At 56.5% G+C, this 57,671-nt stretch carries 53 protein-coding genes and 7 tRNA genes (2 of these 60 cut by a window edge); 11 read left to right on the top strand and 49 right to left on the bottom strand.

Annotated features, from left to right (window positions below):
* Positions 1-1,579: the 3' portion of a molybdopterin-dependent oxidoreductase gene (locus R0140_RS19915; protein WP_032734964.1), read on the top strand. Its footprint begins 731 nt before the window's first position; the window shows 1,579 of its 2,310 coding nt (coding positions 732-2,310); the start codon falls outside the window, past its left edge; it ends in the stop codon at positions 1,577-1,579.
* 107 nt (positions 1,580-1,686) lie between these two features.
* Here R0140_RS19915 and R0140_RS19910 read toward each other — a convergent pair whose 3' ends face one another.
* Entirely contained in the window at positions 1,687-2,229 is a 543-nt protein-coding gene (locus tag R0140_RS19910) for a 1,2-dihydroxy-3-keto-5-methylthiopentene dioxygenase (RefSeq protein WP_008805615.1), read from the bottom strand.
* Entirely contained in the window at positions 2,226-2,915 is a 690-nt protein-coding gene (gene mtnC, locus R0140_RS19905; RefSeq protein WP_008805616.1) for an acireductone synthase, read from the bottom strand. Before mtnC ends, R0140_RS19910 begins: the two co-directional genes overlap by 4 nt.
* A gap of 140 nt (positions 2,916-3,055) precedes the next feature.
* On the opposite strand from mtnC, the gene R0140_RS19900 reads away from it, so the two are divergent.
* Complete coding sequence (locus R0140_RS19900) at positions 3,056-4,201, top strand: pyridoxal phosphate-dependent aminotransferase (RefSeq protein WP_162494477.1); 1,146 nt, start codon at positions 3,056-3,058, stop codon at positions 4,199-4,201.
* Here R0140_RS19900 and R0140_RS19895 read toward each other — a convergent pair whose 3' ends face one another.
* The 4 genes from R0140_RS19895 to dsbG all read right to left on the bottom strand — a co-directional run bounded on the left by R0140_RS19895 (position 4,202) and on the right by dsbG (position 8,010).
* Positions 4,202-4,828, bottom strand: coding sequence for an IbrB-like domain-containing protein (locus tag R0140_RS19895; protein ID WP_023297217.1), 627 nt, complete (start codon positions 4,826-4,828; stop codon positions 4,202-4,204). It lies immediately after the preceding gene.
* Positions 4,813-6,036: a phosphoadenosine phosphosulfate reductase gene (locus tag R0140_RS19890; RefSeq protein ID WP_012968704.1), complete on the bottom strand. Its 1,224-nt coding sequence runs from the start codon at positions 6,034-6,036 to the stop codon at positions 4,813-4,815. The genes R0140_RS19895 and R0140_RS19890 overlap by 16 nt, the downstream gene beginning before the upstream one ends.
* Positions 6,037-6,147: 111 nt before the next feature.
* Positions 6,148-7,080: a DNA-binding transcriptional repressor CitR gene (gene citR, locus R0140_RS19885; RefSeq protein WP_008805620.1), complete on the bottom strand. Its 933-nt coding sequence runs from the start codon at positions 7,078-7,080 to the stop codon at positions 6,148-6,150.
* A gap of 180 nt (positions 7,081-7,260) precedes the next feature.
* Positions 7,261-8,010 (bottom strand): thiol:disulfide interchange protein DsbG, encoded by a 750-nt coding sequence (gene dsbG, locus R0140_RS19880; RefSeq protein WP_008805621.1) that lies wholly within the window; start codon positions 8,008-8,010, stop codon positions 7,261-7,263.
* 411 nt (positions 8,011-8,421) lie between these two features.
* On the opposite strand from dsbG, the gene ahpC reads away from it, so the two are divergent.
* Together ahpC and ahpF are read left to right on the top strand one after the other, a co-directional pair.
* Entirely contained in the window at positions 8,422-8,985 is a 564-nt protein-coding gene (ahpC, locus tag R0140_RS19875; RefSeq protein WP_002894394.1) for an alkyl hydroperoxide reductase subunit C, read from the top strand.
* Between the two features lie 188 nt (positions 8,986-9,173).
* Entirely contained in the window at positions 9,174-10,739 is a 1,566-nt protein-coding gene (gene ahpF / locus R0140_RS19870) for an alkyl hydroperoxide reductase subunit F (RefSeq protein ID WP_008805622.1), read from the top strand.
* 72 nt (positions 10,740-10,811) lie between these two features.
* Here ahpF and uspG read toward each other — a convergent pair whose 3' ends face one another.
* The 4 genes from uspG to dcuC form a co-directional block, all read right to left on the bottom strand.
* A complete protein-coding gene (gene uspG, locus R0140_RS19865) occupies positions 10,812-11,240 on the bottom strand; it encodes a universal stress protein UspG (protein WP_002894401.1) in 429 nt (142 codons plus the stop codon).
* 188 nt (positions 11,241-11,428) lie between these two features.
* Positions 11,429-11,839, bottom strand: a complete 411-nt coding sequence (gene rnk, locus R0140_RS19860; RefSeq protein ID WP_008805623.1) for a nucleoside diphosphate kinase regulator — start codon at positions 11,837-11,839, stop codon at positions 11,429-11,431.
* Positions 11,840-12,017: 178 nt separating this feature from the next.
* Positions 12,018-12,815 carry a ribonuclease I gene (rna, locus tag R0140_RS19855; RefSeq protein ID WP_016160487.1) on the bottom strand — a complete coding sequence of 266 codons (798 nt, stop codon included), beginning with the start codon at positions 12,813-12,815 and terminating at the stop codon, positions 12,018-12,020.
* Positions 12,816-12,907: 92 nt separating this feature from the next.
* On the bottom strand, positions 12,908-14,281 hold the full coding sequence (gene dcuC / locus R0140_RS19850; protein WP_008805625.1) for an anaerobic C4-dicarboxylate transporter DcuC: 1,374 nt from the start codon (positions 14,279-14,281) through the stop codon (positions 12,908-12,910).
* Between the two features lie 332 nt (positions 14,282-14,613).
* Here dcuC and pagP point away from each other — a divergent pair, with 332 nt between their 5' ends.
* Both pagP and cspE read left to right on the top strand, forming a co-directional pair.
* Positions 14,614-15,138 (top strand): lipid IV(A) palmitoyltransferase PagP, encoded by a 525-nt coding sequence (gene pagP, locus R0140_RS19845; RefSeq protein WP_306034378.1) that lies wholly within the window; start codon positions 14,614-14,616, stop codon positions 15,136-15,138.
* Between the two features lie 194 nt (positions 15,139-15,332).
* Positions 15,333-15,542, top strand: a complete 210-nt coding sequence (cspE, locus tag R0140_RS19840) for a transcription antiterminator/RNA stability regulator CspE (protein ID WP_012542460.1) — start codon at positions 15,333-15,335, stop codon at positions 15,540-15,542.
* 66 nt (positions 15,543-15,608) lie between these two features.
* On the opposite strand, the gene crcB is transcribed toward cspE, so the two are convergent.
* On the bottom strand, positions 15,609-15,992 hold the full coding sequence (gene crcB, locus R0140_RS19835; protein WP_008805628.1) for a fluoride efflux transporter CrcB: 384 nt from the start codon (positions 15,990-15,992) through the stop codon (positions 15,609-15,611).
* Between the two features lie 89 nt (positions 15,993-16,081).
* Between crcB and R0140_RS19830 the strand changes: the two genes are divergently transcribed.
* Both R0140_RS19830 and tatE read left to right on the top strand, forming a co-directional pair.
* Positions 16,082-16,870, top strand: coding sequence for a deaminated glutathione amidase (locus R0140_RS19830; RefSeq protein WP_008805629.1), 789 nt, complete (start codon positions 16,082-16,084; stop codon positions 16,868-16,870).
* Positions 16,871-17,114: 244 nt separating this feature from the next.
* Positions 17,115-17,321, top strand: coding sequence for a twin-arginine translocase subunit TatE (gene tatE, locus R0140_RS19825; protein ID WP_008805630.1), 207 nt, complete (start codon positions 17,115-17,117; stop codon positions 17,319-17,321).
* A 200-nt stretch (positions 17,322-17,521) separates the two neighbouring features.
* On the opposite strand, the gene lipA is transcribed toward tatE, so the two are convergent.
* The 15 genes from lipA to leuS form a co-directional block, all read right to left on the bottom strand.
* Entirely contained in the window at positions 17,522-18,487 is a 966-nt protein-coding gene (gene lipA, locus R0140_RS19820; RefSeq protein WP_002894467.1) for a lipoyl synthase, read from the bottom strand.
* A 180-nt stretch (positions 18,488-18,667) separates the two neighbouring features.
* Entirely contained in the window at positions 18,668-19,564 is an 897-nt protein-coding gene (locus R0140_RS19815; RefSeq protein ID WP_008805631.1) for a YbeF family transcriptional regulator, read from the bottom strand.
* A gap of 192 nt (positions 19,565-19,756) precedes the next feature.
* On the bottom strand, positions 19,757-20,401 hold the full coding sequence (lipB, locus tag R0140_RS19810) for a lipoyl(octanoyl) transferase LipB (protein WP_012542459.1): 645 nt from the start codon (positions 20,399-20,401) through the stop codon (positions 19,757-19,759).
* A 104-nt stretch (positions 20,402-20,505) separates the two neighbouring features.
* Entirely contained in the window at positions 20,506-20,769 is a 264-nt protein-coding gene (gene ybeD / locus R0140_RS19805) for a DUF493 family protein YbeD (protein WP_002894474.1), read from the bottom strand.
* Positions 20,770-20,881: 112 nt separating this feature from the next.
* Positions 20,882-22,081 (bottom strand): D-alanyl-D-alanine carboxypeptidase DacA, encoded by a 1,200-nt coding sequence (gene dacA / locus R0140_RS19800; RefSeq protein ID WP_008805633.1) that lies wholly within the window; start codon positions 22,079-22,081, stop codon positions 20,882-20,884.
* 139 nt (positions 22,082-22,220) lie between these two features.
* On the bottom strand, positions 22,221-23,378 hold the full coding sequence (gene rlpA, locus R0140_RS19795; protein WP_008805634.1) for an endolytic peptidoglycan transglycosylase RlpA: 1,158 nt from the start codon (positions 23,376-23,378) through the stop codon (positions 22,221-22,223).
* A gap of 11 nt (positions 23,379-23,389) precedes the next feature.
* Positions 23,390-24,502 carry a peptidoglycan glycosyltransferase MrdB gene (gene mrdB / locus R0140_RS19790; protein WP_008805635.1) on the bottom strand — a complete coding sequence of 371 codons (1,113 nt, stop codon included), beginning with the start codon at positions 24,500-24,502 and terminating at the stop codon, positions 23,390-23,392.
* Positions 24,502-26,403, bottom strand: a complete 1,902-nt coding sequence (gene mrdA, locus R0140_RS19785; RefSeq protein WP_008805636.1) for a peptidoglycan DD-transpeptidase MrdA — start codon at positions 26,401-26,403, stop codon at positions 24,502-24,504. Before mrdA ends, mrdB begins: the two co-directional genes overlap by 1 nt.
* A 27-nt stretch (positions 26,404-26,430) precedes the next feature.
* A complete protein-coding gene (gene rlmH, locus R0140_RS19780) occupies positions 26,431-26,898 on the bottom strand; it encodes a 23S rRNA (pseudouridine(1915)-N(3))-methyltransferase RlmH (protein ID WP_002894620.1) in 468 nt (155 codons plus the stop codon).
* Positions 26,899-26,901: 3 nt separating this feature from the next.
* Positions 26,902-27,219 carry a ribosome silencing factor gene (rsfS, locus tag R0140_RS19775; protein ID WP_002894623.1) on the bottom strand — a complete coding sequence of 106 codons (318 nt, stop codon included), beginning with the start codon at positions 27,217-27,219 and terminating at the stop codon, positions 26,902-26,904.
* 222 nt (positions 27,220-27,441) lie between these two features.
* Positions 27,442-28,071 (bottom strand): adenosylcobalamin/alpha-ribazole phosphatase, encoded by a 630-nt coding sequence (locus R0140_RS19770; protein ID WP_032734973.1) that lies wholly within the window; start codon positions 28,069-28,071, stop codon positions 27,442-27,444.
* A gap of 72 nt (positions 28,072-28,143) precedes the next feature.
* Positions 28,144-28,794: a nicotinate-nucleotide adenylyltransferase gene (gene nadD / locus R0140_RS19765; protein WP_012542457.1), complete on the bottom strand. Its 651-nt coding sequence runs from the start codon at positions 28,792-28,794 to the stop codon at positions 28,144-28,146.
* Entirely contained in the window at positions 28,787-29,818 is a 1,032-nt protein-coding gene (holA, locus tag R0140_RS19760) for a DNA polymerase III subunit delta (protein WP_032691138.1), read from the bottom strand. The genes nadD and holA overlap by 8 nt, the downstream gene beginning before the upstream one ends.
* A complete protein-coding gene (lptE, locus tag R0140_RS19755; RefSeq protein WP_008805640.1) occupies positions 29,818-30,408 on the bottom strand; it encodes an LPS assembly lipoprotein LptE in 591 nt (196 codons plus the stop codon). Before lptE ends, holA begins: the two co-directional genes overlap by 1 nt.
* Before the next feature lie 14 nt (positions 30,409-30,422).
* Entirely contained in the window at positions 30,423-33,005 is a 2,583-nt protein-coding gene (gene leuS, locus R0140_RS19750; protein ID WP_012542455.1) for a leucine--tRNA ligase, read from the bottom strand.
* Between the two features lie 226 nt (positions 33,006-33,231).
* Here leuS and R0140_RS19745 point away from each other — a divergent pair, with 226 nt between their 5' ends.
* Complete coding sequence (locus R0140_RS19745; RefSeq protein WP_032691348.1) at positions 33,232-33,714, top strand: zinc ribbon-containing protein; 483 nt, start codon at positions 33,232-33,234, stop codon at positions 33,712-33,714.
* 46 nt (positions 33,715-33,760) lie between these two features.
* Here R0140_RS19745 and R0140_RS19740 read toward each other — a convergent pair whose 3' ends face one another.
* The 11 genes from R0140_RS19740 to miaB form a co-directional block, all read right to left on the bottom strand.
* Positions 33,761-35,554, bottom strand: a complete 1,794-nt coding sequence (locus R0140_RS19740) for a two-partner secretion domain-containing protein (RefSeq protein WP_317703879.1) — start codon at positions 35,552-35,554, stop codon at positions 33,761-33,763.
* A gap of 64 nt (positions 35,555-35,618) precedes the next feature.
* Positions 35,619-37,289 (bottom strand): ShlB/FhaC/HecB family hemolysin secretion/activation protein, encoded by a 1,671-nt coding sequence (locus R0140_RS19735; RefSeq protein WP_032739317.1) that lies wholly within the window; start codon positions 37,287-37,289, stop codon positions 35,619-35,621.
* A gap of 372 nt (positions 37,290-37,661) precedes the next feature.
* Positions 37,662-38,387 carry an amino acid ABC transporter ATP-binding protein gene (locus tag R0140_RS19730; protein ID WP_008805645.1) on the bottom strand — a complete coding sequence of 242 codons (726 nt, stop codon included), beginning with the start codon at positions 38,385-38,387 and terminating at the stop codon, positions 37,662-37,664.
* Positions 38,387-39,061 carry a glutamate/aspartate ABC transporter permease GltK gene (gltK, locus tag R0140_RS19725; protein ID WP_012542451.1) on the bottom strand — a complete coding sequence of 225 codons (675 nt, stop codon included), beginning with the start codon at positions 39,059-39,061 and terminating at the stop codon, positions 38,387-38,389. The genes R0140_RS19730 and gltK overlap by 1 nt, the downstream gene beginning before the upstream one ends.
* A complete protein-coding gene (locus R0140_RS19720) occupies positions 39,061-39,801 on the bottom strand; it encodes an amino acid ABC transporter permease (RefSeq protein WP_002894709.1) in 741 nt (246 codons plus the stop codon). The genes gltK and R0140_RS19720 overlap by 1 nt, the downstream gene beginning before the upstream one ends.
* Before the next feature lie 164 nt (positions 39,802-39,965).
* Entirely contained in the window at positions 39,966-40,877 is a 912-nt protein-coding gene (locus tag R0140_RS19715) for an amino acid ABC transporter substrate-binding protein (RefSeq protein WP_012542450.1), read from the bottom strand.
* Positions 40,878-41,232: 355 nt separating this feature from the next.
* Positions 41,233-42,771: an apolipoprotein N-acyltransferase gene (gene lnt, locus R0140_RS19710; protein WP_032729653.1), complete on the bottom strand. Its 1,539-nt coding sequence runs from the start codon at positions 42,769-42,771 to the stop codon at positions 41,233-41,235.
* Positions 42,772-42,899: 128 nt separating this feature from the next.
* Positions 42,900-43,778, bottom strand: a complete 879-nt coding sequence (gene corC / locus R0140_RS19705) for a CNNM family magnesium/cobalt transport protein CorC (RefSeq protein ID WP_004197606.1) — start codon at positions 43,776-43,778, stop codon at positions 42,900-42,902.
* A gap of 147 nt (positions 43,779-43,925) precedes the next feature.
* Positions 43,926-44,399: an rRNA maturation RNase YbeY gene (ybeY, locus tag R0140_RS19700; protein ID WP_002894722.1), complete on the bottom strand. Its 474-nt coding sequence runs from the start codon at positions 44,397-44,399 to the stop codon at positions 43,926-43,928.
* A complete protein-coding gene (locus R0140_RS19695) occupies positions 44,396-45,442 on the bottom strand; it encodes a PhoH family protein (RefSeq protein WP_008805649.1) in 1,047 nt (348 codons plus the stop codon). Before R0140_RS19695 ends, ybeY begins: the two co-directional genes overlap by 4 nt.
* A 153-nt stretch (positions 45,443-45,595) precedes the next feature.
* Positions 45,596-47,020: a tRNA (N6-isopentenyl adenosine(37)-C2)-methylthiotransferase MiaB gene (miaB, locus tag R0140_RS19690; RefSeq protein WP_012542448.1), complete on the bottom strand. Its 1,425-nt coding sequence runs from the start codon at positions 47,018-47,020 to the stop codon at positions 45,596-45,598.
* A gap of 179 nt (positions 47,021-47,199) precedes the next feature.
* Here miaB and ubiF point away from each other — a divergent pair, with 179 nt between their 5' ends.
* On the top strand, positions 47,200-48,375 hold the full coding sequence (gene ubiF, locus R0140_RS19685) for a 3-demethoxyubiquinol 3-hydroxylase (protein WP_032739319.1): 1,176 nt from the start codon (positions 47,200-47,202) through the stop codon (positions 48,373-48,375).
* 119 nt (positions 48,376-48,494) lie between these two features.
* On the opposite strand, the gene R0140_RS19680 is transcribed toward ubiF, so the two are convergent.
* From R0140_RS19680 to nagB, 12 genes are all read right to left on the bottom strand, one after another.
* Positions 48,495-48,569 (bottom strand) — tRNA-Gln (locus R0140_RS19680).
* 75 nt (positions 48,570-48,644) lie between these two features.
* A tRNA-Gln gene (locus R0140_RS19675) sits at positions 48,645-48,719 on the bottom strand.
* 46 nt (positions 48,720-48,765) lie between these two features.
* Positions 48,766-48,842 (bottom strand) — tRNA-Met (locus R0140_RS19670).
* A gap of 23 nt (positions 48,843-48,865) precedes the next feature.
* Positions 48,866-48,940, bottom strand: a tRNA-Gln gene (locus R0140_RS19665).
* Positions 48,941-48,976: 36 nt separating this feature from the next.
* A tRNA-Gln gene (locus R0140_RS19660) sits at positions 48,977-49,051 on the bottom strand.
* Positions 49,052-49,074: 23 nt separating this feature from the next.
* Positions 49,075-49,159: transfer RNA gene (locus tag R0140_RS19655), tRNA-Leu, on the bottom strand.
* Between the two features lie 8 nt (positions 49,160-49,167).
* Positions 49,168-49,244: transfer RNA gene (locus R0140_RS19650), tRNA-Met, on the bottom strand.
* Positions 49,245-49,481: 237 nt separating this feature from the next.
* Positions 49,482-51,146, bottom strand: coding sequence for an asparagine synthase B (asnB, locus tag R0140_RS19645; protein WP_008805652.1), 1,665 nt, complete (start codon positions 51,144-51,146; stop codon positions 49,482-49,484).
* Positions 51,147-51,424: 278 nt separating this feature from the next.
* Positions 51,425-52,177: an HAD-IIA family hydrolase gene (locus R0140_RS19640; protein WP_022065694.1), complete on the bottom strand. Its 753-nt coding sequence runs from the start codon at positions 52,175-52,177 to the stop codon at positions 51,425-51,427.
* Positions 52,178-52,305: 128 nt separating this feature from the next.
* Entirely contained in the window at positions 52,306-53,526 is a 1,221-nt protein-coding gene (nagC, locus tag R0140_RS19635; protein ID WP_008805654.1) for a DNA-binding transcriptional regulator NagC, read from the bottom strand.
* An 8-nt stretch (positions 53,527-53,534) separates the two neighbouring features.
* Entirely contained in the window at positions 53,535-54,683 is a 1,149-nt protein-coding gene (gene nagA, locus R0140_RS19630; protein WP_012542447.1) for an N-acetylglucosamine-6-phosphate deacetylase, read from the bottom strand.
* A gap of 113 nt (positions 54,684-54,796) precedes the next feature.
* Complete coding sequence (nagB, locus tag R0140_RS19625) at positions 54,797-55,597, bottom strand: glucosamine-6-phosphate deaminase (RefSeq protein WP_012542446.1); 801 nt, start codon at positions 55,595-55,597, stop codon at positions 54,797-54,799.
* Positions 55,598-55,912: 315 nt separating this feature from the next.
* Here nagB and nagE point away from each other — a divergent pair, with 315 nt between their 5' ends.
* Positions 55,913-57,671 carry the 5' portion of a PTS N-acetyl glucosamine transporter subunit IIABC gene (gene nagE / locus R0140_RS19620; RefSeq protein WP_032739321.1) on the top strand. The gene runs 197 nt beyond the window's last position, so the window shows 1,759 of its 1,956 coding nt (coding positions 1-1,759); it begins with the start codon at positions 55,913-55,915; its stop codon lies beyond the right edge, outside the window.

Raw genomic sequence — 57,671 nt, 5'->3', positions numbered from 1 at the left:
ACTGCTGCTGGCGCTGAGCTATGTACTGATCGCTGAGTCTCTCTACGACCAGGCGTTTGTTGCCAGCCATACCGTCGGGTTTGCCCCCTATCGCGCTTATCTGTTGGGCGAGCACGACGGCGTAGCGAAAACCCCGGCGTGGGCGGCGGCGATTACCGGCCTGGATGCCCAGCGCATCGCCGACCTGGCGCGGGAGATGGCCCGCCACCGGACGATGGTGAATATCTCCTGGTCTATCCAGCGCGCCCGTCAGGGGGAGCAAGCCTACTGGGCGACGGTGGCCCTGACCGCGCTGCTGGGACAGATCGGCACGCCGGGCGGCGGCCTCGGATTTGGCTACGCCTGCACTAACCTGGCAGGCGCGGTGCGAAAAGCGTTTTCCGGCCCACGCTTACCCGCCGGGGAGAATGCGGTGGATAGCGTTATCCCGGTGGCGCGGCTGTCCGATATGCTGCTGCACCCGGGAGAAGCCTATGAGTTCGACGGTCAGCAGCTGCGCTATCCCGACATCCGTCTGGTTTACTGGGCGGGAGGCAATGCGTTTCATCATCATCAGGATATCAACCGACTGTGCGAGGCCTGGCGCCGTCCGGAGACGGTGGTGGTGCATGAGCAGTACTGGACCGCGCAGGCTAAATTCTCCGATATTGTCCTGCCAGCCACCACCTCGCTGGAGCGAGAGGATATCGGCAGCGGCGGTCACGACGGGTTTATGATCGCCATGAGCGCGCAGATCCCGCCGGTGGGCGAAGCGCGTGACGATTACGCCATTTTCCACGATCTGGCCGCTCGGCTGGGCTTCGGAGAACAGTTCAGCGAGGGGCGGGACGCCGGGCAGTGGCTGCGTCATCTCTATGAGGAGTCAAGACCGCGGGCGCAGGAGGAGGGTATTGCGCTGCCCTCGTTCGAGGACTTCTGGCAGCAAGGGGTGCTGGAGTACAGCGCGCCGGAGCGGCCGCAGATCTTTCTCGCCGATTTTCGCGCTGATCCGCAGCGCTATCCGCTCTCCACGCCCTCCGGCAAGATTGAACTCTTTTCCGCTACCGTCGCCGGGTTTGGCTATCGTGAATGCCCTGGCCATCCGTGGTGGGATGAACAGGAGGCCGCCCGGCAGCGGCAGGAGGCGGCGCGGTGGCCGCTTCATCTGCTCTCCAGCCAGCCGCGTGCCCGCCTGCACAGTCAGTACGACCACGGCAGCGTCAGCCGGGCGACGAAAATTCAGGGACGCGAGCCGCTGTGGATGCATCCGAGCGATGCGCAGGCAAGAGACATCCGCGAAGGCAGCGTGGTGAAGGTCTATAACGACCGCGGGGCGATTCTGGCGGGCGTGCACCTGAGCGAGCAGATTTTGCCCGGCGTGGTACAGATGTCCACCGGCGCCTGGTATGACCCGCTGGATCCCAATGAAAAAGGAACGCTCGATAAGCACGGTAATCCCAACGTGTTAACCGAGGATCGCGGCAGTTCGCGCCTGGGGCAGGGCTGTAGCGCCCAGAGCTGTTGGGTGGAGATCGCCCCGTGGCGTGAGGCACTGCCGCCGATCACCGCCTTTGATCCGCCGAGGTTTATTGAGGTTTAGGCGTTGGCGCTCGCCGGCGGCGGGGCGGGTAGTCCGGAGGAGGCGCGGTATGCGCCGCCTCCGGCAAAGCCCGCGCCTGGCGGTTTAAGACTGACGACAGTTTGACGTTACGCCAGCCGCGGGTAGGCGCTGGCGATATCGTCACCGGTAAACTGGGCGATCCAGCCTTCCGGGTTATCAAAAATGCGAATGGCGGTGAAGTTCGGTTCTGAACCCATATCAAACCAGTGCGGGGTGTGGGCGGGAACCGAAATCAGATCGTTCTTTTCGCACAGTACCTGGAACACCTCGTCGCCAATATGCAGGCAGAACAGGCCGGCGCCCTCGACAAAAAACCGCACCTCGTCTTCGCCATGGGTGTGCTCGTTGAGGAATTTTTCCCGCAGCGCCTCTTTTTGCGGGTTATCGGCGCGCAGGCTGATGACGTCCCAGCTCTGGTAGCCCTTTTCGGCGACCAGTTTATCAATCGCATGCTGATAGGCGGCAATCACCGTTTCCGGGCTGGGATTTGCGCCGAGGTCGCGGTCGGCCTGCCAGCGCTCGAAGCGGACGCCTTTGGCGTTCAGTTGATCCTGAATCGCTTTGGCGTCGGTGCTGTGCCAGAGCGGTGTTTGCGGATCGGTCACGGAAAAAAGAGTTAATGCGCTCATGCTGGGATCTGCTCCGGATGAATGTCGTCAAAACGCTGAACCTGAGGATGGTGGCTCGCCGGGTCGCGGTCGCCGCGTACCAGCTGGATCGTTCGCAAACCTGCAGCCTCGGCGGCGTCGAGCTCCTGATGGATATCCGACAGGAACAGGATGGTGCCAGGGGCATGGCCCAGGTGTTCAGCAATGTTACGGTAGGACTGCACCTCGCGTTTGGCGCCTACCAGGGTATCGAAATAGCCCGTGAACAGATGAGTAATATCACCTTCATCGCTGTAGCCAAATAACAATTTCTGCGCGGCAACGGAGCCTGAGGAATATACATACAGATCAATGCCCTGCGCTTTCCATTTCTCCAGCGCCGGCAGTACGTCCGGATAGAGATGGCCGGTAAAGTCGCCGTTGAGATAGCCGTCACGCCAGATGATCCCCTGCAGCGCCTTTAGCGCCGTGGATTTACGGTCTTCGTCCATAAAGGCGAAGAGGGTAGTGATAAGGTCGGCGGTGCTGGCGGCCGGGGCGTCTGTCTCGCGGCGCAGGTTGTCGAGAATGGTTTTGACGGGCTCAGCGTACTGCTGAGCGGTCACAAAGCCGGCCAGTCGTTCGCGGGCGTAGGGGAACAGCACGTTATGCACGAAGCGGATATCGCTGGTGGTGCCTTCTATGTCGGTCACGATGGCGCGGATCATGGTTTCTCCAGAGTGGCGTGGCGCGGAATAACATTAGCATTTAGACGTCTAAGCGTCTTGATTGCCAAATATTAACATCGTGTTATAGTGGCTTCAACAACAGCATTACAATCGGTATAAAAAGAATGAGCAATAACCCTTTGATTCCAGAGAGTAAACTTCCTGCGCTCGGCACAACGATTTTTACCCAGATGAGCGCCCTGGCCCAGCAGCATCAGGCCATCAACCTGTCACAGGGCTTTCCCGATTTCGACGGCCCGCGCTATCTTCAGGAGCGTCTGGCCTACCATGTGGCGCAGGGGGCGAATCAGTACGCCCCGATGACCGGCGTGCCGGCGCTGCGCGAGGCGATCGCCGGGAAGACAGCGGAGCTGTATGATTACCTGCCCGACGTCAATAGCGATATCACGGTCACCGCCGGCGCGACGGAGGCCCTGTACGCGGCGATCACCGCTCTGGTGCGCCGCGGCGACGAAGTGATCTGTTTCGATCCCAGCTATGACAGCTATGCTCCCGCGGTGGCGCTGGCCGGCGGCGAATTACGCCGTATTGCGCTGCAGCCGCCGCATTTTCGCGTCGACTGGCAGCAGTTTGCTGCGGCGCTGAGCGATAAAACCCGTCTGGTGATCCTCAATACCCCGCACAATCCATCAGCTACCGTCTGGCAGCGCGAAGATTTTGCTGCCCTGTGGCAGGCGATTGCCGAACGCGAGATCTATGTCCTCAGCGATGAGGTCTATGAGCACATCTGCTTTGCCGAGGGCGGCCACGCCAGCGTGCTGGCGCATCCCCAGCTTCGCGAGCGGGCGGTGGCGGTCTCCTCGTTTGGCAAAACGTTTCATATGACCGGCTGGAAGGTCGGCTACTGCGTAGCCCCGGCGGCCATCAGCGCCGAACTGCGCAAGGTGCATCAGTATCTGACCTTCTCGGTGAATACCCCGGCGCAGCTGGCGATCGCCGACATGCTGCGCGAAGCGCCTGAGCACTATCGTGAGCTGCCGGCGTTTTATCGGGAACGTCGCGATCTGTTTATTGAAGCGCTGCGCCCAAGCCGGCTGGAACTTCTGCCCTGTGAAGGGACCTATTTCCTGCTGGCGGACTACAGCGCCATTTCCGATCTTGACGACGTCAGCTTCTGCCGCTGGCTGACGACCGAAGTCGGGGTGGCGGCGATCCCGCTCTCCGTCTTCTGCGCCGATCCGTTCCCGCACAAGCTGATCCGCTTATGCTTTGCCAAACAGCCGGCGACTCTGTTGGCTGCGGCGACGCGTTTGTGCCAGCTGTAGTCACTTAATCGTCCACGCCTGGGAGAACTGGCGGCCAGCGAACATCTCCGTGAGGCCGCTAATTTGCTTCAGGCGCAATACCTCATCGGCATCCATCCCCAGCTCTTTGCCGATTTTCTGTGGCGTCCAGCCAAGCTGGGTCAGTTCGCGGACAATCTCTGACATGGCGTGGATTTGGTGGCGCCCGCGCGCCCGGTTATGGCGTATGGTCGCTGCCATCAGCCCGTCACGCGAGGCGGCTTCACTCGTCAGGCAGGTCACTGGCAGATAACCTTTCAGCGTTTTTTTCAGCACCGCTTTGCTGCAGGCCAGCTCATGACGGTGAAAACCGTCGACAATCGTATACGACTGCGGGCTTTGCTGGATGACGACGACCGGCTGGGTAAAGCCGTCGGCTTCCAGCGACGTTTGCAGCAGGCGTTTTTCCGGTGGCGCCACGTTATTCGGATTGTAGTCGTTGGGGATGACCTGCTCCTGTTTTACCCACAGCACGCAGTCAACGGGCTGGGAGCGGAAGGGACTGCGCTGGTGGAGCACCTGACGAAACGCATTGATTGCCTCGATGCGCGCCTCGTCATCCAGCGTTTGCAGATAAGCGTCCAGCGCCTGCGTCAGTTGTTGTTGCATAATATCCCCCATTGTTGGCGATGTTTTTCCATGCGTTTACGGTAGCGCTGATAGTGGCTGCTTTTGGTCGGGCTAAACGAAAGCTGACGGCACCAGTAGTCGTTATTGAGCAGCACTTTGCAGACCCGCCGCCAGGACGGGATATCTTTGGTGCCAATGTCCGCAGGCTGGGTGTCCGGAATATCTTCCATGCCTTTTTTCTGATACCAACGCAGGTAGACGGCGATTTTGTTGCGGTAGTGCTCGGCAGTGGTTTCCGGCATGCTGTCGAGCAGGAACAGCGCATAGCTTTTCCATGTCAGGTGGTCGGGCTTGTCGATTTTTCGGTGGCCGTAAAATTGATTATCATGCCCGGCATAGACCCCGCCGCTGTGTGCGCCGCTCACCCGCTGACACATTGCGGCCCAGCGCTCAGGCTCCAGCACATGGTAGAGCCACAGCCCCTGGCGCTGCTCCGGACCGAACGGTTCGCAGATGCGCATATAGCGCAGCGGCACCCCGGCCTGATACATCAGATCGTACAGAGGGTTATAAGACTGCCGGCTTTTGGCAAACCAGGTCCAGATGTCGGCCGTTTTCCAGTCATAGAGCGGGTAGATGTACCAGGCGTGGCCGCCCGGCGCCGAGGTGGTCCAGGGTTTATCATCGGCGAAGCGTTGTTTACGCTGCGAAGAGATGGCCATAAAGCGATTCAGTGACTCGTCGGCGCGAATGCCCACCAGCACGGCGGCGGGGCGCCGCTGTGAAAACCACTCGGCGAAGTGGCTGACAAAGGACTCAAAGCTCATCCCCGGTTGATAAAATGAAAAATAGCCCGGGTGGGTAATCGCCCAGGGCGGCGGCTGACGGACCCAGTCGGCCCCGGGCTCCCAGCATTGCCATTGCGGTTTATACTGCGTCAGCGCGTTTTGGGTGGTGAGCGGCAGGGCGACCCAGTAAAAGGTTTCGACAACATCCGCATACAGCGCACGCAGTTTTTCGCAGTGGGCGATGGTGCAGGAGAACTGCGCTTCCCAGTCAATAAACAACACACTGATTTTTTTACCCTGTAACCGCGCCGCCTGGGCGGTTAAATGCAGCATGACGGTGGAGTCTTTTCCACCCGAGAAAGAGACGCAAACGCGTGAAAAATTATCCAGCACCCACTGGATGCGCTGCTCAGTTGCCTGCAGCACCGATTCCGGTAAGGGATATTTAATAAACGACATGACCATTAATCCTTTAATAGTAGAGCTTCCCGTTTGTTCAGTATAAACGATGAGCGCTGCGAAATTAATGGTCGATCTGCATTCAAACAGAGTGTGAAAACAGGTGGGCAGTTACTCACTATTATTAAGTTGTGGGCGTGATATATCTCTGTCATTCATTAGAATGGAGATTAATTCAGATAGAAAATGATTTTGTGTAGATGATTGATGGTAGTTAATGTATATCGTGATCTCTGGAAAAAGTGCCTCTATATCGAGAGCGTGAAGTGGCATGGCCGGGGAAATAAAATCATATAAATAGGAGGGGATGAAGCCAATTAAGTCGGTTTTATTGATCATGTTAAGAATGGTCATAAAAGAGTCGCTGCGAAAGGCAATATTACCCGGATTTAACCATGGCGTGCTGCTTTGCTGGACGCGCTGAATGACAGGATCGTTGGTGATATAGTGGGTGAAAAATTCCTGCGCCAGCGCTTCAATCGACGTGAGTTGATCTCGCCGCGGATGGTCCGCCCGGCAAACCGCCAGCGTCTGCACCGTCTGATAGGGCTGACAGATCGTGGCGCGGTTGGTAATAGGCATTCGGGTGAACACCAGGTCCGCCTGGCGATACGCCAGCAGCTCTTCAGCCGATTCCGTGGTGGTCAGGTTATGGTGCTCAATCTGCAAATTGGCCTGATGACAGAGCTCATTAATCATAAAATGGCTATTCACTGAACAGAACAGCGGAGGGCCATATATCACGATACGTTTACGCAGTTCGGAGCGATTATTGAGATTGATGGTTTTTTCCAGCTGTTCGAGATTTTGTTGCAAATGATAATGAAGATTGACACAGGCGGTAGTGGGCGTCATCCCTTTCCCAACGCGAACAAATAACGGATCGTTTAACTGCTGGCGCAAACGCTGCAACGACTGGCTCACCGCTGACGGGGTGATAAATAACATGGCGGCTGCTTTGCTAATGCTCAAATGTTGATAGATACATTCAAAAATAACCAATAAATTCAAATCGAACTTTTTCAGATCGTAAAGATTTGCCATTAATGCAGTCCTGTGTATTATCAGCGCGGGTGGAAATATTCTTAGTGAGAATGTTGATTGGCTTAATATTTGCGGTGTGAATTTAATTACCGGACTATAACGTTAAGTTCTGCTTAATATATCTTATCGTCGACAGGGGCGCCAGCGGTCGTTGTTATCTGGCGCCATTATGCAATGGGATTATTCTTGTTCGCCCATCATGATCTGCAGTTTTTCTTTATCCGGCAGGCCGACCACCTGCTGCAGCATATTATCCTTATTCATATAGTAAATGGCTGGCGTGACGTTGGCCCCCAGTTCGTCCATCAGTTGCTGATTAACGTTGAGCACTTTCATTTTCTCCGGCGGAATAGCCTGCGGGATCGTCAGGGCCATTTTCCCATTCGATTGCTCATAATCATGCCAGGTCTTCGCCGGATCCTTGGTGGCCAGAATCGCGGCGGCGGTGGCCGGGCTTTCGGGCTTGATCACCCCCACCAGCAGGGTGCGGATCTGCACTTTACCGGCTTCCACCCAGGGGCGGGACTGCTGCCAGAACTGTTTACAGTAGGGGCAGAAGGGATCGGCAAAGACATACAGCACGATGGGGGCGTCCTTATTGCCATCCTGCAGCCAGTGGGCGCTGGCCATCTTCTTCCACATCTCCTGTCCTGCCGGCGTGTAGAGCTCTTTTTGAAACAACTGCTCGCTGAGGTTGTTGCCGTTCTCGTCATACATATAGCCGGAAATGGCATGTTTGCCGTCCGGCGTGAGGTAGATGGCGACCCCCATGTCCTGGTATTTGCCCAGCCAGCCTTTCATTCCCCCTGGCGCCTCAAAGGGTTTTATAATGGTAATGCCCTGTTTTTCAATCGCTTTTACCGGAGCGGGGAGCTCCTCCGCCTGGCTACATAACGGAAAAAGGCTGAGCAAGAGAAGACGCTTTAACATGAATATTCCTTGTAAAATCAGCAGGAAAGGGCAAAACGATTGTCGAACCTATCACAGTCATAGGCAAGATCAGCAGAATGACGGATTGCCCTTTGCTGGCGTGGGTGATGTAATCCTGGATGCTGTTACATTAAGGTAATGTAGAGCGCAACACATAGCCAGTCTGACTGGCGCTGAACCTACCTTCGGGTATTTCAGGTAACGGGGCCGCCTGAAAGGGTGGCCTTTTTACTTTTGTCGCGGCAAATGATGCGAAAAACAGCGATCAGCGCTGAACGCGTCGACAGGTTCACAGAGTTGTCTTGTTCCGGTTGTTAGATAACGCTTATTGATTCGATAATGTAAACGCATTGGTCGGGTCAGGAAAAATTCGTTAACTTAGACCTCAACGAAAACACGGAGGAAGTATAGATGTCCTTAATTAACACCAAAATCAAACCGTTCAAAAACCAGGCATTCAAAAATGGTGAATTCATCGAAGTCACCGAGAAAGACACCGAAGGCCGCTGGAGCGTCTTCTTCTTCTATCCGGCTGACTTCACTTTCGTCTGCCCGACCGAACTGGGCGACGTGGCTGACCATTACGAAGAACTGCAGAAGCTGGGCGTAGACGTTTACTCTGTGTCTACCGATACCCACTTCACCCACAAAGCGTGGCACAGCAGCTCTGAAACCATCGCGAAAATCAAATACGCGATGATCGGCGACCCGACTGGCGCCCTGACCCGTAACTTCGACAACATGCGTGAAGATGAAGGTCTGGCTGACCGTGCCACCTTCGTGGTTGACCCGCAGGGTATCATCCAGGCGATCGAAGTTACCGCTGAAGGTATCGGCCGTGATGCGTCTGACCTGCTGCGTAAAATCAAAGCGGCGCAGTACGTTGCTTCTCACCCAGGCGAAGTCTGCCCGGCTAAATGGAAAGAAGGCGAAGCGACACTGGCTCCGTCTCTGGACCTGGTCGGTAAGATTTAAGTCTGTTTGTGCCCGGCGGCGCTACGCTTGCACGGGCCTACAAGATTGTAGGCCGGGTAAACGGCGTGCCACCCGGCAATCAATGGGCGCTTTCGCGCCCATTTTATTCCAACACCATGATGCAAGCGCATTCAGGCCGCCTGGACGAGGCCGCTTGCATGATGATGTTTTAAGCCCAGGAGATAACAATGCTCGACACCAACATGAAAACCCAGCTCAAGGCCTACCTTGAGAAGCTGACCAAGCCTGTTGAGCTGATTGCCACGCTGGATGACAGCGCTAAATCGGCAGAAATCAAGGAACTGTTGGCTGAAATCGCTGAACTGTCAGACAAAGTCACCTTTAAAGAAGACAACACGCTCGCGGTACGTAAGCCATCATTCCTGATTACTAACCCAGGTTCCGACCAGGGCCCACGCTTTGCAGGCTCTCCGCTGGGCCACGAGTTTACCTCGCTGGTGCTGGCGCTGCTGTGGACCGGCGGTCATCCGTCGAAAGAGGCCCAGTCGCTGCTGGAGCAGATCCGCGATATTGATGGCGATTTCGAGTTCGAGACTTATTATTCACTCTCCTGTCATAACTGCCCGGATGTGGTGCAGGCCCTGAACCTGATGTCGGTGCTCAACCCGCGCATCAAGCACACGGCGATTGACGGTGGGACCTTCCAGAATGAAATTACCGATCGCAACGTCATGGGCGTTCCTGCGGTGTATCTGAATGGCCAGGAGTTTGGTCAGGGGCGGATGACGCTGACGGAAATTGTCGCCAAAGTGGATACCGGTGCGGAAAAACGCGCAGCGGAAGAGCTGAACCAACGTGACGCTTACGATGTGCTGATTGTCGGCTCCGGCCCGTCCGGTGCGGCCGCGGCGGTCTACTCTGCGCGTAAAGGTATTCGTACCGGCCTGATGGGCGAGCGCTTCGGCGGTCAGGTGCTGGATACCGTGGATATCGAAAACTATATTTCGGTGCCGAAAACCGAAGGCCAGAAACTGGCCGGCGCGCTGAAAGCGCACGTCAGCGACTATAACGTCGATGTGATCGACTCCCAGAGCGCGACCAAACTGACGCCAGCGGCGACAGAGGGCGGCCTGCATCAGATTGAAACCGCCTCTGGCGCGGTGCTGAAGGCGCGTAGCGTCATCATTGCCACCGGGGCGAAATGGCGCAATATGAACGTACCGGGCGAAGATCAGTATCGCACCAAAGGCGTGACCTACTGCCCGCACTGCGACGGTCCGCTGTTTAAGGGCAAACGCGTAGCGGTAATTGGCGGCGGGAACTCCGGGGTAGAAGCCGCTATCGACCTGGCGGGCGTCGTAGAGCATGTGACCCTGCTGGAGTTTGCTCCAGAGATGAAAGCCGACCAGGTGTTGCAGGATAAAGTCCGCAGCCTGAAGAATGTCGACATCATTCTTAATGCGCAGACCACGGAAGTGAAAGGCGATGGCAGCAAAGTCACCGGCCTGCAATATCGTGACCGGGTGAGCGGTGATGAGCATCATGTCGCGCTGGCGGGGATCTTCGTCCAGATTGGCCTGCTGCCTAACACCACCTGGCTGGAAGGCGCCGTTGAGCGCAACCGCATGGGTGAGATCATCATCGATGCGAAGTGCGAAACCAATGTCAAAGGCGTATTCGCCGCTGGCGACTGCACCACCGTGCCGTACAAGCAGATTATTATCGCGGCAGGGGAAGGGGCAAAAGCGTCGCTGAGCGCCTTCGACTACCTGATCCGTACGAAAACCGCATAACAAGTCAGACAATAAACCTGCATAACAAAGAGGCTACCCTGGGGTAGCCTCTTTTTTTCTATTTCGTCATATTTACCTGACGACCATCACCGGGATATGGGCATGGCGGATCACGCTTGAGGCATTGGATCCGAGCAGGTGGGTACTGATGGACGGGTTGCGCGAGCCAATCACCACGACATCGGCGTTAATTTCGCTGGCCAGCTCGTTGACCATATCGCGCACGCTGCCGAAACGGACATGCAGCTTGATACGTGAGGGGTCAATGCTGAAATGGCTGACCATCGTCTGCAGACGAGTTTCCGCCTCATGCTGCAGGTGTTCTTCAAACCGCCGCAGATCGGCGGTAAAGCGGCTCATGGTGAAGCTCGCAGAGCCGGGTAATACGTGGAGCAGATGGATCACCCCGTCCTGCTGGGCCAGAAACTCCGCATGCCGGACGGCTTTATCGCTCAGCGCCATCTCAAAGACATCAACGGGCATAATGATAGTCTTATACATATGCAATCCTCCTTGTTCATTTGCGTCTATATCAACATATTATATGCGGATATAGTGTCATTCAGGTCGCAAAACTGTCAGTCAGGCAGGTGCAAAGCGTAAAAAAAGGTTAGCGGGGGAAGAAACAGCAGAAAGAGGATGTATGGACATCCTCTGAATAAAGCGCGAAACGCCTCAGGCAGCAGGGATTAGCGGTGGAATTCGCCAGCGGCTTCCGGCTGGTACAATAGCTCCAGCACTTCCAGGTGTGTCGATGCACCGCCCGGCAGCTCCCAGTGAATGGTGCTGCCGACTTTCAGCCCCAGCAGCGCGGCGCCCACCGGCGCGAGGACGGAGAGCTGGCTGGCGCTGTCAGTCACCTGAGACGGAAACACCAGCGTCCGCACGCGCTCTTCGCCGCTGGTTAAATCGCGGAATTTTACCTTACTGTTCATGGTGACGACGTCATGCGGCATCGCTTCCGGCGCCAGCATTTGCGCGCGGTCGAGCTCGTCATTCAGGGCATCGGCAACCGGTAAGTTGGCGAAAGCCGGCTGCTCCAGCAGCCTGTCGATACGTTCGGCATCCAGTTCGTTAATGATGATTGCGGGTCTGGTCATTGCATACTCCATGTTATCCAGGAACCTGTCCGTAAAAGAAAACCCTCGCCGAAAAGGGCAAGGGTTAAGGTCCTACCATCATACTGAGAGTTGCCGGTAGTTTGAAGTGATGAAACGCACATTCAGCGTGCAACGCCCCCCGGCGGGCGGCGTTTTCTGCTCAGCATGTCGCTTTGCGCTACTGACCGACCTTGTCCAGGATAAACTGGGTTCCACAGTTGCCCGGATGGGGTTGCGGCAGAAAGGCGGACGTGGTCAGCGGGGCGTTGATGGTGGCGGCGTTGAGGGAGATTTGCATCTCGGTCAGATAGGCCGGATTACCGTTACAGGTTAATTTAAACGCCTTCACGCTTTGCGGACCCCAGGCGCGGGCCACCGCGGCATCGAAGTCGGCGCGGCTGACGGTTTGACCATAATGCTTCGCGAGGAAATCGCCTACCGGGCTATGCTTAATTTCCCCATTCAGGCGCACCATGGTGCCAAAATAGCTATCGGGATCAAAGCCGAAGCAGACGCCATGTTTGGCGTATTCGTAGCGCTCCAGGCAGGAGGTGCCGCCCGAACCCGGCATCACGTTATTGAGCTTATTGGCCATCTCCAGCGACAGCCCGGTTTCCGCCGCCTGGCATTTGCGGTTCGCTTTCACTTCCGGCATGTTGGGTACCGGGCGCGTGGCGCAGCCGTAGCGCATCCAGCGTCGTTCATCCACCCCGCGCGCGGCAATCGACTTTGGCAGCCCGGGCCACAGGCCGTGCACGGTCAGAAAGTCGGCTTTGTTCGCGGTGTCCTGCTGCAGGCGACACTCTTCCGGTTCGCTACGGTTGCGGTCAAGCATGCTCTGACAGAATCCGGTTTGCCAGGAGAGGGCAAGAACGTAGCGGTCAAAATCAGCGTATCGCGTCGCGGTGAGCGGTTCAGCGCCGGCCTGAGTGGCGGTGAGCACAAGGGCAAGCGCGGCGAAATCCTTCCTGAACATGTTTATTCCTGATTGTGGATGGCAAAAGATAACGGGGAGTTATTAAAGCATAAAAAAGGCGCCCGCTGGCGCCTTTTCGCGTGGTTAGACCATTAGTGGACTGCGCTGCCGGGCACCAGAATCTCAGTGGCGATAATCACCACCAGCAGGCCAACCATCACCGGCACGGAGGTACGTTTGACCACTTCGAACGGCGAAATTTTTGCCATCCCGGCAACGGCGACCACCACCCCGGAGACCGGCGATATCGTGCGGCCGAGGTTAGAGGCCTGCAGCATCGGAATCGACAGATAAGCCGGATTGATGCCGGAAGAGTGCGCCAGCTTGGGGATCATCTCAACAAAAGCGTAGAACGGGGCATTACCGGAGCCGGTGGTCATTGCCGCCAGCATGGTCAGGATCACCAGCACCAGCATCAGAATAATACTGGCCGAGCCGAAGGAGGTGGCGATGGAGATCAGCCCATTGATAAAGCCGATGGTGCTTAGCCCCTGGGCGAAGACGCCGGCGGCGACCAGCAGCATCACTACGCCGGCGAAGGCGTCAGCCATCCCGCGGTAGGCGACTTCCAGCCCGCTGAAGACGTTTTTGGTGTTAAACCCGCGCAGGAACTCAAGGATCGCCGCCAGCAGCATGCAGCCGACGAGGATGGTGATAATGTGCAGTTCCGGTCCCCATTTACCATCAAAGATCAGCACGCCGATGATCGGGGTAAACGGCAGAATGGCGTACAGCGCCGGGGCGGTGGTGGTGATGTCGTTGACATCCAGCATTTCGTGGGAAATGTTCTCTTTTTTATCCAGGTAACGCTGCCAGAAGAAATGGGCGATTGCCATGCAGATAATGGCCGCGATGGAGATGGGCAGCGTGGTCTTGAAGGCAAAGTCGATCAGCGGCATTTCTGCGGCTTTAGCCGCCAGTACAACATCGCCAGAGGTAGGCGAGAGGATAATGGCCGCCGGTGAAGCGCAGATGGCTGCCGCCGCCCCGCGACTGATACCGACGTTCACCATCACCGGGAACAGCGTCGCCATCAGCAGCACGCCAAGGCCGGTCGCAGAGGAGACCGCCAGCGACATCAGGCAGGCGACAAAGTAGGCGGCAATCATCAGCAGATAGGGCGAATTAATATAGCGCAGCGGCTTTGATGCTAATTTCACCACCATATCATTGGCGCCAATATGGGTCATGTAGGTGGCGAAGCCGCACAGCATCATAATCATCATACCCAGATCGCCACCGCGGCTCATGAGTAGAATCTTAATGTATTCAATAATATCAGTGGCAGAATAACCGGTGCTGTCGGTATTGCCCGGCAAGACTTTATGCCCCAGCAGGGCGCTGACGATCAATAAGATTAAGCCCCCGACGAACAGCACCCCGGTGGCCGAGTAGCCCTTAATGATATAGCGGGCGACGCCCACAATGACCACAATCCCGATCAGGATCTCAACAAACGTCAGCATTTATTACCCCTAAGCCCAAAGAATATGTAGATAAAAAGCGTCATGCCAAATTTTAATGTGCGAATGTGCCGAAAAAACGGACAAAACTCGCTGATGCAAATCAATAAAGCGATAAGAACTACGCGTCACCCGTCTCGCCTGGATATAATCACCAGATGGATAGTTAAAAGGTTCTGATGGTCACCGGGCAAAAATCAGGAGTTTGCCTTATTTCGTTCAACCTGTATTGAGACTATCTTTGCTATTTTAGGCGGCTTTTAAATGAAAGTGGTAATGGAAAAGTGTTGATGTTACGTCGTTTTTCTCTGTTTTCTCTTGGTTTTTTTGGATGGTTGTTGGTATCCGTAAACGCCAGCGCGTCGTTTTCATCGACCCTCAGCGAAGGTTACCAGACCTTAAGTAATAACGTCGCGCAGACCTGGAATGAGCCGGAGCACTATGACTTGTACGTTCCAGCCATTACCTGGCACGCGCGGTTTGCCTATGATAAGGAAAAGACGGATAAGTATAACGAACGCCCCTGGGGCGCGGGTTTTGGCGTCTCGCGCTGGGATGAGAAGGGAAACTGGCACGGTCTGTACCTGATGGCGTTTAAAGATTCTTTCAATAAATGGGAGCCTATCGGCGGCTACGGCTGGGAGAAAACCTGGCGCCCGCTGACCGACCAGAACTTCCACCTTGGACTCGGCTATACCCTTGGCGTGACGGCGCGCGATAACTGGGACTACATCCCCATTCCGGTGATCTTACCATTGGCGTCAATAGGTTACGGTCCGGCGACTTTCCAGATGACCTATATTCCCGGCACCTACAATAACGGTAACGTTTACTTCGCCTGGGCTCGTATACAGTTTTAATTCGCTAAGTCTTAGCAATAAATGAGATAAGCGGTGTGTCTTGTGGAAAAACAAGGACTAAAGCGTTACCCACTAAAAAAGATAGCGACTTTTATCACTTTTTAGCAAAGTTGCACTGGACAAAAGGTACCACAATTGGTGTACTGATACTCGACACAGCATTAGTGTCGATTTTTCATATAAAGGTAATTTTGATGTCTAAGATTAAAGGTAACGTTAAGTGGTTTAATGAGTCCAAAGGATTCGGTTTCATTACTCCGGAAGATGGCAGCAAAGATGTATTCGTACACTTCTCTGCAATCCAGTCCAACGGTTTCAAAACTCTGGCTGAAGGTCAGCGTGTAGAGTTCGAAATCACTAACGGTGCCAAAGGCCCTTCTGCTGCAAACGTAATGGCTATCTAACCAACACGTCAGTAGAATATAAAAACCCGCTTAACGCGGGTTTTTTTTTGCCTGATTTTCAGATCGTTAACGGCTGGCGGCCTGCGAGAAAAGCCAGAAGGCGACGGCCGTCATGGCAAACGAACCCAGCAAATTCACCATCACGTTGAGGAGTGCCCAGCTCACCCGCCCCTGCTGCAGGAGAAAGACCACTTCCGCCGAGAAGGTGGAGAAGGTGGTCAACCCGCCGCAGAACCCGGTGGTGATCAGGAGCTTCCACATCGGGTCAATATCCGTCAGACGGTTAAACCACGCCAGCCCGGCACCAATCACAAAGGCGCCTACCAGGTTGGCCGTCAATGTCCCAATCGGGATAGCATGATGCACAGGGTTGAGCTTCATGCCGAGCCACCAGCGCAATACGCTGCCGGTGCCACCGCCAATAAAAACGGCGCAAAGAAGTTGAAACACGGTTGTTTCCTGCTATTTGATATAAGAGAACCTCAAGTGTAGCGCGCGACGGGCGCGATTGGCTATTCATAACCTGACCGGAGAAAAACATGCGGGTAGCGGCAGGACAATTTGCCGTCACGCCAGTATGGCGGACGAATGCGCAGACCTGTGTGACGATGATGCAACAGGCTGCGCGTGAAGGGGCGGCGCTGCTGGTGCTGCCAGAGGCGTTACTGGCGCGAGATGACAACGACCCGGATATGTCAGTGAAATCGGCTCAGCCGCTGGATGGGGCGTTTTTGCAGCTGCTGCTGGCTGAGAGCGGGCGTAACCGTTTGACCACGGTCCTGACGCTGCATGTGCCGTCGGCAGAAGGCCGTGCGACCAATACGCTGGTGGTCTTGCGGGATGGCGAAGTAATAGCCCATTATCACAAACTGCATTTATACGACGCCTTCGCAATGCAGGAGTCGCGGCGGGTGGATCCTGGCCAGCAGATCCCGCCGGTAATTGAAGTGGCGGGGTTACGCGTTGGCCTGATGACCTGCTACGATCTTCGCTTTCCGGAACTGGCCCTATCGCTGGCGCTGAACGGAGCTGAGCTGCTGGTACTGCCCACCGCATGGGTGAGAGGGCCACAGAAAGAGCACCACTGGGCGACGCTGTTGGCGGCGCGCGCGCTCGATACGACCTGCTATATCGTGGCGGCAGGCGAATGCGGGACGCGGAATATTGGTCAGAGCCGCATTGTAGACCCGCTGGGAACGACGCTGGCGGGGGCCGGGAGCGAACCGCAGCTGATCTTTGCCGATGTCTCCGCAGAGCACCTTGCGCGGGTTCGCGAGCGTTTGCCGGTACTGCAGAACCGACGATTTGCGCCACCGCAATTATTGTGATGTTTTTTTAAACAGGGCTTGATTCACCTTGTTACAGATTGCTATTGTGTCCGCGCGTCAAATACCCGTATTGTTTATCCTAATAATTCGCTGTGCACGTCAGGACGGACACCCCTGCGCTAACTCCTTCAGGGGGAAGGCTCTGGGCCGAATCACGCAGCCCACGCACAGGTGGATTACAATATGACGGATAAATGCGTGTATGATGGCGTATTCGCAGCTTGTATAGAGAAGAAGGTTAGCTATGGGTGAGATTAGTATTACCAAACTGCTGGTAGTCGCAGCACTGATTATCTTAGTGTTTGGTACCAAGAAATTACGTACGCTGGGCGGCGACCTGGGTTCGGCTATCAAGGGCTTTAAAAAGGCCATGAACGAGGATGACGATAGCGCGAAGAAAGCCACCGTGGAAGAAGAAGCGCCGGCGCAGAAGATCTCTCATAAAGAGTAATTGATCCGATGCGTCCCCCCGGAGGGATGCTGGCGGAACGGCGAAGAGGCCGCGACGAATATCGTTGCGGCCTTTGTCGTTTTTGGCGATGCCGCGCAGAAAAGATGCAACGAACTGTTACGAAAACGCGAAGCAGAGGAAGCAGAGGAAGCGGAGAGGGGCCGCTGCGGCGAAAAGGCGCGCAGCGGCAGAAGCGGCAGTTACTTCACTTCCATTCCTTTAGCCTGCAGGTCGGCATGATAGGAAGAGCGAACGAAGGGACCGCAGGCGGCGTGGGTGAAGCCCATCGCCATCGCTTCCGCTTTCATCTCTTCGAACTCTTCCGGGCTGACGTAGCGCTGTACTGGCAGGTGGTGACGGCTCGGCTGCAGATACTGGCCTAACGTCAGCATGGTGACGCCATGGCGGCGCAGGTCGCGCATCACTTCAATGATCTCGTCGTTGGTTTCGCCCAGACCGACCATCAGGCCAGATTTCGTCGGGATCTCCGGATGCGCTTCTTTAAAACGCTCCAGCAGCTTCAGCGACCAGTTGTAATCCGCGCCCGGACGCACCTGACGATAGAGACGAGGTACGTTTTCGAGGTTATGGTTGAAGACATCCGGCGGGGTTACCGTCAGAATATCAAGCGCGCGATCCATGCGGCCGCGGAAATCCGGAACCAGCGTTTCGATCTTAATCGACGGGTTTTTCTCGCGAATGGCGCTGATGCAGTCGGCAAAATGCTGTGCGCCGCCATCACGCAGGTCGTCACGGTCCACTGAAGTGACCACGACGTAGCGCAGACCCATATCAGCGATGGTTTGCGCCAGCTTCTGTGGTTCGTTCGCATCTGGTGCAACCGGGCGCCCGTGCGCGACATCGCAGAACGGGCAGCGACGAGTACAGATCGCGCCGAGGATCATAAAGGTCGCGGTACCGTGGTTGAAGCATTCTGCAAGGTTCGGGCAGGAGGCTTCTTCACACACGGAGTGCAGGCCGTTCTTACGCATCGCTGCTTTGATACCCTGGATACGGGACGAATCTGCCGGAAGTTTGATTTTCATCCATTCCGGTTTTCTGAGCAGAGCTTCACGCTCAGTTGCCACGTTTTTCACCGGGATAAGGGCCATTTTATCGGCGTCGCGGTACTTAACACCGCGTTCCATCACAATGGGTTTACTCATAGCGTGCGTGTTCCAGTTGCGAGTCACGAAGGAAAGCGAATTAATTCAATGAAATGTTGCAATTATCAACTATTTTTGAATCAAGAGCAGGCAGTATACCATTGAAAAGGGGCAGAAAGCAGCCTGCCTGCCTCGCAAATTGTAAAATAGTTGTTGTTTTATCCTTTTCCTTTCCGTGCGCTACGCCTTAAACGCCTGGATTACCGTCTCGATAATTTCTTTCAGCAATGGCTCCTTCCCGCTTTGCTTATTGTAGTGCAGCGCAACATTAATTTTTTCGTCCTGCAGGGAGTGAAAATCCAGGGTTTGCAGTGGCCAGAGCCGGGATACCATGGCGAACAGGCGCTCGGTGGTCAGCCCCAGCATGTCGCTCTCGGCGATCATGGCTGCCTGGGTCAGCAGGTTAAAGGTGCTGAATCCGCAGCGTCGTTCGCCCATCTCTTCCTGCAGGCGGCGGTGAAGGGTGGGGTAGCGCTGGCCTTCCGGAAGCAGCAGCGCAAATTCATACTGAGCGAGATGGGCTTCATCCTGTGGGCCGTGCAGCGCGGGGTGCTCAGCACGGCAGTACATCCGTACCCGATCCTGGTACAGCACATGATGGCTTATCGCCTGGCCGCTGTGCAGATGAGTGTCAATTAACAGATCCACCTGGCGCTGGTCGAGCTGCCGCGCGGCGTCGGTGATGGCGATGTTGTGCAACAGGATCTGCGGAAAGGCCGGTTTTAGCGCACTGGCCACGATGGGTATCAGTAGCGCCCCCATGCCTGGCGTGGTGGCGATAGTGATCACCCGCTGCTGGTGGGGGCTACCAGCGATATCCAGCGCACTGAGGAAAGCCTCCATACCCCGGCTGATGTACTGATGAAGATGGGTAGCATACGCGGTGGGCATCACACCTTGCCCCTTGCGGATAAACAGCGGGTCAGGAAAAAGCGCCCGCAGTTTGTTAATCGACTGGCTAATAGCCGATGGCGTGATATTCAGTATCTTAGCGGCGTTGACGATGCCTTTATGGACGTAAACGGCTTCGAAGATGGTTAACAGGTTGAGGTCAATATTGCGCAGGATGCGAAACATCTGGCGGTCATAACGTTCATCCTGTCGTTCAGGGGATTCTGACGGAGACGTATTCTCTGGCACGCGATGAGTCCGGTTGGGAATGATAGGGCAAGTATAGCGGCCCACCGCCTCCCGTACGTGACAATTGATTGCAAAAATAATGTGTTAATCGTTTAGCGCCCCGCTGCCTGCGGGGCGCTGATCTACCGTTTACTGCTGGGGGAGATATTCGTGCGGGGGATGGTTCAGCAGCGCCAGCAGATTGGCGACCAGCCGCGGGGCGACCGTCTCTGGAGTCACCTCTGGCTGCCACTGGCGCATTTGCGTCATCTCCATGCCGGCATAGCCGCAGGGATTGATGCGCAGAAATGGCGCGAGATCCATCGCGATATTGAGCGCCAGACCGTGGAAAGAGCACCCTTTGCGGATCCGCAGTCCCAGTGAGCAGATTTTGCGATCGCCGACGTAGACCCCAGGGGCATCGGCGCGGGGATGCGATTCGATGCCATACTCGGCCAGGGTATTAACGACCGTTTGCTCCAGCAGCGTCACCAGCTCGCGCACACCCAGCTTGCGGCGTTTAAGGTTCAACAGAACATACATTACCTGCTGTCCTGGACCGTGATAGGTCACCTGGCCGCCGCGATCGCTCTGGATCACCGGAATATCGCCGGGCACCAGCACGTGTTCCGCTTTGCCTGCCTGGCCCTGAGTGAAGACCGGGTGATGTTCCACCAGCCAGATCTCGTCGAGGGTGTCTTCATCGCGGGCGTCGGTGAATTCATGCATCGCCTGCGAGATGGGTTCGTATGGTTGCAGGCCAAGCTGCCGGATAAGAATTTTATTGTGCTGCAAAACAACATCTCCGCCGGGAAGAGAGGACTCAGGGCGGGGAGTATATCACAGCAGAGCGGAAGGGGATGAAAGGACCCGGCACGGCGGCCGGGTCGGGGAAAAGGTTACAGCACCATCCGTACGATATCGATATTGCCTAACTCTTCGTACAGCGTTTCCACTTGCTCAATGTGGGTGGCGTTGATGGTGATGGAAACCGAGTGGTAGTTACCTTTGCTGCTCGGTTTTACTGACGGCGAGTAATCACCAGGCGCATGGCGCTGTACCACTTCCACCACCTGATCAACCAGCTCCGGCAACGCCTGTCCCATTACTTTGTACGTAAAGGGGGTAGGGAATTCCAGCAGTTCGTTAAGTTTGGTTTTCATGTCAGCTCCGGTGTTACGACAAAATAATAACTCCCACCAAGGGCGGGAGTTATCAGGTTACTTGGATAAATAGTATATGGGGATGGAAATCACACTTTCAAGTGTTCGATTTTTAACCAAACCAGTGGTGGAACATTAACTTAATGTAATCAATAATTTTGCCAAAGAAATTCCCTTCCGGGATTTCCTGCAGCACCACCAGCGGGCGCTGATCGATAGTTTTACCATCTAACTGGAAGTTGATGGTGCCGACCACCTGGTTTTTCTGCAGCGGGGCGTGCAGTTCAGTGTTATTCAGCACATAGCTGGCTTTCAGATCTTTCATCCGGCCACGCGGGATGGTCAGGTAGACATCTTTATCCACCCCCAGCGAGGCGCGATCGCTGTCACCGAACCAGGCCGGTTCGGAAGCAAACTCTTTGCCGGCTTTGATCGGGTTGACGGTTTCAAAGAAGCGGAAGCCCCAGGTCAGTAGTTTTTTGCTTTCCGACTCACGACCTTTGAAAGTACGTCCGCCCATCACCGCCGAGATAAGACGCATCTGGCCTTCGGTGGCAGAGGCGACGAGGTTGTAGCCCGCTTTGTCGGTATGACCCGTTTTGATGCCGTCGACGTTCAGGCTGTTATCCCACAGCAGGCCGTTACGGTTCAGCTGGCGGATGCCGTTGAAAGTGAACTCTTTCTCACGATAGATAGAGTACTCGTTCGGCACATCGCGGATCAGCGCCTGGCCAATCAGCGCCATGTCGCGCGCGGAACTGTACTGTCCGTCAGCATCGAGGCCGTGAACGGTCTGGAAATGGGTGTTTTTCAGGCCCAGGGCGTTAACATAGTTGTTCATCAGGCTGACGAAGGCGTCCTGGCTACCGGCAACATAGTCGGCCATGGCCACGCAGGCATCGTTACCCGACTGCAGGTTGATACCCCGGATCAGCTGCGAAACCGGAACCTGCATCCCCGGCTTGAGGAACATCAGAGAAGAGCCTTTGAAAACCGGGTTGCCGGTGGCCCAGGCATCGTTGCCGACAGTGACCAGATCGGACTCTTTGAATTTACCCGCTTTCATCGCCTGACCGATGACATAGCTGGTCATCATTTTGGTCAGACTGGCCGGGTCGCGACGGGAGTCGGCGTTATTTTCCGCCAGCACTTTGCCGGAGTTGTAATCAATAAGCACCCAGGATTCGGCGTCAATCTGCGGGGCGCCTGGGATCATCGTTTTGATATTCAGGTCATCGGCGCGGGCAGCGGAGGAGAGCGCTGCAACGGAGAGCGCCGTGATGAGTAAACGAGCGGTGAAAGAGGTCTTCATGGTCAGAACAACGGCATCCGTGATGGAGTTAAAAAAAGTGCCTTACTATAGCAAATGCTCTGCGGGCCAGCATCCGACATTGCGCATGAGTTTGTTAATGACTTTTACATGCGCAAGGTGAACGGGCTGCCCGCGGCGTTTAGTTGGCGCGAGTAATAAAGGACTGCAGCTGCGCTTCGCTTTGCAGGCGCTGCTGAACGGCGCTGGCCTGCGCCTTATCAGCAAACGGGCCCAGCTGAATACGCCATACCGCGCCGTTTTGCGTGACCCGGCCTGGCACCGAGAACTGCTGGCTCAGGCGCTGCTGATACTGCTGCGCCCGCGCCTGGTCGCTCACTGCGCCAACCTGGACGACAAAATTACCGCTGGCGCTGGAGGTGGCGGTAGAGGAGGCGGCAACGGCGCTGGCGGTCGCGGCAGTGGCCGCTGTCGCCGCTACGCTACCCTGGATGGAGCCTGGCGCGGTGACGGGAGCCGTTTGCGTCGCGACGGCAGCAGCAGGGGCCGCAGTGGCGGCGGTCGTGGCTGCCGGCTCGCTACTCTCCAGCACGCCGCTGTTCAGCGGCGTCGGGGCGCCGAGGAAACCGCCGCTGTTCACCGGCGCGCCGACGCTGTCTTCCGGCTTCAGCGTGCTGTTGCTGATCGGGCGAACGTCGGCAGGCGCAGGCTGGTTCATACCTGTGGCGTCACCGCCGTCCAGATTCGGTCGGGCGGGCAGGGCGTACGTCTGTTTGGCGACGGTGGTGCAGGCCATTCCCGGACCGGAAAGCGAACCGTCAGGCGCAACGATGATGGGGTCGATACGCACCTTGGTGTTGTTCGAGGTGTTCAGACGGTCAGCAGACGCACGGGAGAGCGAGATAACGCGATCGTTACCATACGGGCCGCGATCGTTAATCCGCACGACGATCATGCGGCCGTTAGCGAGGTTGGTGATCCGCGCATAGCTCGGGATTGGCAGCGTGGGGTGCGCCGCGGTCAACTGGGTCGGATCGAAGGTTTCGCCGCTGGCGGTCAGGTTACTGTTAGGTTCCGCGTCATAGATCGCCGCAAAACCAGCCTGCGTAAAGTTGGCCGGATCCTGAACGATTTTATAGCTTTTACCGTCGCGCTCATAATCCTGATTCGCCGTGGCGTTCGGCGTTTCATACTGCGGATCGGCGCCGCTGATCTCAACCGTCGGGCCATTACAGACGGCCGGCTGTGGAGTACTGACCGTTTTTTGTTGCACGTCATCACTCGAACATGCCGCCAGCAGCCCCGCTGCTATGCAGATCCCCAGCCATTGCTTACGCATTGCAAACCCCTTTAAACGCTTTTCGACAACATTTTTCTGTGGGTATGGATCGACATCACGATACCAAACCCGGCCATCAATACGATCAGGGCGGAGCCCCCGTAGCTCACCAGCGGCAACGGTACGCCCACCACCGGTAAAATACCACTCACCATACCAATATTTACGAAGACATAAACGAATAAAATCAACATTAAACCACCGGCCATGACCCGGCCAAAGGTGGTTTGCGCCTGGGCGGCGATCCACAGCCCGCGCATGATCAGCAGAATATAGAGCGCCAGCAGGATCAGCACACCAATCAGCCCCAGCTCTTCGGCCAGCACGGCGAAGATAAAGTCGGTGTGGCGTTCCGGCAGGAACTCCAGCTGCGACTGCGTGCCGTGCAGCCAGCCTTTGCCGCGCAGACCGCCGGAGCCAATGGCAATTTTAGACTGAATAATGTGATAGCCGGCGCCCAGCGGGTCGGTTTCCGGGTCGAGGAGCATCATCACGCGCTGGCGCTGATAGTCATGCATCAGGAAGAACCACAGGATCGGTATAAAGGCGGCGACCAGCACCACGGCGATCCCGATAAGACGCCAGCTTAGACCGGAAAGGAACAGCACAAACAGCCCGGAGAGGGCGATCAGAATCGAGGTGCCGAGGTCGGGCTGCGCTGCCACCAGCAGGGTCGGCAGGAAGATCAGCACCAGCGCAATCGCGGTGTTCTTCAGCGACGGCGGACAGACGTCGCGGTTAATAAAGCGCGCGACCATCAGCGGCACGGCGATTTTCGCTATCTCCGACGGCTGAAAGCGGACGATACCGAGATCCAGCCAGCGCTGCGCCCCTTTGGAGATAGCGCCGAAAGCATCAACGGCCACCAGCAGAATAATACAGAAAATATAAAGATAGGGCGCCCAGCCTTCATAGACCCGCGGTGGGATCTGCGCCATGACGATCATGATCACCACGCCCATGGCGATCTGGCCGATTTTACGTTCCATCATGCCGACGTCCTGACCGCTGGCGCTCCAGATAACCAGCGCGCTGTAGGTCAGTAGCGCCAGCAGGATCAGCAGCATGGTGGGGTCAAGATGGATTTTATCCCACAGCGATTTTTTGTTCGGATTATCCGTCATTATTGATCCTCCCCTGCGGTGACCGCCGGGTTTTCGCTTGGCAGCGTGGTGTTGTTATCGCCCAGCATAATGTGATCAAGGATTTGTCGCATAATGGTGCCGACCGCCGGGCCGGCGCCGCCGTTTTCCAGGATCATCGCCACGGCAACCTGAGGGTTGTTATAAGGCGCAAACGCCGTCATCAGTTTATGGTCGCGCAGACGTTCAGAGATGCGGTGCGCGTTATAGGTTTCGTTGGCCTTCAGGCCGAACACCTGGGCGGTACCGGACTTGGCCGCGATCTTATACGGCGCGCTGGCGAAATATTTGTGCGCGGTGCCGTTGCCGCGGTTGGCCACGCCGAACATGCCGTCTTTGGCGATTTCCCAGTAGCCGGAATGGATGTCGCCCACCGGCGGCTCATGCGGCTGAACCCACGGAACGGGCTTGCCGTCTTCCACGGTGCTTTGCAGCAGGTGCGGCACTTTCACCACCCCGTCGTTAATCAGGATCATCAGCGCCTTGTTCATCTGGATGGGGGTGGCAGTCCAGTACCCCTGACCGATGCCCACCGGAATGGTGTCCCCCTGGTACCAGGGTTTCTTGAAGCGCTTGAGCTTCCATTCGCGAGTTGGCATGTTGCCCGAGCGCTCTTCAGAAAGGTCGATACCGGTGTAGTGGCCGTAGCCAAACTTGCTCATCCACTCAGAGAGGCGATCGATGCCCATGTCATAGGCGACCTGATAGAAATAGGTATCCGCAGACTCCTCCAGCGCTTTGGTGACGTTCAGGTGGCCGTGGCCCCATTTTTTCCAGTCACGATAGCGTTTATCGGAGCCAGGCAGCTGCCACCAGCCTGGGTCGAACAGGCTGGTATTGCGGGTGATCACCCCGGCGCTCAGCGCCGAGACGGCGACGTACGGTTTTACCGTTGACGCCGGCGGGTAGACCCCCTGCGTCGCGCGGTTGACCAGCGGCGTGTTCGGATCGTTGAGCAGGCCGGAGTAATCTTTACTGGAGATGCCGTCGACGAACAGGTTCGGGTCATAGCTTGGCGTAGATACCAGCGCCAGAACGGCGCCGGTACGCGGATCGGTGACCACCACGGCGGCACGGCTACCGGCCAGCAGGGTTTCGATATACTGCTGCAGCTTGAGATCGAGAGTGAGGTAGATATCGCGTCCGGCCTGCGGCGGCACCTCTTTCAGTTGTCGAATGACGCGGCCGCGGTTGTTCACTTCAACCTCTTCGTAGCCGGTCTGACCGTGCAGGACATCCTCATAATAACGCTCAATACCCAGCTTACCGATGTCGTGGGTCGAGGCGTAGTTAGCCAGCTTGCCTTCTTTGTCGAGGCGGTCGACGTCTTTATCGTTAATTTTTGAGACGTAGCCAATGACGTGCGTCAGCGCCGAGTTATAGGGATAATAACGACGCTTGTAGCCTTTGACTTCCACGCCGGGAAAGCGGTACTGGTTGACGGCAAAGCGGGCAACCTGCACTTCACTGAGGTTGACCTTTACCGGAATCGAGGTAAAGCGATGGGAGCGTGCGCGCTCCTTTTTGAAGCCGGCGATATCATCGTCGGTTAAATCGACGACGTCACGCAGCGCATCCAGCGTCTGCTGCACGTTATCGACTTTCTCCGGCATCATCTCCAGCTGATAAATGGTGCGGTTAAGCGCCAGCGGGGTGCCGTTGCGATCGTAAATAATGCCGCGGCTCGGCGGGATCGGTACCAGCTTGATGCGGTTTTCGTTCGAACGCGTCTGATAATCATTGAAGCGAACGATTTGCACATTGTACAGGTTGGCGACCAGAACGCCGGTAAGCAGCAAAATCCCCAAAAAAGCGACCAGCGCCCGGCGCACGAACAGCGAGGATTCAGCCGTATAGTCGCGGAAAGAATTCTGTAATTTCATTCGCTGCTTAGTCTACCCTGATCATCATTACTCACGGTGGTACGGGTGGTTGGTGGTAATGCTCCACGCCCGATACAGACTCTCGGCCACCAGTACGCGCACCAGCGGGTGAGGTAAGGTGAGGGTGGAGAGCGACCAACTCTGTTCCGCCGCTGCTTTACAGGCTGGAGAGAGGCCTTCCGGGCCGCCTACCAGCAAACTGACGTCGCGCCCGTCCTGTTTCCAGCGTTCCAGTTCGCGCGCCAGCTGCGGCGTATCCCATGGTTTTCCCGGAATATCCAGGGTCACGATACGGTTCTTACCGGCAGCGGCCAACATCATCTCGCCCTCTTTTTCGAGGATGCGCTTGATATCGGCGTTCTTGCCGCGTTTACCGGCGGGGATCTCCACCAGTTCAAACGGCATATCTTTGGGAAAACGGCGCAGATACTCGCTAAAGCCGGTCTGTACCCAGTCCGGCATTTTGGTGCCAACGGCCACCAGCTGCAACTTCACGCATTAACTCCAGAGTTTTTCCAGCTCGTACAGACGACGGCTCTCTTCCTGCATGACGTGAACCATCACGTCGCCGAGGTCGACGACGATCCAGTCGGCGGCGGCTTCCCCTTCAACGCCCAGCGGCAGCATGCCGGCGGCGCGGGATTCCTGAACCACGTGGTCGGCGATGGACATCACGTGACGGGTAGAGGTGCCGGTGCAGATAATCATGCAATCGGTGATGCTGGATTTGCCATGTACATCAATGGCGACGATGTCCTGACCTTTCAGGTCATCAATTTTGTCGATAACAAAATCCTGGAGTGCTTTACCCTGCAAGTGTTCCCCCTGGGTGCATGAAGATTGATAATGATAAAGAGCCTGACAGTATACCTGAACTGATGAAAAAGTCGGGTGAAATGTCTGTCGGCAGGCGTTCGTGGCGGGGTATCATCCCATCCCTCGCCGCGGATTGCATCGCCATTTTTGTAAAACAATTTCTGCAAACATGCTGTGGCGGATGCTGCCCGGCAGCGGAGAATAGCAGCCTGCTCTGGCCTGTCAATGGTCTGGCGGGAATTCTTCTTGCGGCTGCCAGACGGCCTGGCTATTTAATACGCGCAGGGTGGTGAAATCGTCGCGCATATCGAGGAGGCTCCAGGCGCCATGGGCAATCGGGAAATGCCACATCGCCGCCGCGGGCATCTGCAACAGCAGGGCCGTCAGCAGGCTCAGGACGCCCTGATGGCCGACAATCAGCAGGTGGTCAAGATGGCGGCAGTCGGCCAGCGTTGTGGTGAATTCGCTGACGCGGCGGGCAAAATTCTGAAAGCTTTCGCCATTGGTGGGGGCCGCGTGCTGCCAGTCAGCACACCACGCGGCATAGTTTTCCGCATCCTCTCGCTGAAGGTCGCGATGATGACGCATCTCCCAGTCGCCGAAAAACATTTCATTGAGCGTGGCATGGCACTCACGCGGGATATGGCGATCGCCAAGCAGCAGATCGGCCGTTGTCCCGGTTCTCGCCAGCTCGCTACAGATGACTTTGTCGAAAGGTACTGCCCGCAGCCGTTCGCCGAGCGCTCGCGCCTGGGCGACGCCGCGCGGCGTCAGAGGAGTGGGGGCGTGGCCGCTGTATAACCCGGCAACGTTGGCTTCGGTTTCGCCGTGGCGAACTAACCATAATTTCATGATGATGCTCAGACAGGCGGTGGAGACGTGGCGCTACGATAGCGCTTTTTTAGCATCAGGCCCAGTCCGGGGTCAGCAATAGAGTCCCTGCTCGCGGATGTAGTCCAGCACGGTGGCCGGCAGCATCTCGGCGCAGGATTCCCCGCGCTCGAGGCGCTGGCGGATAATCGTCGCCGAGATATCGAACCACGGCGTTTCCGCCAGGTAGATGGCCCCGGCGGGGCGGTTATGCAGGCGCTCTACGTCGTGGGTTAAGTGACGGTCCAGCCACTGCTGATCAGCGTCGTGCGCCATGGTCAGCGGGTAACCCGGGCGGCGGCAGACGATCAGATGAACGTTATCAAGGATGGTTTCATAGCGGTGCCAGGTGGGGAAGGTGAGCAGCGAATCCTGGCCGATGATAAACGCCAGCGGTTTTTCTGCCCCCTGCTCCTGGCGCCATGCCTGCAGCGTGTCTGCTGTCCAGGAGGGGGTGTCACGCTGCAGTTCGCGTTCGTCGAGCGTGAACAGCGGCTTATCGGCAATCGCCAGCTTCAGCATGTGCACGCGCTGGGCGCTGGTGGCTTCCGGCTGGGGACGGTGCGGCGGGACGTTGTTAGGCATGATGATGACCTTGCTCAGGCCAATCTGATTCGCCAGGATCTCGACCGGCTTGAGGTGACCATAATGCACCGGATCGAAGGTGCCGCCATAGATTGCCTGTAACTGAGTCATATCAACCATCAATAAAAACGTCCGCCAGGGCTTTGTGGCAGAGCAACAACGAAAGACTTTCCAGTTCGGGCCAGACGTCGTGCCCGTAATCCTGTTTAAAGGTCAGTTCCGCGCGGGTCAGGAGGGTCACCGCCTGGCGCAGCTGTTCCCCGCTCAGTCGGGCGAGGGCATCGCTGAGCAGCTGACGGCGGTTTTGCCAGACCCGATGTTTATCAAACAGCGAGCGCAGCGGCGTGTGCGTCGACTGGCGTTTGAGCGTGACCAGCAGCAGCAGCTCCCGCTGTAGCGTACGCAGCAGGATCGCCGGCTCGCAGCCTTCAAGGCGGAGCTGTTGCAGAACATGTAGCACGCGCTTGCTTTTGCCTGCCAGTAGCGCATCGACCCAATGGTAAGGGGTAAAGTGGGCGGCATCGTTTACCGCCTGCTCAACCCGGGGCAGGGTCAGCTTACCGTCCGGCCAGAGCAGCGCCAGACGCTCCAGCGCCTGCGCCAGCGCCAGCAGATTACCTTCGTAACAGTAGCACAGCAGCTGACTGGCCGCGTCGTCGAGCTGCAGCTGATGCTGTTTGGCCCGGGCGGCCAGCCAGCGCGGCAGCTGTGCGTATTCCGGCGTCTGGCAACTGACCTGGACGGCCCGCTGCGCCAGGGCGGTAAGCCACGCGGCATTCTCCTGGGCTTTGGTCAGCTTATTCCCGCGAACTATCAGCAGCAGGTCGTCGTGCAGCAGGCCGATCAGGGTCGCCAGCTGTTCGTTGATCGCCGCGTTAGGGCCGTTTTCCGGCAGGATTAGCAGCAGCGTTTGCCGGCTGGAGAACAGACTCAACGCCTGGCTTAACGCGAAAATCGCCTGCCAGTCGGTGCTGTTATCGATGGTGAAGGTGTGGTGCTCGGTAAAGCCCTGGGCGGCAGCGGCTTCGCGAATGGCGTCCTGGCTTTCCTGCAACAGCAGGGGATCGTTGCCAAGCAGCAGATAGGCCGCGCGCAGCCCTTCAGTGAGCTGCGCGCGGAGTTGTTCCGGGTACAACCGAATCATCATTGACCCAGAGTGGTGGAGACGCGGTTACCCGAGGAAGCCGGTGCCGTGCTGCCGGCGACCGGTTTCTCTTCCTGCTGGGTTGCTTCAACATCTGCAACCTGCACGCTCGGCAGCTTACGAATCAGCTGTTCCGCCGCTTTGTCGTACATTTCCTGGATAATCATATCCTGCTCGGCGTCTTTCGCTAACGCCGCCTGCGGGTTATCGAAGAACGAACGATAGACCTTGGTGGTAATCGGATAGATATCGTGACCCGGGATCAGGACGCTGGCATGAACGGTCATGACCATCTGATATTCCGCGGTACGACCATCCTGGAACACCGAGGCGGTATCTTTCTGAATCGACGAACCATCGAGGCGCAGAGAAGGAACATCTTTACGCAGCGTGCTGGCGTCGATCAGGTCCACGCCATTAAGACGCAGCTGATTACGTACCGCGCGACTTAACGGTCCGTTCGGATCGCTCGACTGAAGAATCATGGTTTTCATGGTGGTGGGCACCTTCGTAGTGCTACGCAGATGCCAGCCACAGCCGGCGGTGACAAGCACCGCCAGGGATAACAACATTGTTACCAGATATCGCACGCTTCCTCCCGCGCTTAGCCAACGACCAGATTGAGCAGTTTACCCGGAACGTAAATCACTTTACGCACGGTTTTACCGTCGAGATATTTCGCGACCAGATGCTCCTGGCCGGCACGCTCGCGGACCTGCTCTTCAGTTGCATCTACCGCAACGGTAATTTTACCACGAACTTTGCCATTGACCTGGACGACGACGAGGGTGCTGTCTTCCACCATCGCGCTTTCATCCGCCACCGGCCACGGCGCGTTGTCGATATCGCCTTCGCCGTTCAGCTCGCGCCACAGGGTGAAGCTGGCGTGCGGGGTGAACGGGTTCAGCATACGCACCACCGCCAGCAGCGCTTCCTGCATCAGGGCACGATCCTGTTCGTCTTCCTGCGGCGCTTTCGCCAGCTTGTTCATCAGCTCCATGATCGCCGCGATGGCGGTGTTGAAGGTCTGACGACGGCCGATGTCATCGGTCACTTTGGCGATCGTTTTGTGAATATCGCGACGCAGCGCTTTCTGATCTTCACTCAGCGCCGCCACGTTCAGTGCCGCAACGTCCCCTTTGGTGGTGTGCTCGTAGACCAGTTTCCAGACGCGTTTCAGGAAGCGGTTAGCCCCTTCAACGCCAGATTCCTGCCACTCGAGGGTCATATCCGCCGGGGACGCAAACATCATGAACAGACGCACGGTATCCGCGCCATAACGCTCAACCATCACCTGCGGGTCGATGCCGTTGTTTTTCGACTTGGACATCTTGCTCATGCCGGTGTACACCAGCTCATGGCCTGCCGCGTCTTTCGCTTTCACGATGCGGCCTTTTTCGTCGCGCTCAACGATGGCGTCAACCGGGGAAACCCAGTTACGTTCGCCGTTTTCGCCTACATAGTAGAAGGCGTCAGCCAGCACCATGCCCTGGCACAGCAGCTGCTTCGCCGGCTCATCGGAGTTGACCATGCCCGCGTCGCGCATCAGCTTGTGGAAGAAGCGGAAGTAGAGCAGGTGCATGATGGCGTGTTCGATACCGCCGATGTAGATATCTACCGGCAGCCAGTAGTTGGCCGCTTTCGAATCCAGCATCCCTTCCTGATACTGCGGGCAGGTGTAGCGCGCATAGTACCAGGAGGATTCCATAAAGGTGTCAAAGGTGTCGGTTTCACGCAGCGCCGGCTGACCGTTAACGGTGGTCTTCGCCCATTCAGGATCGGCTTTGATCGGGCTGGTGATGCCGTCCATGACCACATCTTCCGGCAGGATCACCGGCAGTTGATCTTCCGGGGTCGGCAGCACGGTGCCATCTTCCAGGGTCACCATCGGGATCGGCGCACCCCAGTAGCGTTGACGGGACACACCCCAGTCACGCAGACGGTAGTTAATTTTACGCTCGCCTACGCCCATGGCTGCCAGTTTGTCGGCAATGGCGTTGAAGCCGGCTTCATAATCGAGGCCGCTGAACTCGCCGGAGTTAAACAGGACGCCTTTCTCGGTCAGCGCCTGCGCGGAGAGATCCGGCTCGCTGCCGTCAGCGGCGAGGATAACCGGCTTGATGTTCAGACCGTACTTGCTGGCGAACTCATAGTCACGCTGGTCGTGACCCGGAACGGCCATGACCGCGCCGGTGCCATATTCCATCAGCACGAAGTTTGCCGCCCAGACAGGAATTTCTTCGCCGGTCAGCGGGTGAATGGCTTTAAACCCGGTATCGACGCCTTTTTTCTCCATCGTCGCCATGTCGGCTTCGGCTACTTTGGTATTACGGCATTCGTCGATAAAGGCAGCCAGCGCCGGATTGTTCGCTGCAGCCTGCTGCGCCAGCGGGTGACCCGCCGCGACAGCCAGGTAGGTGCAGCCCATAAAGGTGTCCGGACGGGTGGTGTAGACGGTCAGCTTATCGGCGTAGTTGTTGACGTCAAAGGAGATTTCCACCCCTTCGGAACGGCCGATCCAGTTGCGCTGCATGGTCTTTACGGTGTCTGGCCAGTGATCCAGTTTATCCAGATCGTTCAGCAGTTCATCGGCGTAGGCGGTGATTTTAATAAACCACTGCGGGATCTCTTTACGCTCGACTTTGGTATCGCAGCGCCAGCAGCAGCCGTCGATAACCTGTTCGTTGGCCAGTACGGTCTGGTCGTTCGGGCACCAGTTCACCGCGGAGGTTTTCTTGTATACCAGCCCTTTTTTGTACAGCTCGGTGAAGAACTTCTGCTCCCAGCGGTAGTATTCCGGGGTGCAGGTCGCCAGCTCGCGGCTCCAGTCATAGCCAAAACCCAGCATTTTGAGCTGGTTTTTCATGTAGGCGATGTTGTCGTAGGTCCACGGTGCTGGCGCGGTGTTGTTTTTCACTGCCGCGCCTTCCGCCGGCAGACCAAACGCATCCCAGCCAATCGGCTGCAGGACGTTTTTGCCCAGCATACGCTGGTAGCGGGCAATCACGTCGCCGATGGTGTAGTTACGCACGTGACCCATGTGTAGTCGACCAGAAGGATAAGGAAGCATCGACAGGCAGTAATACTTCTCTTTGCTCTCGTCTTCAGTTACTTCAAATGTACGATTTTCGTCCCAGTGAAGCTGGACTTTCGATTCTATCTCTTCCGGGCGGTATTGCTCTTGCATGGCAGCCAGTGGTCCTGTTTTCAATACAGCTACAAAATGTAGCCAATGGATGTGTTATTTCAGATCGGCATAGCATAGCCCAAACGCCCCCGTCAAAACAGCCTTTCGCACATTAACATCGGCAAAAGCCGCGCTGATTATTTCGCGACTCTGTGGCTTGTCAGACACAGCGGGAGAGGAATAAGGTCTATTATCAGAAGACGTTAACCACACCGGAGGCGAAATGATGAACAAGGTTGCTCAATATTACCGTGAACTGGTCTCCTCGCTCAGCGAACGGCTCCGCCATGGAGAGCGCGATATCGACGCGCTGGTGACACAGGCGCGGGAAAAAATCGCCCGCGCCGGCGATCTCACGCAGAGCGAGATCGAGTCGGTGATTGCGGCAGTAAAACGCGATCTCGAGGAGTTTGCCCGCAGCTACGAAGAGAGTCATGAAGACGAGAGCGACAGCGTGTTTATGCGGGTGATCAAAGAGAGCCTGTGGCAGGAACTGGCTGATATCACCGACAAAACGCAGCTCGAGTGGCGCGAAGTCTTTCAGGATCTGAATCACCACGGCGTGTACCATAGCGGTGAGGTGGTCGGCCTGGGCAATCTGGTCTGCGAGAAGTGCCACTATCACCTGGCAGTGTATACCCCGGACGTGCTGCCGCGCTGTCCGAAGTGTGGCCACGATCAGTTCCAGCGTCGGCCCTTCGAACCCTAAGCGGTGCGAAAAAAGATGCGCGAGGCTTCGCGCATCGTGGTTTGTCTTATTTCACGGTGTTGATTTCGGTACTCTTGAAATACTGATAGCCACCCATGTTGCTGGCATAGCTGTGCGAGGAGTTGAGAATCAACTTGTTCGCGCTCAGGGTGCCGACGTCACAAGTGTTAAACCCTAACCAGCCGCAGCCGCGACCGCTGTTGATGACCTTTTTCGCGTTCATCGTCAGCGTACCACCCGCTTTAATCAACGAGTAATTGCTGATAGTGCTATTATTTCGGGCATCCAGCAGCATGTCGCCTGTGCTGGAGAAGGTGCCCTCATTAACGATGTTTCCAGTGGAAGTCAGGGCAATATTACCCGCTGTGATAGTACCGGTGTTATTCACCACAGCATGATGGGTGGTGATATCGGCCGCTTTCATATAACCATTTTGATTCAGCCAGTAGCTGTGGGCGGTAATGGCATTGGTGGCCTCCATGCGACCGCTGGTGCTTTGCGCCAGCGTGCCGTTGGTCTGCAGATTGATATTTTCGCCGGTGATATTGCCGAGGTTATAGATCTCGCCCGTATTGGTGCTGCCATCCTGCTTAAGGGACTGAACGGTGGTTTGGCCGGTAGAATTAATGTTGCCGGTATTCTTAAAGCTGCTGCCAACAAACGTCAGGCTGGTGTTTTTGGCGCTGATTTTGCCTTCATTGAGGAAATCACCGATTGCCGTGGCGGCAATCTGGTTATTCGACAGCAGGGACGCTTTGGCCTCATTGCGGATTTTCCCGCCGCTGGTCAGGCTAAGTCCGCTGGTGCCGGTCATTGTGCCTGAGTCGCCGTTAGTGATATTGCCGTTGGCGGAGGCAATCAGCTGGCCGCCGGTGAGGGAGCCGACGTTGACGATATAGTCGCCGCTGGAAAGCATTAAATAATAGGCGCCAGCGATGCTGCCGTTATTGGTGATACCCGTGGCGGTGGAAACCTGGCTCAGCAAACCTTTGCCCGTTATTGTCCCTTTGTTTAGCAGGTTACCGTTGCTGGTGAGCTGCAGCGTGCTGTTAGCGACAATGGAGCCCTGGTTACGTACGCCAAAGCCGATGTTATTGCCGACCATGCTGATGCTGTTGGCGGTGATGCCGCCAAGGCTGCTGACGTCGATGCTGTACTGCGGGTTGATCGTCATTTCGATAAGCGTCGCTTGTTTACCTGCAGAGGTTATCGCGCCAGAGCTGTTATCCATGGTGAAGCGACCTGCGCTGACCAGGGCATTATTGGCCTGTACTTTACCGTTAATCTTAATCGCGTCGGCGAGCAGAACCGCGTAGCCGTTAGCGGCGTTCATGCCATTTTCGCCGATGGTGAGGGTGCCGCCCGTTACGGTATAGCTGCCGATGGCGCCGTCGCTGGTCATGTTGACTTTACCGGTGGTCAGGATGGCCTTGTTGGTATTGACAAAGCTACAGCCGGAGCAGGTGATGCCGTTCGGGTTGGCGATCACCACGTCCGCTTTCTGACCGTTAACTTCGATAAAGCCCTTCAGGCTACTGGCGTTTTTGGAGGTCACCTCGTTCAAAATCACCGAGGCGCTGCCGGCGGTCAGGTTGTTGTTGCGGGCAATATTGCCCAACGTACCGTGGCTGACATCCTCGCCGCTGTTATTAAGGACGGTGCCATTAGTACCGACGTTGAAGTCGCGGTACAGGTTATGGGAGACGCCGGCGGCGTTCGGCTTTTCAATATCAATAACCGTGGCGCCGGACGAATGCGTATAGCTGGTCGGGTCGGCATAAACCACCGACGAGGTTAATACTGTCGCCAGCGCGACATAAGAAGCTTTAAACTTAAACATTTTATTTATTCCTTTAAATTAAGATTAATAAACAACGTAGCTGAAAGGGTCGATAATGATTGAATTAATACCTCCACTGTAATGAAAAGCCCATATTCAGGGCGTCGCTATGAAACGTATCCGGTTTACTGAGCGGGGTGCTAATAAACAGATCGTATTGCGTTGACCATAATTGTCCGCGCAGGCCGCTGACGGCGCCGGAAAGGACTTTGCCTTTTTGATACAGATCGGCGCCAATAAGGCGACCCACATCCGCGCCCAGATAGAATTGCCGCTCGTGGGTGGGCAGATCCCAGATAAAATCGTTGCGCCAGTACCATCCCTGATTGCCGGACAGGCTGTTTTCACCGTCAAAACCGCGCACGCTCCAGCGACTACCAATATTGAATTTATTATCGGAAGCGAGTTTGTCCGGGCTGAACTGGGCGCTCAAGCGGGGAGCCCAGGTAAATTTGTCGCCGGTGGCGTCAAATTTCATTAGCGCCTGCAGATTTCCATGCACGATCCTCGACAGCGGGCTGTATAACCCGGCCTTTTCCTCCGGCGTTGGCGTTGAGCTGAGCCACGGCAGGCTGCGCTGGATGCCGATGCTGGCATCAACAATCTTTTTGTTAAAGTAGTGCTGGTGGTTGAGGGTGAATTCCCATGAGGGGTTCTGCTTGCGCATCACCAGTAGCTCACTGCCGCCAAAGTAATAATGCGAGGTACTCTTGGCGATCCGCAGGTCGGCGGTGGTTTTTTGCTGCCGGGTGTGGGAGAGCAGACGACTCAGCGTGGCGCTGTAGTAGCGATTTTTACTCTTATAATCCATCGTCGACCAGTTGCCGTTAAACTGCTGGCGATACTGGCTGTATGCCCCGTAGGCGCTGAGTGTCCAGTAGCCGAAGGGGATGGAGTAATACAGGCTGCCGTTGTGGTTGCCGTCGTTATGCTGATTGAATTCAATATCGCCCCCGCCGGAAAGGTACAGGATATCGTTGAGGGTGGTCAGGTCATAGAGATAGAGGGCGCCGCCGGCCTGGTAGCGGCCGCTGGCTTTGCTGCCGGCGTCGTCAAGCCAGGCGCCAAGCTGCCATTTTTTCGCCAGGCTGCGGGCAATCTGGATATCGCTTTCCCCCTCGTGCTGCCCCGGCAGCAGTTTCATGTGCGCGGTGGCGCCGGGCAGGCGCTGCAGATTGACCATCCCCTGCTCGAGGTCGCTTAAGCGCAGGATCGTGCCGGAAGAGGTTGGCAGTGAATTCCACAGGCGGGTGGTGTCTGAGCCGTCGGCATAGTCGATAGCGCCCACTTTGCCATAGTGCAGCGTCAGCCTGAGCATGCCCTGCTCCAGCGACTGGGAGGGCACATCAATCAGGGAGGTGATGTAGCCTTGCGCAATCAGCTCGTTTTGCAAGGTATAGGCCAGCAGGCGAATACCTTCGCTGCCGAGGCAGCGGCCCTGCGCCTGCTGCGCGGTTTTCGCCAGTAATTTCCGGGTGAGCGCCTGGTTATCGGAGTCGATATCGACCCGGTTGATCAATTTACAATGCGTTTCCTCAGGGAAAGGGATACCCTGCGGCGCCACGCGCTGTTGTGAAGACTGAAAGTCCTGTTGCTGCGGCGCCAGCGCCTCCTGGCGGGCTTTATCCTGCTCCGTCTGGTGAGCTGAGGTGGTCAACTGCGCGGCTCCGGCGGCTGAGGTGCCCGCCAGCGTGATAAACAGTAGCCCGGTGAGCGTGCGAGATCGAATTAACATGAAGCAATATCCATTTGTTTCATTGGTTCGGTGGCGCATCCGTTATTCTGCGTGCGGCAGAGAATATTGATGGCCTTTATTTCGCGCAGGCGAGGTCAGGCAAGAATATTATATTCAATTAATAAAATAATCGTGCGACGAACCTGTTACGAGGCGTTATATGCTAGCGGCGGTAGTGAAGCAGATCCACGAATTCATTAGTGAATTCTTTATGAATTGATCGATTTAATAAATAAGTTCAGCTTTTATCGCTAAGGTTTATTTGGTACGTAAATGATAGTAGCGATAACCGGCCGCATAAATAATATTGAAGAATAATATGGCGGGAAAGATAAGCTGCGCATACCGGGCGGTATGCGCAGCGAATAACGATTAATGCAGAATTTTGGCGAGGAAATCTTTGGCGCGATCGGATTGCGGATTGGCAAAGAAGGCTTCTTTATCGGCATCTTCGACAATCTTTCCTTCATCCATAAAGATCACCCGGTTCGCCACCTTGCGGGCAAAACCCATTTCATGGGTCACGACCATCATGGTCATCCCCTCGTTGGCCAGTTCGACCATGACGTCCAGCACCTCGTTAATCATCTCCGGGTCAAGCGCTGAGGTGGGCTCATCAAACAGCATAGCGATCGGGTCCATGCACAGGGCTCGGGCAATGGCCACGCGCTGCTGCTGGCCACCGGAGAGCTGCGCCGGATATTTTTCCGCATGCGCCGCCAGGCCAACGCGCTCCAGCAATTTGAGGCCTTTCTTGCGCGCTGATGCTTTATCGCGGTTAAGCACTTTGACCTGCGCCAGCGTCAGGTTGTCGATAATCGACAGATGAGGGAACAGTTCAAAATGCTGAAAGACCATTCCGACGTGCGAGCGCAGTTTAGCCAGGTTGGTCTTTTTATCGTTAACCACGGTGCCGTCGACGATAATCTGCCCCTGTTGCACAGGCTCAAGGCCGTTTACGGTTTTAATCAGCGTGGATTTACCGGAGCCTGACGGCCCGCAGACCACCACGACTTCACCTTTTTTCACTTCCGTGGAGCAATCGGTCAGCACCTGAAAGTGACCATACCATTTTGAAACGTTTTTCAGGGTAATCATTACACAGTCCTTTTCTTCAACCAGCTGACCAACAGCGAGGCGCTTAGGCTAATCACAAAATAGACGCCGCCCGCGAACAGGATCATTTCGACCTGGGTTCCGTCACGCTCGCCAATGGTGGAGGCGGTACGGAAGAAGTCGGCGAGGCTCAATACATACACCAGCGAGGTATCCTGGAACAGGACGATCCCCTGGGTAAGCAGCAGCGGTACCATGGCGCGGAAGGCCTGCGGCAGGATCACCAGCCGCATTGACTGCCAGTGGGTCATCCCCAGCGCCAACGCGGCGCCGGACTGGCCGCGGGAGATGCTCTGGATGCCAGCGCGGATAATCTCTGAGTAGTAGGCGGCTTCGAACATCGAAAAGGCCACCATCGCCGAGATCAGGCGAATATCCGTTTTCGGCGACAGCCCCAGCACGTTCTGCAGGAAGCCCGGGACAATCAGGTAGAACCACAGCAGGACCATCACCAGCGGGATAGAACGGAATACGTTAACGTAGGTTTTAGCAAACCAGGCCAGCGGCAGAAAACTGGACAGGCGCATCACCGCCAGCAGGGTGCCCCAGACGATACCGACCACGATGGCGATCACCGTAATCTTCAGGGTGATCACCAGCCCTGCCAGCAGATAGGGCATAGACGGAACGATCGAACTCCAGTCAAAATCGTACATTATTTGCCTCCCATATTGCCAGGCAGGCGAACCTTACGCTCGACCACATACATAATCAGCATAATCACCGCGTTGATGAAGACGTAGGCCAGGGTGATGGCCGTAAAAGACTCCCAGGCATGAGCGGAGTAGTCCAGCAGTTTGCCCGCCTGCGCGGCCATATCGGCAAGACCGATGGTGGAGGCGATGGCCGAGTTTTTCACCAGGTTCATCATTTCCGAGGTCATCGGCGGCACGATAACGCGGTAGGCGTTCGGCAGCAGCACGTAGCGGTAGGTTTGCGGCAGGGTCAGGCCCATCGCCAGACCGGCGTTCTTCTGCCCGCGCGGCAGCGACTGAATGGCGGCGCGTACCTGCTCGCAGACGCGGGCGGCGGTAAACAGCCCCAGGCACAGCATGGAGGAGACAAAGAACTGAATGTTTGGGTCCAGCTCCGATTTAAACCACATGCCGATATTTTCCGGCAGGAATTCCGGCACCACCAGGTACCAGGTAAAGAACTGCACGATCAGCGGCACGTTGCGAAACAGTTCGACATAGCAGGTGCCAATGCCCGAGAGGAAGCGATTGGGGACCGTGCGTAAAATGCCAAACAGTGAGCCGACGAGAAAAGCGATGATCCAGGCCGAGATGGAGAGGGCGACGGTTATCTGAAAACCGCTCCACAGCCAGCCCAGGTAGGTAGTGTTGCCGAAGGGGGCCTGTTGCAGGAATATCCCCCAGTTCCAGTCTATTGACATACATGACTCCTGGAAAAAAAAGGGTAGCCATTGCTACCCTCGAAGACGGTTGTCCAGCTTGTTTCGGTATTCGCGGCGGCTGGGGAACGACCAGCCACCGTATAGTCTGTCCGTGCTGTGACAATCATCGGGAGGGCAGGATATCCCGCCCCTGGTTGTTATAATTAGTTCAGTGCTTTGTCATTAGGTGATTTGAACAGCGCTTTCATGTCGTCAGACAGTTCGAAGTTCAGGTTAAGGTTTTTCGGCGGAATTGGATTTTTGAACCATTTATCAAACCATTTCGCCGCTTCGCCAGAGGTCTGGGCCTGAGCAACGGTTTCATCGACCAGCGCTTTGAACGACGGATCGTCTTTACGCAGCATGCAGCCATAGGCTTCTTTCGACTGTGCGGTGCCGACGATTTCCCAGTTATCCGGTTTCTTCGCCTTGGCGCGTTCGCCGGCCAGCAGAGCGTCATCCATCATAAAGGCCACGGCGCGTCCGCTTTCCAGGGTGCGGAAAGAGTCGCCATGATCTTTGGCGCTGATAATGCGCATATTCATTTTTTTCTCATCGTTCAGCTTATGCAGCAGGATCTCTGAGGTGGTTCCGGAGGTGACAACGACCGCTTTATCCTTCAGGTCCGGGAAATCTTTGATCGGACCGCCTTTCTTCACCAGCAGACGGGTGCCGACCACGAAGATGGTATCGGAGAAGGCCGCCTGTTTCTGGCGCTCAAGGTTGTTGGTGGTTGAGCCGCACTCGAAATCAAAGGTGCCATTCTGCAGCAGCGGGATACGGTTCTGCGAGGTGACCGGGATCAGTTTGACCTGCAGGTCCGGCTTGTTCAGCTTTTTCTTGATGGCATCAACGATGGCGTTGGAGTAGTCCTGAGAGTAGCCCACAACCTTCTGCTGGTTATCGTAGTAAGAGAACGGGACTGAAGATTCACGATGGCCGACAACGATAACCCCATTTTTGGCGATCTTATCCAGGGTGCTCTGGCCTGCCGCCGGGGCGGCATCTTCTGCGTGTGCCAGACCGGCGGTCACACCCATGACCAGCATTGCGGCGGCCAGTTTACGTAATTGCATATCCAACTCCTTATCCGTAGCGTCAGCGGCGCTATTGATACCCATTGTGATTGTGTGTGTTGTTATTCGAGGCACGCGTCCACGTGCCGCATTTGTATGTGTTTGTTAGCATTTAGTTTGGCTTAATGTAAAGATTTTGCTGTTTTATTGTTTATTTTTGCGAAGTGCTCCGCACCAATGGGAGGCAAAGATCTTCCATTGCACCAAAATAGCGCGACCGCCGAACGTTTATGGTGCAACCCGGTTGCACTGGGTCGGACGATGGCGCTACCAGGGAGAATAAAGCAATGACTGTGCCAGGATGGCTGGCGCGGGGAGAAAAAATGCCGGCGACGGGCGTCGCCGGCGGAGAAACTTATCGGCGACGCTGACGCAGGCTCATCAGTAGCGCAGCGAAGCCTAACAGCGCCGTCAGCGCCCATAGCGGCCAGTTGCCGGTGCGGGCGTAAGGGGTTAAGCCGCTGGTGGGCGTCACGGTGGTGGTCAACACCTCGCGGGTAAACTGCGGGATCATCTTCTGGATCTCGCCGCGCGGGCCGATCACCGCAGTAATGCCGTTGTTGGTGCTGCGCAGGAGTGGGCGGGCCAGCTCCAGCGCGCGCATCCGCGCCATCTGGAAGTGTTGCCATGGACCGATGGACTTACCGAACCAGGCGTCGTTGGAGATGGTCAGCAGGAAGTCGGTATCCGGCCGGAAGTTATCGCGTACCTGTTCCCCGAGGATGATCTCGTAGCAGATGGCGGCGGTCAGCTTCAGGTTATGTGCCATCAGCTGCGGCTGCACGTAGGGGCCGCGGCTGAAGGAGGACATCGGCAGGTCAAAGAACGGCGCCAGCGGACGCAGAATCGATTCCAGCGGCACAAACTCACCGAACGGCACCAGATGGTTCTTGTTGTAACGGTTGGTCGAGTCGTAGCGGTACGGGTTATCTTTACCGAGGGTAATGATGGTGTTGTAGGTATCGTAGCGGTTCTGCTTATTGAGACGCGCATCGACAATGCCGGTGATCAGCGAACTGTCTTTGGCGCGCAGCAGATCGTCCATCATGCTGAGGAACTGCTGCTGGTTGATCTCCAGATCCGGGATCGCCGACTCGGGCCAGATAATCAGCTGCGAGTGGCCGATATGCGGCTGGGTCAGCGCCAGGTAGGTTTTCAGGGTGTTGACCAGCTGCTTCTCGTCCCACTTCATGGCCTGTGGGATATCGCCTTGCACCAGCGAGACCTGGGTCGCGCGCTCCGGCAGCAGCTGATACCACTGGATATAGCGCAGCGGGAACGGCAGGGCGAGCAGCAGCGCGGCAATAGCCAGCGGCTTCCAGTTACGCTGGACGAGGGCCAGGGCCAGCAGGCCGCTAACCATCATCAGCAGGAAGTTGATCGCCTCGACGCCCATCACCGGCGCGAGACCTTTCAGCGGGCCGTCGATCTGGCTGTAGCCGAACTGCAGCCATGGGAAGCCGGTCAGCACCCAGCCGCGCAGGAACTCGGTGATTTGCCAGACGACGGGGGCGGCGATAGCCACCCGCAGCCAGCTGGTTTTGGGCCACAGCCGGGAGAGCAGGCCGGCAAACAGGCCGGTATAGAGCGAGAGATAGGCCGCCAGCAGAACGACGAGAAAGACGTTAACCGGACCTGGCATACCGCCGAATTGCGCGATGCTGACATAGACCCAGTTGATACCGGTGCCAAACAGCCCGAATCCCCAGAAATAGCCGATCCCGGCGCTTTGCAGCGGGCGTCGGTTGAGGGTTAACGCCTGCAGACCGATCAGCGAAACGATAGCTGCCGGCCAGAAGTCATAAGGTGAAAAAGCCAGCGTTCCGCTGGCTCCGAATAGCAGCGCCAGCAGCAGACGTACGCGCTGGCGTTCAAGAAGAGAGGCAAATACCATTTAGGCTAATCGTCCCGTAAATTAACGCCTGTTGCCACAGGCTATGCTGTTTGCCAGCAGGGGGAGGGGACAGCCGGGGATCGCCCACGGTCTGTCTCCCGGCTGGCCGTGACCTTCAGCGCCGCGGCTTACTCTTCCAGCTTCGGCTGGGGAGCGTCATCGGGCAGCTTTACATGCACCTGAATGATACGACGGCTATCTGCCATTGCCACCTTGAATTGGTAACCATCAATGTCGATAGATTCGCCGCGGGCCGGCAGATGGCCGAAGGCCTGCATCACCAGCCCGCCAATGGTATCCACTTCTTCATCGCTGAAGTGCGTGTCGAAGGCGTCGTTGAAGTCTTCGATGGAGGCCAGAGCGCGCACCGTCCAGGTGTGGCGGCTCAGCTGGCGGAAATCGATATCTTCTTCTTCGTCGTATTCGTCTTCAATTTCCCCGACGATGAGCTCAAGGATATCCTCGATGGTCACCAGGCCGGAGACGCCGCCGAATTCGTCAATAACGATCGCCATATGGTAGCGCTGTGAGCGAAACTCTTTCAGCATGCGGTCGACCCGCTTGCTTTCCGGGACGACAACCGCCGGCCGTAACACTTTTTCCATGCTGAAGGCTTCGGCGTCGCTGCGCATAAACGGCAGCAGATCCTTGGCCATCAGAATCCCTTCGATGTGATCTTTATCTTCACTGATGACCGGGAAACGCGAGTGGGCGGATTCGATAATGACATCCAGGCACTCGTCCAGCGTCTGGTTACGTTTCAGGGTTATCATTTGTGAACGGGGGATCATAATGTCGCGGACCCGCTGGTCGGCGATATCCATTACCCCTTCGAGCATGTCACGCGTATCTTCATCGATAAGATCGTTCTGCCCGGAATCACGGATCAGCGCCAGCAGTTCATCACGGTTTTTCGGTTCCCCGTGAAAAAGCTGGCTGAGTAACAGGGAGAAAAATCCCTTTTTGCTGTTTACTGTGTCACTACTGTGTGAATTGTCGTCGCTCATGGCGTCGTTTGGGTTCTCATGTTGATTTAACTGTCGCTCGTCGCGCGTAAACTCAGCGCCGGACGGCATGGGTTGCCTGACGTTCAGGCTGGCAAAATGCAGGAACAGCGGCCGGATGCGGCGCAAGCGCCGCCATCCGGCAGGGGGCTATTCAGCAATCTTCTCGGAAATGTACGGGTCCTCATAGCCCAGAGCAAGCATTATCTCTGTTTCAAGGCCTTCCATCTCTTCCGCTTCGTCGTCTTCGATATGATCGTAGCCCAGCAGATGCAGGCTGCCGTGCACCACCATATGCGCCCAGTGCGCCTCCAGCGGTTTACCTTGCTCGCTGGCTTCCTGCTCCACCACCTGACGGCAGATGATCAGATCGCCGAGCAGCGGCATTTCAATCCCCGGCGGCGCTTCAAACGGGAAGGAGAGGACGTTGGTCGGCTTATCCTTGCCGCGGTAGGTCAGGTTCAGCTCGTGGCTTTCTGCAACATCGACCAGACGAATCGTTAACTCTGACTCCTCCTGAAATGGCGGAATGACGGCATCAACCCAGCGCTGAAAAAGGGCTTCGTCCGGCAGGCCGCTGGTCTCTTCGCAGGCCAGCTGTAAATCGAGGATCACCTGACTCATTTTTGCTCCTGTTCCTGGGCTTCGCGTTTTCGCTCGGCGGCCAGTTCTGCTTTACGTTTCTGGTCTGCGGCTTCCCACGCCTCATAGGCGTTCACGATGCGGGCAACCACCGGATGGCGCACCACGTCTTCGCTATGGAAGAAGTTGAAGCTGATCTCATCGACTTCGGCCAGCACTTCGATGGCGTGGCGCAGACCGGATTTGGTGCTGCGCGGCAGGTCAATCTGCGTGATATCGCCGGTGATCACCGCCTTGGAGTTAAAGCCGATGCGGGTCAGGAACATCTTCATCTGTTCAATGGTGGTGTTCTGGCTTTCATCAAGAATGATAAAGGCGTCATTCAGCGTTCGTCCGCGCATATAGGCCAGCGGGGCCACTTCGATGACGTTACGCTCAATCAGCTTCTCTACTTTCTCAAAGCCGAGCATCTCAAACAGCGCGTCATACAGCGGGCGCAGATATGGGTCGACTTTCTGGCTCAGATCGCCGGGCAGGAAGCCGAGCTTTTCGCCAGCCTCGACGGCCGGACGGGTCAGCAGAATACGGCGGATCTCCTGACGCTCCAGCGCATCGACCGCCGCCGCCACCGCCAGATAGGTTTTACCCGTCCCCGCCGGACCCACGCCGAAAGTGATGTCATGATCGAGGATATTGGCGATGTACTGCGCCTGGTTCGGCGTACGCGGTTTGATCACCCCGCGCTTGGTCTTGATATTGACGGCTTTCCCGTACTCCGGCACGCTCTCGGCGCTCTGCTCCAGCACGCGCGCCTCTTTGATCGCCAGATGGATCTGCTCCGGCTCAATATCCTGAATCTGACCGCGCATCGGCGCCGTATCGACATACAGGCTGCGCAGAATATCGGCGGCGGCGTGTACGCAAATAGCGCGTCCGGTCAGTTTAAAGTGATTGTCACGGCGGTTGATCTCAATGCCTAACCGACGCTCCAGCTGTTTGATATTGTCGTCAAACGGGCCGCACAAGGCTAACAGGCGTGCGTTATCCGCTGGCTCCAGGGTAATTTCACGAGTGTCTATGTTCAAACTGTTCCTCTTTACGCAGGTGGCCGGACGCGGCGCGTGGCCGGCTAATCAGGAAATTATTTACGTCACAGGAAAATGGCGCAAGCATTGCTGTAGATATAGGGACGGAGAGAGGAATTACAAGGCCTGCCGGAACCGACAGGCCTGAAGGGATCACGGCTGATAGATACCCACGCCAAGATCGTTCTCTTTACGGGTGCGGGCAATCACTGATTCAGGTGATTCAGCGATACGCAGACCCATCTCCGCCTCGGTACGCACGATTTTGCCGCGCAGCGAGTTGGTGTAAACATCGACGATTTCAACATCGACGAATTTACCGACCATATCCGGCGTACCTTCGAAGTTGACCACGCGGTTGTTCTCGGTGCGCCCGGAAAGCTCCATCAGGCTCTTACGCGACGTGCCTTCCACCAGAATGCGCTGTACCGTGCCGAGCATGCGACGGCTCCAGGCCATCGCCTGCTGGTTGATCCGCTCCTGCAGAATATACAGACGCTGCTTTTTATCCTCCTCCGGCACGTCATCGACCATATCGGCCGCCGGGGTGCCCGGACGAGCGGAGAAGATAAAGCTGTAGCTCATATCGAAATTGACGTCGGCGATTAGCTTCATCGTCTTTTCGAAATCGTCTGTAGTTTCGCCAGGGAAGCCGACAATAAAGTCAGAGCTTATCTGAATATCCGGGCGCGCCTCACGCAGCTTGCGAATAATCGCTTTGTACTCCAGCGCGGTATGGGTGCGTCCCATCAGATTCAGAACCCGGTCAGAACCGCTCTGCACCGGCAGGTGCAGGAAGCTCACCAGTTCCGGCGTATCGCGATAGACCTCGATGATATCGTCGGTAAATTCGATCGGGTGGCTGGTGGTGAAGCGAATACGGTCGATGCCGTCGATAGCGGCGACCAGACGCAGCAGATCGGCAAAGCTGCCGGTGGTGCCGTCGTAATTCTCACCGCGCCAGGCGTTAACGTTCTGGCCCAGCAGATTAACCTCACGCACGCCCTGCGCCGCCAGCTGGGCGATTTCAAACAGGATATCGTCGCACGGACGGCTGACCTCTTCTCCGCGGGTGTACGGCACCACGCAGTAGGTACAGTATTTGTTGCAGCCTTCCATAATCGAAACAAAGGCGGTCGGGCCGTCGGCGCGCGGCTCTGGCAGGCGATCGAACTTTTCAATTTCCGGGAAGCTGATATCCACCACCGGGCTGCGGTTGCCGCGCACGGCGTTAATCATCTCCGGCAGGCGGTGCAGGGTTTGCGGCCCGAAAATAATATCGACATAGTGTGCGCGCTGACGAATATGGTCGCCTTCCTGGGAGGCCACGCAGCCGCCAACGCCAATAATCAGGTCCGGGTTTTTCTCTTTCAGCAGCTTCCAGCGTCCGAGCTGATGGAAAACTTTTTCCTGGGCCTTCTCACGAATTGAGCAGGTATTGAGCAACAGCACATCTGCTTCTTCCGCCACTTCGGTCAGTTGATACCCATGTGTCGCATCCAGCAGATCGGCCATCTTTGATGAATCATACTCGTTCATCTGACAGCCCCAGGTTTTAATATGGAGTTTTTTTGTCATTGACTTGCTCATGCTCAGTAATAGATATCCAAAACGCGGGGATATATACAGGGTGAATTTCGCTTTCCAGGGCGCGTATTGTAATGCTTTGGTCGCCCCCTGACCAGTGCGAGCGTTATCACCGCAAGGGAACAAAAAATCCGGTAAACTTAACGGATTCTGCTTTAAGGATAATAGCCATGACAATTCACGCAACAGATGTCGCCATCGTGGGCGGCGGCATGGTCGGCGGCGCCCTGGCGTTGGGGCTGGCGCAACAGGGATTTACCGTGACGGTGCTTGAGAAAACGGCGCCTCCGGCTTTCGATCCGGCATCCGCCCCGGATGTGCGGATCTCGGCTATCAGCGCAGCTTCGGTCGGCCTGCTGAAGAGCCTCGGCGTCTGGGATGCCGTACGGGCGATGCGCGTCCACGCTTATCGTCGTCTGGAGACCTGGGAGTGGGAGAGCGCGCACGTCGCCTTTGACGCCGCTGAGCTCAAACTGCCGGAGCTGGGCTACATGGTCGAGAACAAGGTCCTGCAATGGGGCCTCTGGCAAGCGCTGGCGGCGCATGAAGGGGTCACCCTGCGCGTTGGTAGCGAACTGGAGGCGATGCAGCGCGGCGAGGCGCATACCGTGCTGCATTTACGCGAGGGAGAGGCGATCCACGCCCGGCTGGTGATCGGCGCCGACGGCGCCAATTCTCAGGTGCGGGAGATGGCCGGCATCGGCGTACACGCCTGGCAGTATCAGCAGTCTTGTATGCTGATCAGCGTCGAATGCGCCGACGATCCCGGCGACAGCACCTGGCAGCAGTTTACCCCCAGCGGGCCGCGCGCCTTCCTGCCGCTGTTCGACCACTGGGCCTCGCTGGTCTGGTACGACACGCCTGCGCGGATCCGTCAGCTGCAGGGCATGACCATGGCGCAACTCCAGCAGGAGATCGCCAGTCACTTTCCGGCGCGGCTGGGTCGTGTGACGCCGCAGGCGGCCGGCGCTTTTCCGCTCACCCGGCGTCATGCGCTGCAGTATGTCCAGCCCGGCCTGGCGCTGGTGGGCGATGCGGCGCATACCATTCATCCGCTGGCGGGGCAGGGGGTTAACCTTGGCTACCGCGATGTGGATGCCCTGCTGGAGATCCTGGCGGAAGCGCGCGGTCGAGGCGAAGACTGGGCCAGCCTGCTGGTGCTGAAGCGCTACCAGGCGCGGCGGCGAGCGGATAATTTTATCATGCAGTCGGGGATGGATTTGTTTTATGCCGGTTTCAGCAATGACCTGGCGCCGGTGCGGATGCTGCGTAATATTGGCCTGATGGCGGCTGAACGCGCCGGGGTGTTGAAGCGTCAGGCGCTGAAGTATGCCTTAGGCTTGTAAAACCGGCTTCCCGGGCAGGGGCGTAGTGGAGAGCGCCTGCCCGGCAGTCAGTACTGCGTAAGCGTGTCAGGACGCCAATAGCAAAAAAGCTCACCGAAGTGAGCTTTTTTGCATTTAAGTGGCTGGGGTACGAGGATTCGAACCTCGGAATGCCGGAATCAGAATCCGGTGCCTTACCGCTTGGCGATACCCCAATTGTCTGTTGCGCTTTACCGTAACTACCCCGGTTGAGGGCAACAGTGCGTTCACTGCTGAACGACTTTTTAATTTGGCTGGGGTACGAGGATTCGAACCTCGGAATGCCGGAATCAGAATCCGGTGCCTTACCGCTTGGCGATACCCCAACAAATTGTTTCGGAATTATCGATGCGTATCGATACGTCCTGAATATGGTGGCTACGACGGGATTCGAACCTGTGACCCCATCATTATGAGTGATGTGCTCTAACCAGCTGAGCTACGTAGCCAAATTGTCTTACTGTTTCTTCGATGGCTGGGGTACCTGGATTCGAACCAGGGAATGCCGGTATCAAAAACCGGTGCCTTACCGCTTGGCGATACCCCAATACCGTCGCGGTGAACCGCAAATATCGAAGAAATATGGCTGGGGTACCTGGATTCGAACCAGGGAATGCCGGTATCAAAAACCGGTGCCTTACCGCTTGGCGATACCCCATCCGTACAACGCTAACTGGTGAATGGTGCGGGAGGCGAGACTTGAACTCGCACACCTTGCGGCGCCAGAACCTAAATCTGGTGCGTCTACCAATTTCGCCACTCCCGCAAAAAAGATGGTGGCTACGACGGGATTCGAACCTGTGACCCCATCATTATGAGTGATGTGCTCTAACCAGCTGAGCTACGTAGCCATCTTTTTTTCGCGTAACCTTATCGGCGTTGCGGGGCGCATTATGCGTATTGGGCCTGCGAGCGTCAACCTCTTTTTCAAGGAAAATCGTTGTAATGTGACTGTTTGGTTAGGTTGCGAACAGCTCGCTGCAATATTCGGCAATTATTGGTTATTTATCGTTTTTCAGCGGCATAAATCCTGCAAAAAGAAAACGGACCCCGGAGGGTCCGTTTCGCGTTTCACCGCCCGTCAGGGCTTATTTGTAGGCAGACTGGTGGACGCCCACCGCACGGCCTGATGGATCGTTCATGGTCTTGAACGCTTCATCCCACTCAATGGCTTTCGCTGAAGAGCAGGCCACCGACGGACCGCCAGGGACACACTCCGCCGCGCTCGGCAGCGGGAACAGCTCTTCGAAGATCTCGCGGTACAGATAGCCTTCTTTGGAGGTCGGCGTGTTGTACGGGAAACGGAAGCTCGCCGTTTCCAGCTGCTGATCGCTGATCTGCTTCGCGGCCACTTCTTTCAGCGTATCGATCCAGCTGTAGCCGACGCCGTCAGAGAACTGCTCTTTCTGCCGCCAGGCAACGCTGGCCGGCAGGTAGGATTCAAAGCATTCACGCAGCACGTGTTTTTCCATTTTGCCGTTGCCGCACATCTTATCCTGCGGGTTGATGCGCATCGCCACGTCGAGGAACTTCTTGTCGAGGAACGGCACGCGGGCTTCCACGCCCCAGGCGGACATCGCTTTGTTGGCGCGGGCGCAGTCAAACATATGCAGCGCCTGCAGCTTGCGCACCGTCTCTTCGTGCAGTTCTTTGGCATTCGGCGCCTTATGGAAATAGAGGTAGCCGCCGAACACTTCGTCCGAACCTTCGCCGGAAAGCACCATTTTGATGCCCATGGCTTTAATTTTACGCGACATCAGGTACATCGGCGTCGAGGCGCGAATGGTGGTCACGTCATACGTTTCGATGTGATAGATAACGTCGCGGATCGCATCCAGCCCTTCCTGGACCGTAAAGTGAATTTCGTGGTGTACGGTGCCGAGGTGGTTGGCCACTTCCTGCGCCGCTTTCAGGTCAGGAGAGCCTTCCAGACCGACCGCGAAAGAGTGCAACTGCGGCCACCAGGCTTCGCTACGCTCCTGATCTTCGACGCGACGGGCGGCGAATTTCTTGGTGATAGCCGAGATGACCGATGAATCAAGACCGCCGGAGAGCAGCACGCCGTAAGGCACGTCGGACATCAGGTGGCTTTTCACCGACTCTTCCAGCGCCTGGCGCAGCTCGTTCTTATCGGTAACGTTGTCTTTCACCGCGTCGTAATCGAACCAGTCACGCTGATAGTACTGGCGAATTTCGCCGTCTTTGCTCCACAGGTAGCTGCCCGCCGGGAACTCTTTAATGGTGCGGCATACCGGCACCAGCGCTTTCATTTCGGAGGCGACATAGAAGTTGCCGTGTTCGTCATGGCCCATATACAGCGGAATAATACCGATATGGTCGCGACCAATTAAGTACGCGTCTTTCTCGCTGTCGTACAGGGCGAAGGCGAACATCCCCTGCAGGTCGTCGAGGAACTCAGGGCCTTTTTCCTGATACAGCGCGAGGATCACTTCGCAGTCAGAGCCGGTCTGGAACTGATAGCGATCGCCATACTCCGCGCGCAGCGCCTGATGGTTGTAGATCTCGCCGTTAACGGCCAGCGCATGGGTTTTTTCGGCGTTGTACAGCGGCTGGGCACCGGCGTTGACGTCGACAATAGACAGGCGCTCGTGCGCCAGAATCGCTTTGTCGCTGGCATACACGCCAGACCAGTCCGGACCGCGATGGCGCATCAGGCGGGAAAGCTCCAGCGCCTTTTTACGCAGCTCGCCTGCGTCAGTTTTAATATCCAGTACGCCAAAAATAGAACACATAGCCTTCTCCATTACCCTGTCGTGTTTGATGTTGTGCTGGCTTCGTCTCGTGGCGAAGCCTGAGTGCGTGCTTAAGAAAATGCCGTAAAGGGGGCGCTGGCGCAAGGGTTTTGCGGCCTGAAAAAGAAAAAACGCAACTGTGATTATTGAACAGTAAAAAAAGAGTATCTTTTGAGCGACTTTATTGAGGAATACGCATTTATAGGCCGTTTTTATTAGATGGATGACTTTTGGCAGGCGCTATAAATGAAAAACCACGTCCTGCGACGTGGTTGGCATCAGAAAATATCGATTTCCGCGACGGAAGGGTAAATCCACGACGGGCGAAACGGCATGCTGTCGATGTCATCGAGGGTGGAGACGCCGGAGAGCACCAGAATAGTCTCCAGCCCCGCCTGGAAGCCGGCCAGAATGTCAGTGCGCAGGTTATCGCCGACGATCACTGTCTGCTCGGAGTGAGCCTGCATTTTGTTCAGCGCTGAACGGATGATCCACGGGCTGGGTTTACCTACGTAAAACGGCTTACGGCCGGAGATCTTCTCGATCCCGGCGCACAGCGCGCCACAGGCCGGGTAGAAGCCGCGACCGTGCGTATCCGGGTTGGTAGCAATGAAGCGGGCGCCGTTGGCAACGAAGAAGGCGGCCTTATGCATCATCTCCCAGTTGAATGAACGGGTTTCCCCGACGATGACAAAATCCGGGTTCACATCGGTGATGGTAAAGCCGGCTTTGTACAGTTCGTGGATCAGCGCCCCTTCACCCACCACATAGGCTTTCTTGCCTTCCTGGCGGCGCAGGAAATCGGCGGTGGCCATCGCCGAGGTGTAAAACGCGGTATCCGGCACGTCGATGCCGGCGGTGGCGAAACGGTTGGCCAAATCCTGGCCGGTTTGCGACGGGTAGTTGGTCAGCATTACCAGCGGCATGCCTTTATCGAGGATGCGTTTGATAAACTCGGCAGCGCCGGGAACGGCGACGTTATCGTGCATCAGCACGCCGTCAATATCACAAATTATGTTTTGAATGGTCATGGTGGGTCCAGAATCATTAACAAAGACGAAACTATACTCGTCATCGATGAGGTTTCACATCGCTGGTGGACCATACCCACCAGCGACAGGGTGATGCGGATCGTTTCGCGCTATCAATAAAGAGGCGATTAGCTCTCAAGCAAGCGCTGCAGCAGCGTGCCATTGAGCATAGCGCGTTTGACTAGCGCGAAGGCGCCAATCGCTGAGCGATGGTCGAGGGTAGAACGCACCACCGGCAGGTTCTTGCGAAACGCTTTCAGCGCCTGGGCGTTAATGCAGCCTTCGATGGCCGGAAGAAGGACCTTTTCAGCTTCCACTATTTCGCCGGCGACAACGATTTTTTGTGGGTTGAACAGGTTAATCGCGATGGCGATCGTTTTCCCGAGGTGACGCCCCACGTACTCAATCACCTCGCAGGCCAGGGCATCGCCCTTGTTGGCCGCTTTGCAGATAGTTTTGATCGTGCAGTCATCCGGCGTCAGACGGCTCTGGTAGCCCTGCTCAAGCAGGTGGCGAACCCGCTGTTCGATGGCGGCATTGGCCGCGACGGTCTCCAGACAGCCGAAGTTGCCGCAGTGGCAGCGCTCGCCCAGCGGATCGACCTGAATGTGGCCAATTTCGCCGACGTTGCCGTTCCGGCCAATAAAAATGCGCCCGTTAGAGATGATGCCCGCGCCGGTACCGCGGTGCACGCGCACCAGGATGGAGTCTTCGCAGTCCTGACTTGCACCGAAATAGTGCTCGGCCAGCGCCAGGCTGCGGATGTCGTGCCCGACATAGCAGGTGACGTTGAAGCGTTTTTCCAGCGCCCCGACCAGGCCCCAGTTTTCCACCGCAATATGCGGCATATAGCGGATCACGCCGCTTTCCGGGTCGACGAGGCCTGGCAGGATCACCGAGATGGCGATCAGCTCGCGAATTTTGCGCTGACAGTTTTCGATAAAGGTGGCGATGATATTCAGCAGGGCGTGTTCCAGCGTTTCCTGGGTGCGCTCGGGCAGGGGAAAATGTTCCTCTTCCAGGGTCTTGCTGCTTAAATCATACAGGGTCAGAGTGGCGTCATAGCGGCCAAGCCGCACGCCGATGGCGTTGAAGTTGCGGGTTTCAGCGATGATAGAGATAGCGCGGCGGCCTCCGGTGGAGGCCTGCTGATCGACTTCTTTGATCAGGCCGCGCTCAATAAGCTGACGCGTGATTTTGGTCACGCTGGCAGGGGCAAGCTGGCTTTGTTCGGCTATCTGAATGCGCGAGATAGGCCCATGCTGGTCAATCAGGCGGTACACGGCCGCGCTGTTCAGTTGTTTTACGAGGTCAACGTTACCAATTTGAGCTTGTCCGCCTGCTGTCATACTTTTACTTACTCAGTGACGACCTCGTTACCATTAACGATGGTCTTGGTGATTTTATAATCGCGTGTAAAGGCGGTCAGGTTAGCGACCATGCCCGGCGCAATGCTGCCGAGCTGCTTGTCCACACCGATAGCGCGCGCGGGATAGAGCGTCGCCATCCGCAATACTTCGTCCAGTGCCACGCCGCAATGCTCCACCAGATTACGCACCCCTTCAATCATGGTCAGGGAGGAGCCGCTGAGCGTGCCGTTTTCATCTACGCACAGTCCATTGCGGTAGTATATTGTTTTCCCGGCAAAAATGAACTGGTCAATATTCGCCCCCGCCGGCGCGGTGGCGTCGGTGACCAGACACAGTTTGTCGCCTTTCAGGCGCTTGGCGTTACGTACGTTGGCATAATCGACATGCATCCCGTCGACAATAATACCGCAGTAGACATCCGGCTCGTCAAAAATCGCCCCGGCCAGACCCGGTTCGCGTCCGGTAATATACGGCATCGCGTTATACAGGTGAGTGGCGAAGGTAATGCCGGCGCGGAAGCCGACTTTCGCCTCTTTCAGCGTGGCGTTGGAGTGGCCGGCGGAGACGACGATCCCGGCGGCAACCAGCTTGCGGATCACTTCCGGCTCAACGCGCTCAGGGGCGAGGGTCACCTTGGTGATCACATCGGCGTTATCGCAGAGGAAATCGACCAGCGCGGCGTCCGGTTTACGCACGTAGTCCGGGTTGTGGGTGCCTTTCTTGACGATATTCAGCCACGGCCCTTCAAGATGCAGACCCAGCGCCTGATTCGGGTGTTTTTGCAGGTATTCGCGCATGACGCGGATACCTTGCTTCATCAGATCGTCACTGGAGGTAATCAGCGTCGGCAGGAAGCTGGTGCAGCCTGAACGTTCGTTCGCCTTCTGCATGATCTCCAGCGTTTCAACGGTGACCGCCTCTGGGCTGTCGTTAAACTGCACGCCGCCGCAGCCATTGAGCTGAACGTCGATAAAACCGGGGGCAATTATTGCGCCGTTGACCGAGCGCTGCTCCATGTCAGACGGCAAATCCGCCAGCGGACAGAGACGTTCGATTAGGCCATCGGCGATAACAACCGCATGGTCATCGAGAATTTCATGACCGGTATAAACCCGGCCCTGGGTTAATGCATACATTACGACCCCCGGTATATACGCCCCATCAGGTCAGCGATCGTTCATTTGCCGCCGGCATGATGATGCATACAAAGAAAAAGAGGGTCCCGCGCAAGTGGCGGGACACGACTACATTACAGACCTTTAATATTTTCAGCTTCTAATTCGTTGAAATATTTCAGGGTTTTCACTTTCAGCTCCATGGTGGACGGCTCGTCGCAGACAATCACCGCCTTCGGATGCAGCTGCAGGCAGGTAATGGTCCACATATGGTTGACGTTACCTTCTACCGCCGCCTGCAGCGCCAGCGCTTTCTGATGACCCAGCACCAGAATCATCACTTCTTCTGCATCCAGCAGGGTGCCTACGCCCACGGTCAACGCGTATTTCGGCACCAGATCCACATCACCATCGAAGAAGCGGGAGTTCGCCACACGGGTGTCATGGGTCAGGGTCTTAATACGGGTGCGGGACGCCAGAGAAGAGGCCGGTTCGTTGAACGCGATGTGACCATCGTTGCCTACACCGCCCATGAACAGGTGGATTTTACCGTAGGAACGAATTTTTTCTTCATAGCGACGGCATTCCGCATCGATGTCCGGCGCGTTACCATTCAGCAGGTTGATATTTTCTGCCGGAATATCAACGTGGTCAAAGAAATTACGGTGCATGAAGCTATGATAGCTTTCCGGATGCTCTTTTGGCAGGCCGACATATTCATCCATATTAAAGGTGACGACGTGTTTGAAGCTAACCTGGCCTGCTTTATGCATTTCAACCAGCGCTTTGTAGGCGGTCAGCGGAGTGCCACCGGTAGGCAGACCCAGCACGAACGGGCGGTCCGCGGTCGGTTTGAATGCATTAATACGGTTAACGATGTGGCGGGCAGCCCATTTACCGACCTGCTCAGCGGTTACCAGGGGGATCAGTCTCATTCTTCACCTCTATAGTTAAAGTAGATTCTGGCGGATTGGCGCCAGCACTCTGAGGAGAGTATTGCAGCAACTGCGCCGACCGGGGTCAATCCGTGTTGATTTTTTGAATGATAAAATAAGTTTTCGATGTTAGCCAGTGAAAGGGAGGGGGGAATACGATATTTGGTGATAATTATCACAAAAAATACCCGTTTAATTTGCGATACGAATTAATTTTTCACACACTTTGCCGGTAAGTGATAAAACCGACCTTGTTACACAATAAAAAAGTGGCTTTGAAAATGAGCCTCATCGGGGTCTCATAGGGGGAATAAGATGAATATTTTAGGTTTCTTTCAGCGACTGGGTAGGGCGTTGCAGCTCCCTATCGCAGTGCTGCCGGTCGCGGCATTGCTGCTGCGTTTCGGGCAACCAGACCTGTTGAATGTACCCTTCATCGCGCAAGCGGGTGGGGCGATCTTCGATAATCTGGCGCTGATCTTCGCAATTGGTGTGGCATCAAGCTGGTCCAAGGATAACGCGGGTTCTGCGGCGCTGGCCGGCGCAGTAGGGTATTTCGTGATGACCAAAGCGATGGTCACCATCAACCCGGAAATTAACATGGGCGTGCTGGCCGGTATCATTACCGGTCTGGTGGCAGGGGCGGTGTACAACCGCTGGGCCGGCATCAAGCTGCCGGACTTCCTGAGTTTCTTCGGCGGCAAACGCTTCGTGCCGATCGCCACCGGCTTCTTCTGTCTGATCCTCGCCGCGATCTTCGGCTACGTCTGGCCGCCGGTGCAACACGCTATCCACTCTGGTGGCGAATGGATCGTCTCCGCAGGGGCGCTCGGTTCCGGTATCTTTGGTTTCATCAACCGTCTGCTGATCCCAACCGGTCTGCATCAGGTGCTGAACACCATCGCCTGGTTCCAGATTGGTGAGTTCACTAACGCCGCTGGCGCTGTGTTCCACGGCGACATCAACCGCTTCTACGCCGGCGACGGCACCGCGGGGATGTTCATGTCCGGCTTCTACCCGATCATGATGTTTGGTCTGCCGGGTGCGGCGCTGGCGATGTATCTGGCGGCGCCGAAAGCGCGTCGTCCGATGGTCGGCGGTATGCTGCTGTCCGTAGCCATCACCGCGTTCCTGACCGGGGTAACCGAGCCGCTGGAATTCCTGTTCATGTTCCTGGCTCCGCTGCTGTACCTCCTGCACGCGGTGCTGACCGGTATCAGCCTGTTCATCGCAACAGCGCTGGGGATCCACGCGGGCTTCTCCTTCTCCGCAGGTGCAATTGACTATGTGCTGATGTACAGCCTGCCTGCGGCCAGCAAAAACGTCTGGATGCTGCTGGTGATGGGCGTGGTGTTCTTCTTCGTCTACTTCCTGCTGTTCAGCGCGGTGATCCGCATGTTCAACCTGAAAACGCCGGGTCGTGAAGACAAAGCCGCTGACGTGGTAACGGAAGAAGCCAACAGCAACACTGAAGAGGGCCTGACCCAGCTGGCGACCAGCTATATCGCCGCGGTGGGCGGAACCGACAACCTGAAAGCCATTGACGCCTGTATCACCCGTCTGCGTCTGACCGTGGGCGATTCGGCGAAAGTGAACGACGCGGCCTGTAAACGTCTCGGCGCGTCCGGGGTGGTGAAACTGAATAAGCAAACCATCCAGGTTATCGTCGGTGCGAAAGCAGAATCTATCGGCGATGAGATGAAAAAAGTGGTTACCCGCGGCCCGGTAGCGGCAGCAGCAGCCGCACCGGCTGGCAAAGTCGCCACCGCAGCGCCAGCGGCTAAACCGCAGGCGGTAGCGAATGCGAAGACCGTTGAGTCGCTGGTTTCGCCGATTACCGGTGACGTGGTGGCGCTCGAACAGGTGCCGGACGAAGCCTTCGCCAGCAAAGCCGTCGGCGACGGTATCGCGGTGAAACCGACCAGCAACATCGTTGTCGCGCCAGCGGCGGGTACTGTGGTGAAAATTTTCAACACTAACCACGCGTTCTGCCTCGAAACCAACAACGGCGCGGAAATCGTCGTCCACATGGGGATCGACACCGTGGCGCTGGAAGGCAAGGGCTTCAAACGTT

It is taken from the genome of Klebsiella sp. w6, from assembly GCF_033100215.1.
Lineage (GTDB): Bacteria > Pseudomonadota > Gammaproteobacteria > Enterobacterales > Enterobacteriaceae > Klebsiella > Klebsiella variicola.
Note: the sequence above shows the minus strand (reverse complement) of the source record. Positions and strands in the feature narration are given on the sequence as shown.

Coding starts and splice junctions, on each gene's coding strand:
- R0140_RS19890 (WP_012968704.1), bottom strand. CDS start 6,036: ATGTCGTTTATTAAATATCCCTTACCGGAATCGGTGCTGCAGGCAACT.
- ybeD (WP_002894474.1), bottom strand. CDS start 20,769: ATGAAAACCAAACTTAACGAACTGCTGGAATTCCCTACCCCCTTTACG.
- R0140_RS19640 (WP_022065694.1), bottom strand. CDS start 52,177: ATGACCATTCAAAACATAATTTGTGATATTGACGGCGTGCTGATGCAC.
- leuS (WP_012542455.1), bottom strand. CDS start 33,005: ATGCAAGAGCAATACCGCCCGGAAGAGATAGAATCGAAAGTCCAGCTT.
- gltK (WP_012542451.1), bottom strand. CDS start 39,061: ATGTACGATTTTGACTGGAGTTCGATCGTTCCGTCTATGCCCTATCTG.
- R0140_RS19740 (WP_317703879.1), bottom strand. CDS start 35,554: ATGTTTAAGTTTAAAGCTTCTTATGTCGCGCTGGCGACAGTATTAACC.
- miaB (WP_012542448.1), bottom strand. CDS start 47,020: ATGACAAAAAAACTCCATATTAAAACCTGGGGCTGTCAGATGAACGAG.
- mtnC (WP_008805616.1), bottom strand. CDS start 2,915: ATGATCCGCGCCATCGTGACCGACATAGAAGGCACCACCAGCGATATC.
- R0140_RS19910 (WP_008805615.1), bottom strand. CDS start 2,229: ATGAGCGCATTAACTCTTTTTTCCGTGACCGATCCGCAAACACCGCTC.
- ybeY (WP_002894722.1), bottom strand. CDS start 44,399: ATGAGTCAGGTGATCCTCGATTTACAGCTGGCCTGCGAAGAGACCAGC.
- nagA (WP_012542447.1), bottom strand. CDS start 54,683: ATGTATGCATTAACCCAGGGCCGGGTTTATACCGGTCATGAAATTCTC.
- dsbG (WP_008805621.1), bottom strand. CDS start 8,010: ATGTTAAAGCGTCTTCTCTTGCTCAGCCTTTTTCCGTTATGTAGCCAG.
- mrdA (WP_008805636.1), bottom strand. CDS start 26,403: ATGAAATTACAGAATTCTTTCCGCGACTATACGGCTGAATCCTCGCTG.
- mrdB (WP_008805635.1), bottom strand. CDS start 24,502: ATGACGGATAATCCGAACAAAAAATCGCTGTGGGATAAAATCCATCTT.
- dcuC (WP_008805625.1), bottom strand. CDS start 14,281: ATGCTGACGTTTGTTGAGATCCTGATCGGGATTGTGGTCATTGTGGGC.
- nagB (WP_012542446.1), bottom strand. CDS start 55,597: ATGAGACTGATCCCCCTGGTAACCGCTGAGCAGGTCGGTAAATGGGCT.
- R0140_RS19815 (WP_008805631.1), bottom strand. CDS start 19,564: ATGTTTCGCATCCTGCGCAATATTGACCTCAACCTGTTAACCATCTTC.
- nadD (WP_012542457.1), bottom strand. CDS start 28,794: ATGGTTGATATGACTCAGTTACAGGCAATCTATGGCGGCACCTTCGAT.
- corC (WP_004197606.1), bottom strand. CDS start 43,778: ATGAGCGACGACAATTCACACAGTAGTGACACAGTAAACAGCAAAAAG.
- rna (WP_016160487.1), bottom strand. CDS start 12,815: ATGTTCAGGAAGGATTTCGCCGCGCTTGCCCTTGTGCTCACCGCCACT.
- uspG (WP_002894401.1), bottom strand. CDS start 11,240: ATGTATAAGACTATCATTATGCCCGTTGATGTCTTTGAGATGGCGCTG.
- nagC (WP_008805654.1), bottom strand. CDS start 53,526: ATGACAGCAGGCGGACAAGCTCAAATTGGTAACGTTGACCTCGTAAAA.
- holA (WP_032691138.1), bottom strand. CDS start 29,818: ATGATTCGGTTGTACCCGGAACAACTCCGCGCGCAGCTCACTGAAGGG.
- citR (WP_008805620.1), bottom strand. CDS start 7,080: ATGGCAAATCTTTACGATCTGAAAAAGTTCGATTTGAATTTATTGGTT.
- rnk (WP_008805623.1), bottom strand. CDS start 11,839: ATGACCAGACCCGCAATCATCATTAACGAACTGGATGCCGAACGTATC.
- ubiF (WP_032739319.1), top strand. CDS start 47,200: ATGACAATTCACGCAACAGATGTCGCCATCGTGGGCGGCGGCATGGTC.
- R0140_RS19745 (WP_032691348.1), top strand. CDS start 33,232: ATGAACAAGGTTGCTCAATATTACCGTGAACTGGTCTCCTCGCTCAGC.
- cspE (WP_012542460.1), top strand. CDS start 15,333: ATGTCTAAGATTAAAGGTAACGTTAAGTGGTTTAATGAGTCCAAAGGA.
- rlpA (WP_008805634.1), bottom strand. CDS start 23,378: ATGCGTAAGCAATGGCTGGGGATCTGCATAGCAGCGGGGCTGCTGGCG.
- asnB (WP_008805652.1), bottom strand. CDS start 51,146: ATGTGTTCTATTTTTGGCGTACTGGATATTAAAACTGACGCAGGCGAG.
- R0140_RS19770 (WP_032734973.1), bottom strand. CDS start 28,071: ATGAAATTATGGTTAGTTCGCCACGGCGAAACCGAAGCCAACGTTGCC.
- tatE (WP_008805630.1), top strand. CDS start 17,115: ATGGGTGAGATTAGTATTACCAAACTGCTGGTAGTCGCAGCACTGATT.
- R0140_RS19830 (WP_008805629.1), top strand. CDS start 16,082: ATGCGGGTAGCGGCAGGACAATTTGCCGTCACGCCAGTATGGCGGACG.
- R0140_RS19735 (WP_032739317.1), bottom strand. CDS start 37,289: ATGTTAATTCGATCTCGCACGCTCACCGGGCTACTGTTTATCACGCTG.
- ahpF (WP_008805622.1), top strand. CDS start 9,174: ATGCTCGACACCAACATGAAAACCCAGCTCAAGGCCTACCTTGAGAAG.
- ahpC (WP_002894394.1), top strand. CDS start 8,422: ATGTCCTTAATTAACACCAAAATCAAACCGTTCAAAAACCAGGCATTC.
- dacA (WP_008805633.1), bottom strand. CDS start 22,081: ATGAAGACCTCTTTCACCGCTCGTTTACTCATCACGGCGCTCTCCGTT.
- R0140_RS19715 (WP_012542450.1), bottom strand. CDS start 40,877: ATGCAATTACGTAAACTGGCCGCCGCAATGCTGGTCATGGGTGTGACC.
- R0140_RS19730 (WP_008805645.1), bottom strand. CDS start 38,387: ATGATTACCCTGAAAAACGTTTCAAAATGGTATGGTCACTTTCAGGTG.
- R0140_RS19720 (WP_002894709.1), bottom strand. CDS start 39,801: ATGTCAATAGACTGGAACTGGGGGATATTCCTGCAACAGGCCCCCTTC.
- lipA (WP_002894467.1), bottom strand. CDS start 18,487: ATGAGTAAACCCATTGTGATGGAACGCGGTGTTAAGTACCGCGACGCC.
- lnt (WP_032729653.1), bottom strand. CDS start 42,771: ATGGTATTTGCCTCTCTTCTTGAACGCCAGCGCGTACGTCTGCTGCTG.
- R0140_RS19895 (WP_023297217.1), bottom strand. CDS start 4,828: ATGCAACAACAACTGACGCAGGCGCTGGACGCTTATCTGCAAACGCTG.